The sequence below is a fragment of the Streptomyces sp. NPDC055025 genome, assembly GCF_053608565.1.
This window is the reverse complement of sequence record NZ_JBSGVS010000019.1, coordinates 57,672-115,342: the sequence shown is the minus strand read 5'-3', so window position 1 is coordinate 115,342 and position 57,671 is coordinate 57,672. Positions and strand designations below refer to the sequence as shown.

Genomic DNA, 57,671 nt, shown 5'->3' with positions numbered 1-57,671 from the left:
AGCAGCGGGTGATCCGCCAGGCCCTCGCCGGCGCCGGACTGTCGGCCGAGGACGTCGACGCGGTGGAGGCCCATGGCACCGGCACCACCCTCGGCGACCCGATCGAGGCCCAGGCCCTGCTGGCCGCCTACGGACGCGACCGCGACCCCGCGCGTCCGCTGCTGCTCGGCTCGGTGAAGTCCAACATCGGCCACACCCAGGCGGCGGCCGGCGTCGCGGGCGTCATCAAGATGATCATGGCGATGCGCCATGGCACGCTTCCCCGGACCCTCCACGCCGAGGTGCCCTCCTCGCACGTCGACTGGTCCGAGGGCGCCGTGGAACTGCTCACCGAGCAGACGCCCTGGCCCGAGACCGGCCGCCCGCGCCGGGCCGGGATCTCGTCCTTCGGCATCAGCGGCACCAATGTCCACACCATCATCGAGCAGCCCCCCGCCGCCAAGTCCCCCGCGCGGAGCGCCCCGCGCGCCACGGCGGGACCCGTCCCCTGGCTGATCTCCGGCCGGACCAGGGACGCCCTGCGCGGGCAGGCCGCCCGATTGCTCTCGTACGTACGGGCGGAGCCCGGCCTCGATCCGCTGGACGGCGCGTTCTCGCTGGCCACGACCCGCTCGCGGTTCGACCGGCGGGCGGCCGTGGTGGCGGACGGCCGTGAGGCGCTGCTGAGGTCGCTGGCGGCGCTGGCCGCCGGCCGCCCCGACGCCGGGGTCGTCGAGGGCGAGGCGGCACGGCGCGGACGGACCGCGCTGCTCTTCACCGGGCAGGGCAGCCAGCGGCCCGCCATGGGACGCGGACTCTACGAGCGGTTCCCGGCGTTCGCCGAGGCACTGGACGAGGTCGCCGCCGTACTCGACCCGCTGCTGGAGCGTCCGCTGCGCGAGGTGCTGTTCGCCGCCGAGGGCACGGACGAGGCCGCGCTGCTGGACGAGACCGGCTGGACCCAGCCCGCGCTCTTCGCTTTCGAGGTGGCGCTGTACCGGCTCGTACGGAGCTGGGGCATCAGGCCGGACTATGTCGCGGGCCACTCGGTCGGTGAACTCGCGGCGGCCCATGTCGCGGGCGTGCTCTCGCTCGCCGACGCCTGCGCCCTGGTCGCGGCCCGCGCGGAACTGATGCAGGCGCTGCCCTCCGGCGGCGCGATGGCCGCGGTCCGGGCGACCGAGGAGGAGGTGGCCCCGTATCTCACCGACCGGGTCTCGCTCGCCGCCGTCAACGGACCCTCCTCCGTGGTGGTTTCGGGCGACGAGGACGCCGTACGGGAGATCACCGCCGCGTTCGGGGCCCAGGGACGCAGGACCAGGCGGCTGCGGGTGAGCCATGCCTTCCACTCGCCGCGGATGGACGGGATGCTCGACGCCTTCCGCGCCGTCGCGGCCGGACTGGCCTACGCGCCCCCCGAGATCCCGCTCGTCTCCAATCTGACCGGCGCTCTCGCCACCGCCGAGCAGCTGTGCTCCCCCGACTACTGGGTCGAGCATGTCCGCGCGGCGGTCCGCTTCGCCGACTGTGTGACGACCCTGCGCGACGCGGGCGTGACCACCTTCCTCGAAGTGGGCCCCGACGGGCCGCTCACCGCCATGGCGCAGGACACCCTCGGTGACACCTGCGACGCCGAACTCGTCCCGCTGCTCCGCGCGGACCGCACGGAACAGCTCGCCGTCACCACCGCGCTGGCCCGGCTCCAGACCCATGGCGCGGCCGTCGACTGGGCCGCCTACTTCGCGGGCAGCGGCGCCCGCCGGGTGGATCTGCCCACCTACGCCTTCCAGCACGAGTTCTACTGGCCGCAGCTCACCGCGGCCCCGGCCGGGACGGCCGCCGACCCCGGGGACCAGCGTCTGTGGGCCGCCGTGGAGCGCGGCGACGCCGATGAACTGGCCGCGGTCCTCGGCCTCGGCGAGGGGGACCACGACTCCCTGGGCTCCCTGCTGCCCGCGCTCACCTCCTGGCGGCGCGGCAACCGGGAGAAGACCCTGCTCGACTCGCTGCGCTACCGCACCCGTTGGGTGACGCTCGGCAGGCCCGCCGCCCCCGTCCTGGACGGCACCTGGCTGCTCGTCACCAGTGACGCGACCGACCCCGCCCTGCTCGACGAGCTGACGGGCGCGCTCGGCGCCCATGGTGCGCGCGTACGTCGACTGGCCCTCGACCCCGGCCGCGCCGACCGGACCGTACTGGCCGAACGGCTGCTGGCCGTCGAGGAGTACGACGGCACGGCGAACATCCTGTCCGTACTCCCGCTGGACGAGCGCCCGAGCGCCGCGTACCCGCCGCTCACCGACGGGCTCGCCCTGACCGTCGCGCTCGTCCAGGCACTCGCCGACACCGGCGCGCGGGGACGGCTGTGGACCGCCACCCGGGGCGCCGTCTCGACCGGCCCCGCCGACCCGCTCACCAGCCCCGCCCAGGCCGCGGCGTGGGGACTCGGCAGGACCGTCGCGCTGGAGCACCCCAGGCTCTGGGGCGGACTGGTCGATCTGCCGGAGACGCTCGACCGGAGCGCCGCGCAGCGCCTCGCCGGAGTGCTCGCCACCAAGGACGCCCCCGACGGCGAGGACCAGGTGGCCCTGCGCTCCTCCGGGGTCCATGGACGCAGGCTCGTCCGCCATCCCGTCGGAGAACTGCCCGCCGCCCGGGAGTTCACCGCCCGGGGCACCGTGCTCATCACCGGCGGCACCGGCGGCCTCGGCGCGGAGGTGGGCCGCTGGCTGGCCCGCGCGGGCGCGGAACGGCTCGTACTGACCAGCCGGCGCGGCCCCGACGCGCCCGGCGCCGCCGCGCTCCGCGCCGAACTGACGGAGCTGGGCGCGCGCGTCGAGATCGTCGCCTGCGACGCCGCCGACCGCGACGCGCTCGCCGCCGTACTGGCCGGCATCCCGGACGGGGAGCTGACCGGAGTGGTGCACACCGCGGGCGTCGGCCAGTACGGACCGCTCGGACAGACCGGGCTCTCCGAATTCGCCGCACTGACCTCGGCGAAGCTCGCGGGAGCGGCCCATCTCGACGCCCTGCTCGGCGAGCGCGCACTCGATCTGTTCGTCCTGTTCGGCTCCATCGCAGGTGTCTGGGGCAGCGGCGGCCAGAGCGCCTACGGCGCCGCCAACGCCTATCTCGACGCCCTCGCCGAACACCGCCGCGCCCGGGGACTGACCGCCACCTCCATCGCCTGGGGCCCCTGGGCCGAGGCGGGCATGGCCGCCGAAGGAACGATCTCCGGCACCCTCGAACGGCAGGGACTCGGCCTGCTGGAGTCCGGACCCGCCCTGACCGAACTGCGGCGCGCGGTCCTCGGCCAGGACACCACCGTCACGGTCGCCGACGTCGACTGGGAGCGCTACGCGCCCGTCTTCACCTCGGCACGCCCCAGCGCCCTGCTCTCCGGCCTGCCCGAGGTACGGGCGCTCACGGGCGCCGCCGAGGGGGCCGGCACCGGCAGGGCCCCGGAGTTCGTCACCCGCGTACGGGCCCTCCCCGAGTCCGGGCAGACCCGGCTTCTCGCGGACCTCGTACGGAGCGAGGCCGCCGCCGTCCTCGGACACGGCTCCGCCGACGGCGTACCGGAGGCACGCGCCTTCCGCGACATCGGCTTCGACTCGCTCACCGCCGTCGAACTGCGCAAGCGTCTGTCCACGGTCACCGGACTCACCCTGCCCAGCACGATGGTCTTCGACTATCCGACCCCGCTGGAGCTCGCGCGGTATCTGCGGGCCGAGGTCCTCGGCGCCGTCCTGGACGCGGCGGGCCCCGTCGCCACCGGCGCGGCCGACGACGAGCCCATCGCCATCATCGGGATGAGCTGCCGCTTCCCCGGCGGAGCCGGCTCCCCCGAACAGCTCTGGGAGCTGGTCACCCAGGGCGTCGACGCGGTGTCCGAGTTCCCCGTCAACCGGGGCTGGGACGCCCAGGGGCTCTACGACCCCGACCCGGACCGGCCGGGCAGGACCTACTCGACACAGGGCGGATTCCTCCACGAGGCCGACGCGTTCGACCCCGCGTTCTTCGGGATCTCCCCGCGCGAGGCCCTGGTGATGGACCCTCAGCAGCGGCTGCTGCTGGAGACCACCTGGGAGACCTTCGAGCGGGCCGGGATCGCCCCCGGCGCCGTACGCGGCAGCCTCACCGGCACCTTCATCGGCTCCAGCTACCAGGAGTACGGACTCGGCGCGGGGGAGGGGACCGAGGGCCATAGGGTCACCGGCAGCAGCCCCAGTGTGCTGTCCGGGCGGCTCTCCTACGTCTTCGGACTGGAGGGCCCCGCGGTCACGGTCGACACGGCGTGCTCGTCCTCCCTCGTCGCCCTGCATCTCGCCTGCCAGTCGCTGCGCAACGGCGAGTCCACGCTCGCGGTCGCCGGCGGTGCCACGGTCATGACGACCCCCGCGCCCTTCGTCGCCTTCAGCAGGCAGCGGGCCCTCGCCCAGGACGGCCGCTGCAAGGCGTTCTCCGACGACGCGGACGGGATGACCCTCGCCGAGGGCGTCGGCATCCTGCTGGTCGAGCGGCTCTCCGACGCCCGCCGCAACGGACATCCGGTACTGGCCGTGATCCGTGGCTCGGCGATCAACCAGGACGGCGCGTCCAACGGGCTCACCGCCCCCAACGGCCCCTCCCAGCAGCGCGTCATCCGGCAGGCCCTCGCCAACGCGCGGCTCGACCCGTCGGACATCGACGCCCTGGAGGCCCATGGCACGGGAACGCCGCTCGGCGACCCGATCGAGGCCCAGGCGCTCCTGGCCACCTACGGCCGTGAACGCGCCCCGGAGCGCGCCCTGCTGCTCGGCTCGGTCAAGTCGAACATCGGACACACCCAGTCCGCGGCGGGGGTGGCCGGTGTGATCAAGATGGTGATGGCGCTCCGTCATGGTGTGCTGCCGCGCACCTTGCACGCGGAGACGCCGTCGTCGCATGTGGACTGGTCGTCCGGTGCGGTCCGGCTTCTGTCGGAGCCGGTGGAGTGGCCGGAGACCGGTCGTCCGCGCCGGTGCGCGGTGTCGTCGTTCGGTATCAGCGGCACCAACGCGCACACCCTGCTGGAGCAGGCCCCGGCCGAGGAGGAGTCGTCGGAGTCCGAGGGGACGGCCGCGCCCGGGGCCATGCCAGGGTCCGTGTCCGGGTCCGTGCCGGGAGCCGGTCCGCTGCTGGTCGCGGACGGTGTGACGCCGTGGGTGATCTCGGCCCGTACCGGCTCCGCGCTGCGTGAGCAGGCGGCCCGGCTGCTGTCGCACCTGGAGACGCACGGCCCCGCGCCGAGGCCGCTCGATGTGGCCCACTCGCTCATCGCGTCCCGTTCCGTCTTCGAGCACCGTGCCGTACTCGTGCCGGGCACGGAGGACGACCCGCCGGCCGCCCTGGGCGCGGTGGCGGCGGACGGACCGTCGTCCGTGGTCGCCCGGGGTGTCGCGGATGTCGAGGGGAGGACGGTGTTCGTCTTTCCGGGGCAGGGGTCTCAGTGGGCCGGGATGGGTGCTCGACTCCTGGACGAGTCGCCGGTGTTCGCCGAGCGGATCACTGAATGCGCCGCGGCTCTGGGTGAGTTCGTGGACTGGTCGTTGGTGGATGTGCTGCGGGGTGTGGAGGGTGCTCCGTCGTTGGAGCGGGTGGATGTGGTGCAGCCCGTCTCGTTCGCGGTGATGGTGTCGCTCGCGGCGGTATGGCGTTCGTACGGTGTGGAGCCCGATGCGGTCGTCGGCCACTCGCAGGGTGAGATCGCGGCTGCTGTGGTGTCCGGGGCGCTCTCGCTCCAGGACGGTGCGCGGGTGGTGGCGTTGCGGAGTCAGGCGATCGGGCGTCGGCTGGCGGGGCGTGGCGGGATGATGTCCGTCCCGTTGCCGGTGGCGGAGGTGGAGTCCAGGCTTGAGGCGTGGCCGGGCCGGGTGTCGGTGGCGGCTGTCAATGGTCCGCGTTCGGTGGTGGTGTCGGGTGAGCCGGGTGCGTTGGACGAGTTGTTCGCGGGGCTGTCGGGTGAGGGGGTGCGGGTCCGTCGTATCGCGGTGGATTACGCGTCTCATTCGGCGCAGGTGGAGGATCTGCGGGAGGAACTCCTCGATGTGCTGGGGCCGGTGCGTCCTCGTGTGTCGGAGGTGCCGTTCTTCTCCACGATGGCGGGTGGGTGGCTGGACACGGGGGAGATGGGGGCGGAGTACTGGTTCCGCAACCTCCGGCAGCGCGTACTCTTCGCCGACGCGATCCGCGATCTGCTGGGCGCCGGCCACCGGAAGTTCGTGGAGGTCAGCTCACACCCCGTACTGACCATGCCGGTACAGGACATGATCGACGAGACCCCGGAACCGGGGGTCGCGGGCGGCACGCTCCGCCGCGACCACGGCGGCCTCGCGCGCTTCGTCCTCTCCGCCGCCGAGCTGTACGTACGCGGGGTGGAGGTCGACTGGAGCGTGCTCTTCGCGGACACCGGCGCCCGGCGTGTGGACCTGCCCACCTACGCCTTCCAGCGTGAACAGCTCTGGGCCGTACCGCCCGTACCGGACCGTACGGCCCCGGCGGACCCCGTGGACGCGGAGTTCTGGGCGGCGGTCGAAGAGGAGGACGTCTCCGCGCTGACCTCGGCCCTGGGCACGGACGAGGACTCGGTCGCCGCCGTGCTGCCCGCGCTGTCGTCCTGGCGCAGGTCGCGCCGGGACCGCTCCACCGTCGACTCCTGGCGCTACCGGGAGTCCTGGACACCGGTCGGCACGGTCCCCCCGGCACCGCTGTCCGGTGTCTGGCTGGTGGTATCGGCCGAGGCCCACGACGACACCGATGTGGTGGAGGCGCTGAGTGGCCAGGGTGCCGAGGTACGGCGGCTCGTACTGGACGAGTCGTACCTGGACCGCGAGGTCCTCGCCGCGCGGCTGGCCGAGTACGGCGGACCGCACGGTACCGGCCGGAGCGGTGAGCCGGGCGGGACCAGCGGGACCGCCGAGTCCGCTGACCTCGGTGAGAGTGCCGGGACCGGTGGGACCGGCGGGGCCGGCGCGGACGAGGAGGCCGCGGCGTTCGCCGGGTTCACGGGGATCGTCTCGACGCTCGCCGCCGCCGAGGCACCGTCGGAACGCCACCCCACTCTGGCACTCGGCCTGGCCCTGACCGTCTCGCTCGTCCAGGCACTGGGCGACTCCGGGGTCGACGCGCCGCTGTGGTTCCTCACCCGGGGCGCGGTCTCCACCGGACGTTCCGACACGCTCGTCTCACCCGTCCAGGCGCAGGTCGCCGGGGTGGGCTGGACGACGGCCCTGGAGCATCCCCAGCGCTGGGGCGGTGTCGTCGATCTGCCCGCGATCCTGGACCAGCGGGCCGCGGGGCGGCTCGCGGCGGCCCTCGCCGGCGCGCTCGGTGAGGAGGACCAGCTCGCCATCCGCTCCTCGGGCGTGTTCACCCGCCGTATCGTGCGCGCCGCGACCGGCGAGCGTGAACCCGCCCGCGACTGGACCCCGCGCGGCACCACACTCGTCACCGGCGGTTCCGGCACGCTCGCCCCGCATCTCGCGCGCTGGCTGGCCGCGCGGGGCGCCGGACACCTCGTGCTGACGAGCCGCCGGGGCATGGACGCCCCCGGCGCGGCCGAACTCGTCGCGGAACTGGCCGCGCTGGGCACGGAGACGACCGTCGCCGCCTGTGATGTGACCGACCGCGAGGCCGTCGCCGCGCTGCTGGCCGCTCTGCGGGCCGAAGGCCGTACGGTACGCACCGTCGTCCACACCGCCGCGCTGATCGAGCTGTACCCGCTGGCCGAGACCGGCCTCGACGCCTTCGCCCGGGTCACGCACGCCAAGGTGGCCGGCGCCCAGGTGCTGGACGAACTCCTCGACGGCGACGAACTGGACGACTTCATCCTCTACTCGTCCACCGCCGGGATGTGGGGCAGCGGCGCGCACGCCGCCTATGTGGCGGGCAACGCCTACCTCGCCGCGCTCGCCGCCCACCGCCGGGCCCGGGGTCTGCCCGCGCTCTCCCTCTCCTGGGGCATCTGGGCCGACGATCTCCAGTCCGGCCGCGTCGACCCGGGGACGATCCGGCGCAGCGGTCTGGAGTTCATGGCCCCGCAGCTCGCGCTCAGCGGGCTGGGGCGCGCCCTGGACGACGAGGAGACCGTCATCGCGGTCGCCGACATCGACTGGGAGACCTACTACCCCGTCTTCACCTCCGGCCGCCCCAGCACCCTCTTCGCCGAGGTGCCCGAGGTACGGAGGATCACCGAGGCCGCCGAGCGCTCCACCGGCACCGTCGCCGAGGGCGAGTTCGTGACCCGGCTGCGCGCGCTCTCCCCGGCCGAGCGGGAGCGGGTGCTGCTGGAGACGGTCCGTACGGAGGCCATGGCCGTGCTGGGCCTCTCGTCCCCCGACGCCCTGCCGGACCAGCGCGCCTTCCGCGATGTCGGTTTCGACTCGCTCACGGCGGTCGGGCTGCGCAACCGTCTCGCGTCCGTCACCGGACTGACGCTCCCCACGACCATGGTCTTCGACCATCCCAGCCCCGCCGCGCTGGCCGGTTTCCTCGGCAGCGAGATGGCGGGCGCCCGTACGGTGGCCGGGGGACCGGTGACGGCCGCGCTCTCCGCCACCGACGACGACCCGATCGCCGTCATCGGCATGAGCTGCCGCTACCCCGGCGGGGTCGGCTCCGCCGAGGAGCTGTGGCGGCTCGTCAGGGAGGGCGGCGACGCCATCTCCGGCTTCCCCGCCGATCGTGGCTGGGACGCCGAGGGGCTCTACGACCCGGACCCCGACCGGCCGGGCAGGACCTACTCCGTCCAGGGCGGATTCCTGCGCGACGTCGCCGACTTCGACCCCGGGTTCTTCGGGATCTCGCCGCGCGAGGCGGTCTCCATGGACCCCCAGCAGCGGCTGCTGCTGGAGACGGCCTGGGAGGCCTTCGAGCACGCCGGGATCGACCCGGTCAGCCGGCGCGGCAGCATGACCGGCACCTTCGTGGGCGCCAGCTACCAGGACTACGCCTCCGCCGTGCCCAACGCCGCCGAGGGCTCCGAGGGCCACGCGATCACCGGCACGCTCTCCAGCGTGCTCTCCGGGCGGGTGTCGTATCTCTTCGGCTTCGAGGGACCGGCCGTCACCCTCGACACCGCCTGCTCGTCCTCGCTCGTCGCGATGCATCTCGCCTGCCAGTCCCTGCGCAACGGCGAGAGCACCCTCGCGCTCGCGGGCGGGGTGAGCATCATGTCCACCCCGCTCTCCTTCGTCGGCTTCAGCCGGCAGCGGGCGCTCGCGGCCGACGGCCGGTGCAAGGCGTACGCCGACTCCGCCGACGGTATGACCCTCGCCGAGGGCGTCGGTCTCGTCCTGCTGGAGCGGCTCTCCGACGCCCGGCGCAACGGGCATCACGTCCTGGCGGTGGTGCGCGGCAGCGCGGTCAACCAGGACGGCGCGTCCAACGGTCTGACCGCCCCCAACGGCCCCTCCCAGCAGCGGGTGATCCGCCAGGCCCTCGCCAACGCCGGACTCCGTCCGGCCGAGGTCGATGTCGTCGAGGGCCATGGCACCGGCACCGCGCTGGGCGACCCCATCGAGGCCCAGGCCCTGCTCACCACCTACGGCCAGGACAGGGACCCGGGGCAGCCGCTGCTCCTCGGCTCGGTCAAGTCCAACATCGGGCACACCCAGATGGCCTCGGGCGCCGCCAGTGTGATCAAGATGGTCATGGCGCTCCAGCAGGGCGTCGTACCGAAGACGCTCCATATCGACACCCCGTCCTCGCACGTCGACTGGTCCTCCGGCGCCATCGGTCTGCTGACCGAGGAGACCGGCTGGCCGGAGACCGGCCGCCCCCGGCGCGGCGCCGTCTCCTCGTTCGGCATCAGCGGCACCAATGTGCACACCATCCTCGAACAGGCGCCCCCGCGGGAGCCGGCCGAGGAGCCCGCCGAGGACCGCGAACCGGCGCCGGGCACCGTGCCGGTGCTGGTCTCCGCGCGGAACGAGACGGCGCTGCGCGCCCAGGCGGGCCGGCTGCTCGCCCTCATGGAGGAGCGGCCCGGAACCCGGCCCGCCGATCTCGCCTTCTCCCTGGCCACCTCGCGCGCGAGCCTGGAGCGCCGCGCCGCCGTCGTGGCACAGGGGCGCGACGAGGTGCTGAACGGTCTGCTGGCCCTGCGTGACGGACTGCCGGGACCGGGCGTGGTGCGGGGCGGCACGGGCCGTGGCCGTACGGCGTTCCTGTTCACCGGGCAGGGCAGCCAGCGCCCCGGCATGGGACGCGAACTGTACGGACGTTTCCCCGTGTTCGCCGACGCGCTCGACGCCGTACTGGCCCATGTGGACGGTGAACTGGACCGGCCGCTGCGCGAGATCCTGTTCGCCGCCGAGGGCTCGGCGCAGGCCGCCCTGCTCGACCGGACCGGGTACGCGCAGCCCGCGCTGTTCGCCGTCGAGGTCGCGCTGTTCCGGCTCGCCGAGTCCTGGGGGATCACCCCCGCCTATCTGGCCGGGCACTCCATCGGCGAACTCGCCGCCGCGCACGCCGCCGGGGTGCTCTCCCTGCCCGACGCGTGCGCCCTGGTGGCCGCGCGCGGCCGGCTGATGCAGGCGCTGCCCGAGGGCGGCGCGATGGTCTCCCTCCAGGCCGCCGAGGACGAGGTCCTGCCTCTGCTGGCGGAAGCCGGGGACCGGGTCTCGGTCGCGGCCGTCAACGGCCCCTCCTCGGTGGTCGTCGCCGGGGCCGAGGACGCCGTACTCGCCATCGCCGCGTCCTTCGCGGCCGACGGACGCAGGACCAGGCGGCTGAAGGTGAGCCATGCCTTCCACTCCCCGCTCATGGACCCGATGCTCGACGACTTCGCGCGGGTCGCGCGCAGTCTCACCTACCACCCGCCCGTCATCCCCCTCGTCTCCCATGTGACCGGGGCGCTCGCCACCGACGAGCAGGTGTGCTCCCCCGAGTACTGGGTCCGCCATGTCAGGGACACCGTCCGCTTCGCCGACGGGATCGGCTGGCTCTCGGCCCAGGGCGGTGTACGGACCTTCCTCGAACTCGGCCCCGACGGCGTGCTCTGCGGCATGGCGCGGGAGAGCCTCACCGAGGAGTCCGCCGGGACGCCCCCCGCCGTCCTGCTGCCGCTCCTGCGCGGCGACCGCCCGGAGGTGAGGGCGCTCGTCACCGCGCTGGCGGGCGCACAGGCGAACGGTGTGGACATCGACTGGCGCGCGTACTTCGCGGACAGCGGAGCACGCCGGATCGCCCTGCCCAGCTACGCCTTCCAGCGTGAACGCTACTGGCCCGAGGCACCGGCGGACGCGGCCCCGGCGGGGCCGGGCGCCGGCAGCGCCGTGGACGCCGAGTTCTGGTCGGCCGTCGAGCGCGACGACGTGACGGCGCTCGCGGCCTCGCTCGGCCTGGACGACGGCACCGTCACCGCGATGGTCCCCGCCCTCAGCGCGTGGCGCCGCCGCCGGGGCGAGCAGTCCGCCGTGGACGCCTGGCGGTACAAGGTCGTCTGGAAACCGCGGACCGGCTCCACCGCGCCGGCCGCGCTCCCCGGACGCTGGCTCGTGCTGGCACCCGCCCGTACGGAGGACGCGGCCTGGTCCGCGGAGGTCGTCGCCGCCCTCGGCACGGAGACCGTCCTCGTCGAGGTCACCGGGACCGACCGGGCGGCACTCGCCGAGCGGCTGACCGGACCGCGCGTCGGGGAAGGCGGGTTCGCCGGGGTCCTGTCCCTGCTCGCTCTCGTGGGCCGTGACGGCGCGGCCCGCCCCGAGGTGCCCGCCGCCCTCCCCCTGACGACCGTCGCCGTCCAGGCGCTCGGCGACGCCGGGATCGACGCGCCGCTGTGGAGCGTCACCCGGGGCGCCGTGTCCATCGGCCGCTCGGAGCATGTGATCAGCCCCGACCAGGCCGCCGTCTGGGGACTCGGCCGTGCCGTCGCCCTCGAACAGCCCGGCCGCTGGGGCGGCTGCGTCGATCTGCCCGAGCGGCTCGACACCCATGCCGCCCGCCGGTTCAGGAGCGTCCTGGCGGGCGTGGACGGCGAGGGCGAGAGCGCCGTACGCGCCTCCGGCGTCTTCGTACGGCGCCTCGCCCACAGCCCCACGGGGACGGTGGAAGCGTCCGGCGGGACCGGAGGGATTGGAGCGTCGCCCGGCGCGTCCGGAGGGATTGGAGCGTCCGGAGCGGCGGGCGGGCGGCGCCCGTTCGACCCGGCGGGCACCGTTCTGATCACCGGCGGCACCGGCGCCCTCGGCGGACATGTGGCCCGCGGGCTCGCCCGCGAGGGAGCCCGTCATCTGCTGCTCGCCGGACGGCGCGGCGAGGACGCGCCGGGCGCCGCCGGACTCCGCGCCGAACTGGAGGAACTGGGCGCCCGCGTCACCATCGCCGCCTGCGATGTCGCCGACCGCGACGCGCTGGCCGCCCTGCTCGCCGCCGTACCCGAGGACGCCCCGCTCACCGCGGTGATCCATACGGCCGGGGTGGTCGAGGACACCACCGTGGACGCGCTGACCCCGGACGGCTTCAGCGCCGTCCTGCGCTCCAAGGTGGTCCCGGCCCACCATCTCCATGAGCTGACCGCCGAGCTGGATCTCTCCGCGTTCGTGCTCTTCTCCTCGACGGCCGGTGTCATCGGCGCGGCGGGCCAGGGCAACTACGCCGCCGCCAACGCCTATCTGGACGCGCTCGCCGAGTACCGGCGGGCCCATGGCCTGACCGCGCTCTCCGTCGCCTGGGGCCCCTGGGCCGGATCCGGCATGGCCGCCGACGCCACCGGGGTCGAGAACCGGGTACGGCGCGGCGGATTCGAGCCGCTCGCGCCGGAACCGGCCGTACGCGCCCTGCTCCGCGCGGTCGAGCACGACGACACCGCCCTCGCGATCGCCGACATCGACTGGGACCGCTTCCTCCCCGCGTTCGCCGCGAGCCGCCCCCTGCCGCTCGTCGCGGACCTGCCCGAGGTACGGCGGTCCGCCGCGCCCGCCGCCGGCGGTGCCGGGGAGTCCGGACTGCGGCAGCGGCTCGCCGCACTGCCCGAGGCCGAACGCGCCGGACACGTACTCGACCTGCTGCGCGCCCAGGTGGCCGCCGTGCTCGGTCACTCCGACGCGCGGAACATCGAGGACGACCGCGCCTTCCGCGATCTCGGTTTCGACTCGCTGACCACGCTCGAACTCCGCAACGGACTCGCCGCCCTGACCGGGCTGAGCCTGCCCGCCTCGCTCGTCTACGACCTGCCGACCCCGCGCGAGCTGGCGGACTTCCTGCTGGCCGAACTGCTCGGCACGCTGCCCGAGACGGCGGCGCCCGTCGCGGCGGACCGGCCCCCGGCCGACGACCCGATCGCCGTCGTCGGCATGAGCTGCCGCTTCCCCGGCGGGGCCGACTCGCCAGAGGAGCTTTGGCGGCTGCTCGACGAGGGCGGGGACGGCATCACCGCCTTCCCCGCCGACCGCGGCTGGGACCTCGGGGCGCTCGGCGCGGGCGCCTCGGACACCCTCCAGGGCGGATTCCTCACCGGTGTCGCCGACTTCGACGCCCGCTTCTTCGGGATCTCACCCCGTGAGGCACTGGCCATGGACCCGCAGCAGCGGCTGCTGCTGGAGACCACCTGGGAGGCGCTGGAGCGGGCCGGGATCGACCCGTCGGGACTGCGCGGCTCCACCACCGGCGTCTTCGTCGGCACCAACGGCCAGGACTACGCCGACGTACTGCGACGCTCCGCCTCCGACGTACGGGGGTACGCGGCCACCGGCAACACCGCGAGCGTCATGTCCGGCCGGCTCTCCTACGCGCTCGGTCTGGAGGGCCCGGCCGTCACCGTCGACACGGCCTGCTCGTCCTCACTGGTGGCCCTGCACTGGGCCGGCAAGGCACTGAGCGCGGGGGAGTGCTCGCTGGTGATCGCGGGCGGGGTCTCCGTGATGTCCGGTCCCGACTCCTTCGTCGAGTTCTCCGCCCAGGGCGGTCTCGCCCCCGACGGCCGGTGCAAGGCGTTCTCCGACGGCGCCGACGGCACCGCGTGGTCCGAGGGCGTCGGCATCCTGGTGCTGGAGCGGCTCTCCGACGCCGTACGCAACGGCCACGAGGTCCGGGGCATCATCCGCGCCACCGCCGTCAACCAGGACGGCGCGTCCAACGGGCTCACCGCGCCCAACGGACCCGCGCAGCAGCGGGTGATCCGCCAGGCGCTCGCGGACGCGGGACTGACACCCGACGCCGTGGACGCCGTGGAGGCGCACGGCACCGGCACCACACTGGGCGACCCGATCGAGGCCCAGGCCCTGCTGGGCGCCTACGGCCGGGACCGGGAGCGCCCGCTGCTGCTCGGCACGGTCAAGTCGAACATCGGTCATACCCAGGCGGCGGCCGGGGTCGCGGGCGTCATCAAGATGCTGCTGGCCATGCGGCACGGCACCCTGCCGAAGACCCTGCACATCGACACCCCCTCGGCGCATGTCGACTGGTCCTCCGGCGCGGTGTCACTGCTGCGCGAGGCGGTCGCCTGGCCCGAGACCGGCCGTCCGCGCCGGGCCGGGGTCTCGGCCTTCGGTGTGAGCGGGACGAACGCGCATGTGATCGTGGAACAGGCACCGGCCGTCGAGGCGGCGCCCCCGGCCGCCGCTCCCGCCGTCGTACCGGGCACCCTTCCCGCGGCCGTGCCGTGGATCGTGTCCGGCAGGACCCGTGAGGCGCTCCAGGCGCAGATCGGCCGGCTCACCGCCTTCGCCGCAGGCACCGGGCTCTCCCCGGTGGACATCGGGCACTCCCTCGCCACGGACCGCACGGTCTTCCCGCACCGCGCGGTACTGCTCGCGGGACCCGACGGCGTACGGGAGATCGCCCGCGGAGCGGCCGGCCGCGCCCCCGGCGGGACCGCGTTCCTCTTCTCCGGCCAGGGCAGCCAGCGCGGCGCGATGGGCCGGGAGCTGTACGGGCGGTTCCCCGACTTCGCCGAGGCGCTGGACGCGGTGCTCGCCCATCTCGACACCGAGCTGGAATTCCCGCTGCGCGAGGTGCTGTTCGCCGAGCCCGGCACCTTCGAGTCGGAGCTGCTGGACGAGACCGGCTGGACCCAGCCCGCGCTGTTCGCCGTCGAGGTGGCGCTCTTCCGGCTGACCGAATCATGGGGCCTGACCCCGGACTTCGTGGCCGGGCACTCCATCGGTGAGATCGCCGCGGCCCATGTGGCGGGCGTGTTCACCCTGGAGGACGCCTGCCGGCTGGTGGCGGCGCGGGCCTCGCTGATGCAGGCGCTCCCGCAGACCGGCGCGATGGTCGCGCTCCAGGCCACCGAGGACGAGATCATCCCGCTGCTGGGCGAGCATGTCTCGGTCGCGGCGGTCAACGGCCCCGACGCGCTGGTCGTCGCGGGCGCCGAGGACGCCGTCCTGGAGATCGCCGGACTCCTCGCGGCCGAGGGGCGCAGGACCAAGCGGCTGAGGGTCTCGCACGCCTTCCACTCGCCGCTGATGGACCCGATGCTCGCGGACTTCGCCCGGGTCGCCGAATCCCTCGCGTACCACGAGCCCCGGATCCCGGTGGTGTCGAATCTGAGCGGCGCCCTGGCCACGGCCGAGGAGCTCCGCTCGGCCGACTACTGGGTACGGCATGTCCGCGGGACCGTGCGCTTCGCCGACGGGGTACGGACCCTGCGTGACGCCGGGGTCCTCGCCTTCGTGGAGCTCGGGCCGGACGGGGTGCTCTCCGCGATGGCCCAGCGGAGCCTGGACGGAGCCGCCGGGCCCGCCCCGGTGGTGGTGCCGCTGCTCCGCGCGGCCCTGGGCGAGGAGACGGCCGTGGTCGCGGCGCTCGCCACCCTGCACACCCGGGGGGTCGGCCCGCGGTGGGCCGCGTTCTTCGAGGGCACCGGCGCGCGCCGGGTGGAGCTGCCGACCTACGCGTTCCAGCGCGAGCGGTACTGGCCCGAGGCCGCCGCACCGGCCGTGCCCGGAGCGCCGGGCGGCGCGGCGGGCGGGACGGCGGGCGGGGCGCAGGACCCGGTGGACGCGGAGTTCTGGTCGGCGGTGGAGCGGGAGGACCTGGAGTCGCTCGCCGCCTCGCTGGACCTGGACGGCGAGACCGTGACCACGATGCTGCCCGCGCTCTCCGCGTGGCGCCGGCGCAGGGACGAGCGGTCCGCCGGGGCCGGGTGGCGCTACCGCGAGGCCTGGACGGAACTGCCCGTGACCGCCGGGGCCGTTGGGGCCGCCGTGACGGCCGGGTCTGCTGTGACCATCGGGGCCGCCAGGACTGCTGTGATCGCTGGGTCTGCCGGGGCCGCGTCCGCGGACGCCTGGCTGGTGATCGTGCCCGTCGGCGCCGAGGACACGTGGACGGCCGCCGCCGTCGAGGCGCTGGGCGCGGACACCGTACGGGTGGAGGCCGACATCTCCACCGACGGCACCGCAGTCGGCCCCACCGACGGCACCGCGCCTGCGGCCGGGCTGATGGCGGGGCTGACGGCGGCACGCGGCGAAGGAAGCCGGTTCGCCGGGGTCGTCTCGCTGCTCGCCACGGGAGCCGAGGACCTGCCGGCCGGTCCCGCCAGGCCCGCCGCGCTGCTGGCGGCGCTGGAAGGCGCGGGTATCGACGCACCGCTGTGGTGTGTCACCCGTGGCGCCGTCTCCGTGGCCCCGTCCGAGCCGCCGCCGAGCGCCGGACAGGCCACCGTCTGGGGCGAGGGCAGGGTCGCCGCGCTGGAACACCCCGACCGCTGGGGCGGGTTGATCGATCTGCCGGAGTCGCCGGACGAGCGGGCGCGCGCCGCCTTCGTGACCGCCCTGACCGCACCGGACGGCGAGGACCAGATCGCGGTCCGCGCCACCGGAACCTTCGGCCGGCGCCTGGTCCGCGCCGTACCGACAGGACCCGGGGGACCTGTGGGCCCCGCGGGAGCCGAGGGAGCCGCGGGCCGCTCGTGGCGGCCCGGCGGCACGGTGCTCGTCGTCGGCGGTACGGGTCCCATGGGCGGCCGGGCCGCCCGCTGGCTGGCCCGTGAGGGTGCCCGTCATCTGCTGCTGACCGGGCGCCGTCCGTCCGACCTCGCCGCTGCCGAGGCACTCGAAGCCGAGCTGAGGAAGCTCGGCGCCACGGTCACCTTCGCCGTCTGCGACCCGTCCGACCCGGCCGCGCTGACCGCGCTGCTGGCCACCGTCCCCGAGGACACACCGCTCACCGCAGTCGTCCACGCGGAGGCGCTGACCGGCGCCGCGCGGACCGAAGCCACGGACACCGGCGGCACGTACATGGACGGCACGGACACGGGAGGCACGGACGCCGGTGTCTCGGACATCGGTGCCTCGGACACCGGCGGTGCGTTCATCGGCGCCACCGACACCGGACCTGGCGCGCTCTCCTCGGCACTGGCCGGAGTCCGCCATCTCGACACGGTCCTGGGCGACCGGCCGCTGGACGCCTTCGTCCTGTTCGGTTCGATCGCCGGGGTCTGGGGCGTACGCGGCCAGGAGACCGAAGCCGCGTACGGCGCCTGGCTGGACGCCTTCGCCCGGCAGCGCCGCGCCCGGGGAGCCACCGCCCTGTCGGTCGCCTGGGGCGCCTGGACGGAGTCCGTGGACCCCGCCATGGCCGCGCATCTGCGGCTGAACGGACTGCCCGTCATGGACGCCGACGCGGCGCTCACCGCGCTCGGCCGGGCCGTCGCCGACGGCGAGAGCGCCGTCACCGTGGCCGATGTCCGCTGGGAGACCTTCGCACCCGCCTTCACCGGGGCGCGCCGGGGCGCCCTGTTCTCCGAACTGCCCGAGGCCCGCGCCGCCGTGGAGGCGGCAGGACCCGGCCGGGAGGAGGAGCGGTCCGCGGCGGACACCTACCGTCAGTGGCTGCTCGCCCTGCCCGAGTCGGAACGGGCCGACGCGCTCCTCGCCCTGGTCACCGAGAAGGCCGCCCTGGTCCTCGGCCACGCGGACGCCGGAGCCGTCGAGTCCGATCTGCCCTTCCGTGACCTCGGCTTCGACTCGCTGACCGCCGTCGACCTGCGTAACCAGCTCAGGGACGCGACCGGGCTGGCCCTGCCCGCGACCCTCGTCTTCGACCATCCGACCCCCGCCGAACTCGCCGCGCGACTGCGGACCCTGCTGCTCGGCGAGGCGCCCGGCGCGGAGACGCAAGCCGCGCCTCCCGCGCTCTCCCCGGCCCACACGGCCGACGATCCCGTTGTGATCATCGGTATGGCCTGCCGCTATCCGGGCGGTGTCACATCACCCGAGGACCTGTGGCGGCTCGTCACCGAAGGGACCGACGCCGTCGGCGCGTTCCCCACCGACCGGGGCTGGGACCTCGACACCCTGCTCGGCGGCCCTCCGGAGGGCGGACGCGGACGCAGCGCCACGGGTCACGGCGGCTTCCTCCACGGCGCGGCCGACTTCGACCCGGGACTGTTCGGCATCTCGCCGCGCGAGGCCATCGTGATGGATCCGCAGCAGCGCGTCGTGCTCGAAGCCGCCTGGGAGGCACTGGAGCGGGCGGGCATCGACGCGACGACCCTGCGGGGCAGCACCACCGGTGTCTACGTCGGCGGCGGCAGCGGCGACTACCGGCCGCCCGCCGAGGCGGGCCAGTGGGAGACCGCGCAGTCGGCGAGCCTGCTGTCCGGCCGGCTGGCGTACTCCTTCGGCCTCCAGGGCCCCACGGTCTCCGTGGACACCGCGTGCTCCTCGTCGCTGGTCGCCCTGCATCTCGCCGCCCAGGCCATCCGGTCCGGCGAGTGCTCCATCGCCCTGGCCGGCGGTGTCACCGTGATGGCCACCCCGGCGGGCTTCGTCGAGTTCAGCGCCCAGGGCGCGCTCTCGCCCGACGGGCGGTGCAAGGCGTTCTCCGACGCGGCGGACGGCACCGGCTGGTCCGAGGGCGTGGGCATGCTCGTCGTCGAGCGGCTCTCCGAAGCGCGCCGCAACGGCCATCGCGTACTGGCGGTCCTGCGGGGCTCGTCCATCAACCAGGACGGCGCGTCCAACGGACTGACCGCGCCGAGCGGTCCCGCGCAGCAGCGGGTGATCCGGCAGGCGCTCGCCAACTCCGGTCTCTCGCCCGCCGAGGTGGACGCGGTGGAGGCCCATGGCACCGGCACCAAGCTCGGTGACCCGATCGAGGCACAGGCGCTGCTGGCCACCTACGGCCAGGACCGCGACCCCGGGCGGCCGCTGCTGCTCGGCTCGCTCAAGTCCAACATCGGGCACACCCAGGCCGCCTCGGGGGTCGCGGGTGTGATCAAGATGGTGCTGGCGATGCGCCACGGCACCCTGCCGAAGTCGCTCTACGCGGAGAATCCGACGTCCCACGTGGACTGGACGGCGGGCGCGGCCCGGCTGCTGACCGAGCGGACGCCCTGGCCGGACTCGGGCCGGCCGCGCCGCGCCGGGGTCTCCTCCTTCGGTGCCAGCGGTACGAACGCGCATCTCATCCTGGAGCAGGCACCGCTCATCGAGGCCGAGGCCGAGACCATGATGGGGACCGGGACCGGGACCGATCCCGGCTCCGCAGTGGCAGCTCCGCCGCCCGTACGTGACGCGGGGACGCTGCCCGTCCTGCTCTCCGGCCGGACCGGGAACGCGCTGCGTGACCAGGCGCGCAGGCTGCTGGCGCAGGTGACGGCCCATCCTGAAGTCCCTCTGACCGATCTCGCCTTCTCGCTCGCGACGACCCGCTCGGTCTTCGAGCACCGGGCCGCCCTGACGGTCACCGGACACGGGGGTCTGCTCGACGGCCTCACCGCGCTGGCCGAGGGGAACACGCACCCGGAACTGGTCGAGCACACGGTGGAGAAGGCGGGCAAGCGCGCCTTCCTCTTCTCCGGCCAGGGCTCGCAGCGGCTCGGGATGGGGCGTGAGCTGTACGAGCGGTTCCCGGCCTTCGCCGAGGCGCTCGACACCGTACTGGCCCTGCTGGACGCAGAGTTGAACGGACAGCGGGCGGGCCGGCCGGACGGCGGGGCGGACGGCGGGCCGGGCCGCCCGCTGCGTGAGGTGATCTGGGGCACGGACGCCGCGGCGCTGGACGACACCGGCTCCGCCCAGCCCGCGCTGTTCGCCGTCGAGGTGGCGCTGTTCCGGCTGGTCGAGTCCTGGGGCCTGACCCCGGACCTGGTGGCCGGTCACTCCATCGGTGAGATCGCCGCCGCCCATGTGGCGGGTGTGTTCTCACTGGAGGACGCGGTCAGGCTCGTCGCGGCCCGCGCGGGGCTGATGCGGGCGCTGCCGGCCGGCGGCGCGATGTTCGCCGTACAGGCCACCGAGGACGAGATCACCCCGCTGCTCCGTGACCGGGTCTCGATCGCCGCCGTCAACGGCCCGGCGTCCGTGGTGATCTCGGGCGAGGAGGCCGCGGCGCTGGAGGTGGCGGCCGAGCTGGAGAAGCGCGGCCGCAAGACCGGTCGGCTGCGGGTCTCGCACGCGTTCCACTCACCGCTGATGGACCCGATGCTGGACGGCTTCCGCGCCGTCGCGGAACGACTGGCCTTCCAGCCGCCCCGTATCCCGGTGGTGTCCAATCTGACCGGCGCCCCGGCCACGGCCGGGGAGCTGTGCTCGGCGGAGTACTGGGTACGGCATGTCCGGGAGGCCGTACGGTTCGCCGACGGTGTCAAGGCGATGGCGCAGCGCGGGGTGACCGCCTTCCTGGAACTGGGCCCGGACGGGGTGCTCTCCGCCCTGGCCCAGGAGTCGGCCCCGCCCGCCGCCGTCGCCGTACCGCTGCTGCGCAAGGGCAGGGACGAGGAGACCACCCTGGTCACCGCGCTCGCCCGGCTGCATGTCCATGGGGCCGGCCCGGCCTGGTCGGCGTTCTTCGCGGACACCGGGGCCCGGTGGGTGGATCTGCCGACGTACGCCTTCCAGCACGGCCGGTTCTGGCCCGACGCCCCGGCCGTCACCGCCGCCGGGACACCGGACGCGGACACCACGGACCGCGCGTTCTGGGACGCGGTGGAGCGGGAGGACTTCGCCTCGCTGGAATCCGTCCTGGACATCGAGGAGGACGCCCTGTCCAAGGTGCTTCCCGCGCTGCTGGACTGGCGCAGGCAGCGCGACGACGAGTCGCTCGTGGAGGGCTGGCGGCACCGTGTCGTCTGGCGGCCCACGGGAGGTTCCTCCCTCGCCCACCGGAAGCCGCTGACGGGTACCTGGCTCGCCGTGGTGCCCGGGGAACTGGCCGAGGACCCCTGGGTGTCCGCCGTGCTCGACGCCCTCGGCACCTCGGTCGTACGGCTCCCGGTCGGAGCACCCGACCGGGCCGCGCTCGCCGCGGAACTGAGGGCCCGCGCCGCCGGTCGGGCCGACGACGGCGGTGACAGCGGCGGTGACGGCAGCGGCAGCGACGGTGGCGCTCCCTTCGCCGGAGTCGTCTCACTCCTGGCGCTGCGGGACTCCCTGGCGGACGGTGTGCCCGAGGGAGCCGCCCTCACCGCCGTACTGCTCCAGGCGCTGGGCGACGCCGGGATCGGCGCACCGCTCTGGTGCCTCACCCGGAGCGCGGTCTCCGTACGCCGTACGGACGAGCCGCGCCATCCGCTCCAGGCGGCCGTCTGGGGCCTGGGCCGGGTCGCCGCGCTGGAGTACCCGGAGCGCTGGGGCGGGCTGATCGATCTGCCGGAGACACCGGACGAGCGGACGGGCGCCGGGCTCACCGCCGTGCTCGCCGGGCTCGACGGGGAGGACCAGGTCGCCCTGCGGGACTCGGCGGTCCTCGCCCGGCGCCTGGTACGGGCACCCGGCAAGCACCCGGCCCGTGCCTGGGACCCGGACGGCACCGTGCTGATCACCGGCGGCACCGGTGCCCTCGGCGCCCATGTCGCCCGCAGGCTCGCCCGCGACGGTGTCCAGCACCTCGTACTGCTCAGCCGGCGCGGCCCCGGGGCGCCCGGCGCGGACGCGCTGCGGGCCGAACTCGAAGCGCTCGGCGCCCGGGTCACCCTCACCGCGTGCGACGCCGCCGACCGGGACCAACTGACCGCCGTACTCGCGGACATCCCCGCCGGGCATCCGCTGACCGGTGTGGTGCACACGGCGGGGGTCCTCGACGACGGCGTACTCGACCGGCTCACCCCCGAGCGGTTCGCACCGGTGTTCCGCGCCAAGGTGACCTCGGCCCTGCTGCTCGACGAGCTGACCCGCGATCTGGACCTCACCGCGTTCGTGCTCTTCTCCTCCGCCTCCGCCGCCGTGGGCAATCTCGGCCAGGCCAACTACGCGGCGGCCAACGCCGTCCTCGACGCACTCGCCGAGCGACGGCGGGCACGGGATCTCCCCGCCACCTCGATCGCCTGGGGCGCCTGGGGCGGCGGCGGAATGGCGGAGGGCGCCGGGGCCGACGAGGCCGCCAGGCGCGCCGGGATCGGCGCCATGGACCCGGAACCGGCCTGCGAGGCGCTTCTGCGTCTGGTCATGGAGGCCGAACCGACCGCGGTCGTCGCCGAAGTCGCCCTGGAACGCTTCGTGGCCGCCTTCGGCGCGAGCCGGCCGAGCGCCCTGCTGCGTGAACTCCCCGGCTACCGGGAGATGGTGGCCGCGACGGCCGCCGCCCCCGGGAGCGCCACCGCAGAAGGCGGCCTGCGGGAACGGCTGGCGGGCCTGAACGCGAACCGCCGTCTCGAAGCGGTCGTGGAACTGGTCCGTACTCGCGCCGCCCAGGTACTGGGCTACCCGGACACGGACGCCGTCGGTCCCGAGCGGTCCTTCCGCGATCTGGGCGTGGACTCGCTGGGAGCGGTGGAGCTGCGCAACCAGCTCAACGCGGCCACCGGTCTGCGTCTGTCCGCGACGCTCGTCTTCGACCATCCCACCCCCACGGCCCTCGGTGAGCATGTGCTGCGCCGGCTCGTACCCGACGAGGGCCCCGACAGCGAGACGGACACCGAGGAGACGGAGATCCGGGCCCTGCTGGCGTCCGTACCCCTCGCCCGGCTGCGCGACATCGGCGTACTGGAGCCGCTGCTCCAACTCGCCGGACGGGGCGGCACCGCCCCGGCGGAGAACGAGGAATCCGGCGAGGCCATCGACTCGATGGCCGTGGCAGACCTGGTGCGGGCCGCGCTCGACGGCCAGTCCGACCTGTAGCGCGACGACGGAGCGATGGAGCAGACCATGAGTGCCCCCACCGAGAACGCCCCCACCAACGGCGCGACCACCAGCAGTGCGACCACCAACGGCGCGACCGCCGGCAGCGCGACGACCGCCGGCAGTGTCGTGGACGCGCTCCGTGCCGCCATGAAGGAGGCGGAGCGGCTGCGGCGCCAGAACAGGATGTTCGTCGCCGCCGCCAGGGAACCGATCGCGATCGTGGGAATGGGCTGCCGGTTCCCCGGCGAGGTCCGCTCGCCCGAAGGGCTCTGGGACCTCGTCGCGTCCGGCACCGACGCCATCTCCGCGTTCCCCGCCGACCGGGGCTGGGACCTGGACGCGCTGCGCGACAGCTCCACCGACGCCCGGGACACCTCCGTCAGCCAGCGGGGCGGGTTTCTGAGCTGTGTCGCCGACTTCGACCCCGGCTTCTTCGGGATCTCGCCGCGCGAGGCGGTCACCATGGACCCCCAGCAGCGGCTGCTGCTGGAGACCGCCTGGGAGGCCGTCGAACGCTCCGGCATCGACGCCACGCGGCTGCGCGGCAGCCGCACCGGCGCCTTCATCGGCACCAACGGCCAGGACTACGCGTATCTCCTGGTGAGGTCACTGGACGACGCGACCGGCGATGTCGGCACCGGTATCGCCGCGAGCGCCACCTCGGGACGGCTCTCGTACACGCTCGGCCTGGAGGGCCCCGCGATCACGGTCGACACCGCCTGCTCGTCCTCGCTGGTCGCCCTCCATCTCGCCGTCCAGTCCCTGCGCAACGGAGAGTGCTCGCTCGCCCTCGCCGGCGGTGTCAATGTGATGTCCACGCCCGGCTCGCTCGTCGAGTTCAGCAGGCAGGGCGGTCTCGCGCGGGACGGCCGGTGCAAGGCGTTCGCCGACTCCGCCGACGGCACCGGGTGGGCGGAGGGCGCCGGCGTCCTGATGCTGGAGCGGCTCTCCGACGCACAGCGCAACGGACATCCGGTCCTCGCGGTCGTACGGGGCTCCGCCGTCAACCAGGACGGCGCCTCCAACGGCTTCACCGCGCCCAACGGCCCCTCGCAGCAACGGGTGATCCGGCAGGCGCTGGCCAACGCGGGACTGACCCCGGCCGAGGTGGACGCGGTGGAGGCCCATGGCACCGGCACCCCGCTGGGCGACCCCATCGAGGCCCAGAGCCTGCTCACGAGCTACGGACAGGACCGCGAACACCCGCTGTTCCTCGGCTCGGTCAAGTCCAACATCGGGCACACCCAGGCCGCTTCGGGGGTCGCGGGTGTGATCAAGATGGTGATGGCGATGCGGCACGGAGTGCTGCCGAGGACCCTGCACGCGGACGAGCCGTCGTCGCATGTCGACTGGTCGTCGGGAAAGGTCGAGCTGCTCACCGAGGCGCGCCCGTGGCCGGAGGCGGGCAGGCCACGCCGTACGGGTGTCTCCTCGTTCGGCGTCAGCGGCACCAACGCGCATGTGATCATCGAACAGGCGCCGCCCGCCGAGGCACCCCCCGCACCTCCCGCGCCCGCCCTGCCGGACGGCAGGACCGCTCCCGAACGGCGGGCGACGACGCTGCCGTGGGTGATATCGGGCCGGACACCAGAAGCGCTGCGCGACCAGGCGGCCCTGCTGCTCGACCGGCTGGAGCACCAACCGGGCCCGCGTCCGGTGGATGTGGCGCTCTCCCTGGCCACGACCAGGGTAGGTCTGGAGCACCGCCTCGCCGTCATGACGGACGAGGACGGCGGCGCGGGACGTGACGCGCTGAAGGCCTGGCTGGAGAACGGCGCGGCACCGGGTACCGTCGAGGGCACGGTCATGGGACGCGGCAGGACGGCGGTGCTCTTCTCGGGGCAGGGTTCGCAGCGGTTGGGTATGGGCCGTGAGTTGTACGGTCGCTTCCCGGTGTTCGCGGAGGCGCTGGACTCCGTACTGGCGTTGCTGGACGGTGAGTTGGGCCACCCGCTCCGGGAGGTGATCTGGGGTGAGGACGCCGACGCGCTGAATGAGACGGGCGTCACCCAGCCCGCGTTGTTCGCGATCGAGGTGGCGCTGTTCCGGCTGGTGGAGTCATGGGGTGTGGCCCCGGACTTTGTGGCGGGGCATTCGATCGGTGAGATCGCGGCGGCTCATGTGGCGGGGGTGTTCTCCCTGGAGGACGCCTGCCGTCTGGTGGTGGCCCGTGGGTCGTTGATGCAGGCGCTGCCGGCCGGTGGCGCGATGGTCGCCGTACAGGCCACCGAGGACGAGGTCACCCCGCTGCTCACCGGTCAGGTGTCCGTCGCGGCCGTCAACGGACCTCGGTCCGTGGTGATTTCCGGAGCCGAGGACGCCACGCTGGAGCTCGCGGCCCGACTGGAGAAGCAGGGCCGCAGGACGAGTCGGTTGCGGGTTTCGCATGCGTTCCATTCACCGTTGATGGATCCGATGCTGGACGGGTTCCGTGCGGTGGTGGAGGGGTTGTCGTTCGCGGAGCCGTCATTGCCGGTGGTGTCGAATCTGACCGGTGGTCTCGCGTCGGCGGATGAGTTGTGTTCGCCGGAGTACTGGGTGCGGCACGTTCGCGAGGCGGTTCGTTTCGCGGATGGTGTGCGGGCACTTGGCGAGCAGGGCGTGCGTACGTTCGTGGAGTTGGGCCCGGACGGTGTGCTGGCGGCGATGGCTCAGGAGTCGGTGCCGGAGGGCGCCGTGACCGTACCGGTCCTCCGCAAGGACCGGTCCGAGGAGACCTCGGCCGTCACGGCACTCGCTCACCTGCATGTGCGCGGTGTACGGGTGGAGTGGCCGGCGTTCTTCGCGGGCACCGGCGCCCGGCCGGTGGATCTGCCCACGTACGCCTTCCAGCACGAACGGTTCTGGCCCCAGGTGACCTACCGGCCCGCCGACGCGGCCGGTCTCGGTCTCGCCTCGGCGAACCACCCGCTGCTCGGCGCGGCCATGTCCGTCGCGGGCTCCGACGAACTCCTGCTGACCGGAACACTGTCACTCGCCACCCACCCGTGGCTGGCCGACCATGTCGTCGGCGGCATGGTGTTCTTCCCCGGCACCGGATTCCTCGAACTGGCCGTCCGCGCCGCCGACCAGGCCGGATGCGACCGCGTCGACGATCTGATGCTGGCCGCCCCGCTGATCCTGCCCCGTACCGGCGCCGTCCAGGTGCAGATCGCCGTCGGCGGCGCGGACGACGACGGCCGCCGGGAGCTGCGCTTCTACAGCCGCCCCTCCGACGCCCCCGACGACGAGTGGACACCGCACGCCTCCGGACGGATCAGCCGCGGCGAACGGGTGATCGGTTTCGACGCCACCGTATGGCCGCCCAAGGGCGCCACCGTCGTCGATGTCGAAGGCCTCTACGACCGCTACGCGGGCAACGGCCTGGAGTACGGGCCCGTCTTCCGCGGGCTGCGCGCGGTCTGGCGCCGGGGCGAGGAGATCTTCGCCGAGGTCGCGCTGCCGCGGGAGGTCGGTGACGCGGACGCGTACGGAGTCCATCCGGCGCTCTTCGACTCCGTCCTGCACAGCACGGTCTTCGCGAGCGCGGACGGCGACGACAGGAGCCTTCTGCCGTTCGCGTGGAACGGTGTCTCCCTGCACGCCTCGGGCGCGTCAACCCTGCGGGTCCGTGTGACCCCCGACGGCCGGGACGCTGTCCGACTGGCGGCGGTCGACGTCCAGGGCGAACCGGTGATCTCGGTGGAGTCGCTGGCTCTCAGGGCCGCGGGGCCCGCGTCCGCGGGCGAGGTCCGGCACGACGGGGTGAACTCCCTCTTCCGGGTCGACTGGGTGCCGGTGACACCGGAGGGCGAGGCCTCCGAGGGCGACTGGGTGGTGCTCGGCACCGACACGCTGGGACTGACCGGCGCACTCGCCGCGACGGGCGCCGCCCGGCTGCGCGCCCCGGTACGGACGCTCGCCGAACTCCTGGAGGAGACCGGTCCGTCCGGCCGTGACGGTGAGGATCCGCCCGGGACCGTGGTCGTCCCGCTCCAGGGCGACAGCGCGCGAAGCGCCGGGTCCGCCCATGAACTCGCCTCCTACGTACTGGAGTTGATTCAGCAGTGGCTCGCCGAGGAGCGGTTCGCCGGCTCCCGGCTGGTCTTTGTCACCCGGGGCGCGGTCGAGGACGGTGCCCATGACCTCACCGATGTCGCCGCGGCCTCGGTGTGGGGACTGGTCCGCTCCGCGCAGGCCGAGAACCCGGGCCGCTTCCTGCTGGTGGACGTGGACGGTTCGGCGGAGTCGGCGGCGGCGCTCCCGGCGCTGCCCGCACTGGCCGCCCCGACCGGCTCCGACGAACCGCAGGCCGTGGTCCGCGCGGGCGCGCCGCGCGTCGGCCGTCTCGCCCGGCTCGAATCCGGTACGGGCCTGGTGCCACCGGCGGGTGTGCCCTGGCGGCTGGACAGCCGGGCGAAGGGAAGTCTGGACGGGCTGACACTGGCACCGCTGCCCGGGGCACCGGAGCCGCTGACGGGGCGCGAGGTGCGGATCGAGGTCCGGGCGGCCGGGGTGAACTTCCGCGATGTCCTCAACGCGCTGGGCATGTATCCGGGCGACGCGGGACTGTTCGGCTCCGAGGCGGCGGGCGTCGTGGTCGAGGTCGGGCCCGACACCACCGGTCTCCAGGTCGGCGACCGGGTCATGGGCATGCTCTTCGGCGGTTTCGGCACCCATGTGGTGGGCGACGAGCGCCGGGTGATCGCCGTACCTGACGGGTGGTCGTGGGAGACGGCGGCTTCGGTGCCGTTGGTGTTTCTGACGGCGTATCACGCGTTGGTGGGCTTGGCGGGTGTGGGTCGTGGTGAGCGGGTGCTGGTGCATGCGGGTGCGGGTGGTGTGGGTATGGCGGCGGTTCAGATCGCGCGTCATCTGGGTGCGGAGGTCTTCGCGACGGCGAGTGAGGGCAAGTGGGAGACCCTGCGCGCGTTGGGTGTGGCGGACGACCACATCGCTTCGTCGCGGACGACGGATTTCGAGGCCGCGTTCGCCCGGGTCACCGGAGGTGAGGGGGTCGATGTCGTACTGAACTCCCTTGCCGGCGAGTTCGTCGACGCGTCGCTGCGGCTGGTGAAGCCGGGCGGCCGGTTCCTGGAGATGGGCAAGACCGACATCCGTGACGCCGCCGGTCTTCCTGAGGGGGTGGACTATCAGGCGTTCGACCTCGGCTGGGTGGATCCCGAGGACATCCAGCGGATGCTGGTGGCTCTGGGGGAGTTGTTCGACCAAGGCGTGTTGGAGCCGTTGCCGGTTCGTTCGTGGGATGTGCGTCGGGCGCGGGACGCGTTTCGGTTTATGAGTCTGGCGCGGCATGTGGGCAAGATCGTGCTGACGATGCCCCGGGTGTGGGATCCCGAGGGTACGGTGCTGGTCACGGGTGGTACGGGTGGTCTGGGTGGTGTGCTGGCCCGTCATCTGGTCGGTGTGCGTGGTGTGCGGCATCTGCTGCTGACCAGTCGTCGCGGTCTGGAGGCTCCTGGCGCTGTCGAGCTGGCGGCCGAGCTGACCGTTCAGGGTGCGCATGTGTCGGTCGTCGCGTGTGATGTGGCGGACCGGGACGCGCTGGCCGGGCTGTTGGAGTCGGTGCCTGCCGAGCATCCGCTGACCGCCGTGGTGCATACGGCGGGTGTCCTGGACGACGGGGTCGTCGGTTCGCTGACGCCGGAGCGGCTGGACCGTGTGCTGCGGCCGAAGGTCGACGCGGCCTGGCATCTGCACGAGCTGACCCGCGAGCTGGATCTCGCCGCGTTCGTGCTCTACTCCTCCACGGCCGGTGTCATGGGCAGCCCCGGACAGGCCAACTACGCGGCGGGCAACACCTTCCTGGACGCGCTCGCCGCTCATCGGCGCGGACTGGGCCTGCCCGGACTCTCCCTCGCCTGGGGCGCCTGGGAACAGGGCGTGGGTATGACGAGCACCCTGGAGGATCACGACGTACGCCGGGTCGGCGGCTCCGGGATGCCGCTGCTCTCCGTCGAGCGCGGGCTCGCCCTCTTTGACGCCGCCACCGCGAGCGACGAGGCCCTGGTGGTGCCCCTCGGCGTCGCCGGCGGCACGATCCCCTCGGCGGCGGGCGTCCCCGCCCTGCTGCGCGGACTGGTACGGACCGGCCGCCGCGCCGCGAAGAGCGGCGCCGCGAGTGTGTCCAGGGCGGGCCTGGTCGAGAAGCTGGCCTCGCTGCGTGAGCACGAGCGGCCCCGGCTGCTCACGGAACTCGTCCGTACCGAGGCCGCCGTGGTCCTCGCGCACCCCTCGCCCGAGGCCATCGCCGTGGAACGGGAATTCCGCCAGCTCGGCTTCGACTCGCTGACTGCCGTCGAACTGCGCAACCGGCTTTCGTCCGCCACCGGACTGACCCTGCCGGCCACCCTGATCTTCGACTACCCCACCCCGGCGCGGCTCGCCGCCCGTCTGCTGGACGAACTGGTGGGCCCGGACGACTCCGTGGACGGCGTCGCGGCCGTCACCGCGCGCGAGTCGGCCGGCGGTGCCGGTGCCACCGACGACCCGATCGCCATCGTGGGGATGAGCTGCCGCTTCCCCGGCGGAGTCGAATCCCCCGAGGGTCTCTGGGAGCTGGTCCTCTCCGGCGAGGACGCCATCTCCGGCTTCCCCACCGACCGGGGCTGGCAGACCGACCCGTCCATCGGCGCCGCCGAGGGGCAGGGCGGATTCCTCCGGAACGTCGCCGACTTCGACGCCGGATTCTTCGGCATCTCACCGCGCGAGGCCCTGGCGATGGACCCCCAGCAGCGCGTACTCCTCGAAGTCTCCTGGGAGGCGGCGGAACGCGCCGGAATCGACCCGGCGACCCTGCGTGGCAGCCGTACCGGCGTCTTCGTCGGAGTGAGCGGCCAGGACTACGCCGGTCTCGTCATGCGTTCCAAGGACGACATGGCGGGCCACGCGACCACTGGCCTCGCGGTCAGTGTCGTCTCCGGGCGGCTGGCGTACGCGCTCGGACTCGAAGGCCCCGCCATGTCCGTCGACACGGCCTGCTCGTCGTCCCTCGTATCGCTGCATCTCGCCTCCCAGGCGCTGCGCGGCGGCGAGTGCTCGCTCGCCCTCGCGGGCGGGGTGACGGTGATGACGACCGCCGCGAACTTCGCCGGCTTCTCCAGGATGGGCGGGCTGGCGGGCGACGGGCGGTGCAAGGCGTTCTCCGACTCGGCCGACGGCACCGGATGGTCCGAGGGCGCGGCGGTGCTGGTCCTGGAGCGGCTGTCCGACGCCCGGCGCAACGGGCATCACGTACTGGCCGTGGTGCGCGGCAGTGCGGTCAACCAGGACGGCGCATCCAACGGACTGACCGCGCCGAACGGTCCCGCGCAGCAGCGGGTGATCCGGCAGGCGCTCGCCAACGCGGGACTCTCGCCCGCCGATGTGGACGCGGTGGAGGCGCACGGCACCGGGACACCGCTGGGCGACCCGATCGAGGCACAGGCGCTGCTGGCCACCTACGGCCAGGACCGCGACGCCGACCGGCCGCTCCTGCTCGGCTCGGTCAAGTCCAACATCGGTCACACCCAGGCCGCGGCGGGAGCCGCCGGGCTGGTGAAGATGGTGATGGCCCTGCGCCATGGCACCCTGCCGCGCACACTCCATCTCACCGAGCCGTCGACGCATGTCGACTGGTCGGCCGGGGCCGTGGAACTGCTGGCCGGCACCACCCCCTGGCCGGAGACCGGGCGCGCGCGCCGGGCCGGTGTCTCGTCCTTCGGTATCAGCGGTACGAACGCCCATGTGGTCCTTGAACAGGCCGGTCCGGAGCCGGCCGAGCGGGCCGTGCCGGCCCCCGACCGAGCCCCCGACCAGGCCCCCGTCGCGGGCCTCGTCCCGGGCCCCGTTCCCTGGCTCGTATCGGCCAGGAGCGAGACGGCGCTGGACGGTCAGCTCGCCCGGATCAAGGCCCTCGCGGGGAAGTCCCCCGAGGACGGGGCGGAATCCGCGCTGGACATCGGGTACTCGCTGGCGACGGGCCGGTCGCTGTTCGAGCACCGCGCCGTACTGCTGGCGACGGACAAGGGGGTCACGGAGATCGCCCGGGGCCTGGGCACCGAGCGGTCGACGGCGTTGCTGTTCTCGGGGCAGGGGTCGCAGCGGCTGGGGATGGGCCGTGAGTTGTACGGGCGGTTCCCAGTGTTCGCGGAGGCGTTGGATTCCGTACTGGTGTTGCTGGACGGTGAGTTGGGCCACTCACTCCGGGAGGTGATGTGGGGTGGGGATGCCGATGTGCTGAACCGGACCGGTTGTGCGCAGCCGGCGTTGTTCGCGATCGAGGTGGCGCTGTTCCGGCTCGTGGAGTCGTGGGGTGTGCGGCCTGATTTTGTGGCGGGGCATTCGATCGGTGAGATCGCGGCGGCCTATGTGGCTGGGGTGTTCTCGTTGGAGGATGCCTGTCGTCTGGTGGTGGCGCGTGGGTCGTTGATGCAGGCGCTGCCGGCGGCCGGTGCGATGGTCGCCGTGCAGGCCGCCGAGGACGAGATCACCCCGTATCTCTCCGGCCGGGTCTCGATCGCGGCCGTCAATGGTCCGTCCTCGGTGGTGGTCTCCGGTGACGAGGACGCTGTCCTGGAGCTTGCGGCCCGGCTGGGGGAGCAGGGCCGCAGGACCACCCGGCTCCGGGTTTCCCACGCCTTCCACTCCCCGTTGATGGACCCGATGCTGGACGAGTTCCGGGCGGTGGCCGAAGGACTGACATACCGGGAACCGGCCATCCCCGTGGTGTCCACCCTGACCGGCGCTCTCGTCTCGGCCGGGGAACTGTGCTCCGCCGGCCACTGGGTACGGCATGTCCGCGAGGCGGTCCGCTTCGCCGATGGCGTCCGTACCCTCGCCGATCAAGGCGCCACCGTCTTCCTGGAGTTGGGCGCCGACAGTGTGCTGTCCGCGCCCGCCCGGGAGTCCCTGCCCACCGACGCCGTGGTGGTCCCCGCGCTCCGTGACGGTCATGCCGAGGAAGCAGCGCTGGTCACGGCGGTGGCACGGCTCCATGTGGCCGGTGCCTCCGTGGACTGGTCCGCGTTCTTCGCGGGGAGGGGCGCCCGGCGGGTGGATCTGCCGACCTACGCCTTCCACCGGGAGCGGTTCTGGCCCGAGGTGGCCGGGGCGGAACCGGTGGACGGCACGGATCCGGCCGACGCGGAGTTCTGGGCCGCGGTGGAGGGTGAGGATCTGGACTCCCTGGCCGCCCGGCTCGATGTGGATGGCGGTTCGCTCGGCGCCGTCCTGCCCGCTCTGTCGTCGTGGCGCACCCGGCGCAGGCTGCGGTCGACCGTCGACTCCTGGCGCTACCGGGAGGCCTGGCAGCCGCTGACGCTCGGCACCGCCCCGGCCGCCGCCCTGTCCGGTACCTGGCTGGTGCTCGTCCCGGCGGCCGGGGTCGCCGACGCGTGGGTGACCTCGTTGATTACCGGCCTGGGTCCGACCGCGGTACGGGTGAACATTGAGGGGACCGACGGTACCGAGGAGGCCAGGGCGGAAGGTGCGGAAGAGGCGGAAGTGGCGGCCGAGGGCATCGACGCCACCGTCCGTGCCGCTCTGACCGCGCGACTCGCCGCCGCTGTCGCCGACAGCGGGCGTGTCGCGGGTGTGGTGTCCCTGCTCGCGCTGGACGCGTCGGCGGACACCGCCGGGGTGCCCGCCGGAGTGCTCGCCACCGCCGCGCTGGTCCAGGCGCTCGGTGACACGGGTATCGCGGCCCCCCTGTGGACCGTCACCCGCGGCGCGGTACGGCCCGTACGCTCCGAGCGGCCGGCCAGTCCCGCACAGGCGGCCGTCTGGGGTCTCGGCCGGGTCGCGGCCCTCGAACACCCGAGGCGGTGGGGCGGACTCGTCGATCTCCCCGAAGAGCTGGACGAACGCGCCGTACGCCGGTTCGTCGCCGTACTGACGGGCACCGGCGCGACGGGCACGGGCACGGGCGGCGGCGCGACGGGCACGAGTACGGGCGTGACGGGCACGGGCGGCGAGGACCAGGTCGCGGTCCGCGCCTCCGGTGTCTACGGCAGGCGGATGCTTTCCGCGCCCGCCGCCCGCTCCGCCGCCGGGAGCGAGGAGCGCTGGCAGCCGTCCGGCACCGTCCTCATCACCGGCGGTACCGGCGCGCTCGGCGCGCGGGTCGCCCGCCGGCTGGCGAGCGAGGGCGCGCGGCATCTCGTGCTGCTCAGCCGCCGGGGCCCGGCCGCGCCCGGTGCGACCGAGCTGCTCGCCGAGCTGACCGCGCTCGGCGCCCGTGCCACCGTCACCGCCTGCGATGTCGCCGACCGGGACCAGCTGGAGCGCGCGATCGGGGCGATCCCGGCGGACTGCCCGCTGACGGCGGTGGTGCATACGGCGGGTGTGCTGGACGACGGCGTACTGGCCGGACTGACGCCCGAGCGGTTCGAAACGGTGTTCCGCGCGAAGGTCGCCCCCGCCCTGCTGCTGGACGAACTGACCCGTGATCTCGGCCTCTCCGCGTTCGTACTGTTCTCGTCGGTGGCGGGCGCGGTGGGCAACCCCGGCCAGGCCAACTACGCGGCGGCGAACGCGGCCCTCGACGCGCTGGCCGAGCGGCGCGGGGCACTGGGACTCCCGGCGACCTCGATCGCCTGGGGCGCGTGGGACGGCGCGGGCATGGCCGACCGGACCGGCCGCGCGGGCACCACCGGCACGGGCGGCACCACCCGCGCCGGTACGAACGCTACCGACGCCGGTACGAACGTCGCTGACGCTGGTACGAACGCCACCGACGCCAGTACGAACGCGACCCGTGCCGGTACGGACGGACCGGGCCACCCGCGGGCTTCGGGCGCCCTCGACCCCGAACTGGCCGTCTCCGCCCTGCTGCGGGTGGTGGCCGAGCCCGAGCCGACCGTCGTCCTCGCCGACCTCCAGCGGCCGGAGCCGCTCACCGCGCTGCTCAGTCTGCGGCCCAGCCCGCTGCTCGGTGAACTGCCGGCCGCCAGGCACGCGCTGACGGCACTTCAGGAGGCCCGGCGGACGGCCGGGCCGGCGGCGTCCGGACTGCGGGAGCGGCTGCGCGGAGCCCCGGAGGGCGAGCGCGCGGCGGTGCTGCTGGACGTGGTCCGTACTCACTGCGCCGCGGTGCTCGGCCATTCCGGCGCCGAGACGATCAGGGGCGACAAGGCCTTCCGCGATCTCGGCTTCGACTCGCTGACGGCCGTGGAGCTGAGCGACCGGCTCACCGGGCTGACCGGTCTCGCGCTCCCCGCCAGCCTCGTCTTCGACTACCCCACTCCCCGGGCGCTCGCCGACCGGCTGCTCACCGAACTGCTCGACGAACCGGCCGGAGAGGGACCGACCGCCGACCGGTCGGGCGACGCTCGGACGGGCGCCGCTCGGACGGGCGCCGTGCTCCCCCCGGCGGCCACCCCGGTCGACGACGACCCGATCGTCATCGTCGGCATGGCATGCCGGTTCCCGGGCGGGGTGCGCTCGCCCGAGGAGCTGTGGCGACTGCTCGCCGAGGGCCGCGACGGTATCGCCGGGTTCCCCACCGACCGGGGCTGGAACCTCGATGTCCTCGCGGGCGAAGGCCAGGGCCGCAGCGCCACCCGGGTCGGCGGATTCCTCTACGAGGCACCGGAGTTCGACCCGGGGTTCTTCGGGATCTCACCGCGCGAGGCGCTCGCCATGGATCCGCAGCAGCGGCTGCTGCTGGAGGTGAGCTGGGAGGCGTTCGAGCGGACCGGCACCGATCCCGCCGCGCTGCGCGGCAGCAGGACCGGTGTCTTCGTCGGCACCAACGGCCAGGACTACGCCCATCTCATCCTCCGGGCGAGCGAGGACGTCGAGGGCCACGCGGGCACCGGTCTCGCGGCCAGTGTCATCTCGGGCCGGCTCTCCTACGCCTTCGGCTTCGAGGGCCCCGCGGTCACCGTGGACACCGCCTGCTCGTCCTCGCTGGTCGCCCTGCACTGGGCGGCCCAGGCGCTCAGGAGCGATGAGTGTTCCATGGCGCTGGTGGGCGGCGTCACCGTGATGTCGACCTCCACGAGCTTCGCCGGGTTCACCCGGCAGGGCGGTCTCGCGCCCGACGGCCACTGCAAGGCGTTCTCCGACTCGGCGGACGGCACCGGATGGGCGGAGGGCGTCGGCGTACTCGTGGTCGAACGGCTCTCGGACGCACGGCGCGAGGGGCACGAGATCCTCGCCGTCGTCCGGGGTTCCGCGATCAATCAGGACGGTGCGTCGAACGGTCTGACGGCGCCGAACGGTCCGTCGCAGCAGCGGGTGATCCGTCAGGCGCTCGCCAGTGGTGGTCTGTCGCCCGCGGATGTGGACGCGGTGGAGGCGCACGGAACTGGTACGACACTCGGCGATCCGATCGAGGCGCAGGCGCTGCTGGCGACGTACGGTCGTGACCGCGCCCCGGAGCGTCCGCTGCTGCTCGGCTCCGTGAAGTCCAACCTCGGGCACACCCAGGCGGCGGCCGGTGTCGCGGGCGTCATGAAGATGGTGCTGGCCCTCCGGCACGGCCGGCTGCCGAAGACACTCCATGTCACCGAGCCCTCGACCCGGGTGGACTGGTCCTCGGGCGCGGTGGAACTGCTCACCGAGCAGAAGGAGTGGCCCCGGACCGGTCGCGTGCGGCGCGCGGGCGTGTCGTCCTTCGGTATCAGCGGCACCAACGCGCATGTGGTGCTGGAACAGGCGCCATGGGCCGGGGCGGGGGGGACGGCTGCGTCGGCGCCGGAGGCCCTTTCGGACAGGGCGGCCCCGGACGCCGTGCCGACGGCGAGGCCCTCGGTGGTGCCGTGGCCGGTCTCGGCCCGGAGCGAGGCCGCGCTGCGCGAACAGACCGCCCGGCTGCGGTCGTTCGCGGCCGAGCACCCCGGACTCCCTCCGGCCGACATCGGGTTCTCCCTGGCTACGGGCCGCTCGGTGTTCGAGCACCGGGCGGTACTGATCGCCACGGACCAGGGCATCTCCGAGGCCGCCCGGGGAGCGGCGGCCGAGCGGCCCACGGCGGTGCTCTTCTCCGGTCAGGGCTCGCAACGGCTGGGCATGGGGCGGGAGTTGTACGAGCGTTTCCCGGTCTTCGCGGACGCGCTGGACTCCGTACTGGCCCATCTCGACGCCGGGTCCGACGGGCGGGCCCGCCCCCTGCGCGAGGTGATCTGGGGGGACGACGCCGAAGCGCTGAACCGGACCGCCGTCACCCAGCCCGCCCTGTTCGCGATCGAGGTGGCGCTCTACCGGCTGCTCGAATCCTGGGGCGTCGCACCGGACTTCGTCGCGGGCCACTCGATCGGCGAGATCACCGCCGCCCATGTGGCCGGTGTCCTCGGGCTCCCCGACGCCTGCCGGCTGGTGGCGGCCAGGGCCCGGCTGATGGACGCGCTGCCCGTGGGCGGGGCCATGGTCGCGGTGGAGGCGACGGAGGACGAGACCGCCGTACTGCTCTCCGAGGGGGTGTCGGTCGCCGCGGTCAACGGACCCCGGTCCGTCGTGCTCTCGGGCGAGGAGGACCGGGTCCTGCGGACGGCGGAGCGACTGGCCGCCGAGGGGCGCAGAACGGCACGGCTTCCCGTGAGCCACGCGTTCCACTCGTCGCTGATGGACCCGATGCTGGACGAGTTCCGGGCGGTCGCACGGGAGCTGGCCTTCGCCGAGCCCTCGGTGCCGGTGGTGTCGAATGTGACCGGCGCGCTCGCGGCACCGGACGAGCTGCGCTCACCCGAGTACTGGGTACGGCATGTCCGCGAGACCGTCCGCTTCGCCGACGGCGTACGGACCCTGGCCGAGCGGGGGGTGGGCACCTTCCTCGAACTGGGCCCGGACGGGGTGCTCTCCGCCCTGGTCCGCGAGCTCGTACCGGACGGCGCCGTCGTGGCGCCCGTCCTGCGCAAGGACCGGTCCGAGGAGCTGACCGCGCTCACCGCGCTCGCCCTGACGCATACGCACGGCGCCCCGGCAGACTGGGCCGCGGTCTTCGCGGGGACGGGCGCGCGCCGGGTGGAGCTGCCGACGTACGCCTTCCAGCGCGAGCGGTACTGGCCGTCGGCCCCGGCGGCCCCGGGCGACGCCTCGGGCCTCGGGCTGGTCGCCGCGGAACACCCGCTGCTGGGCGCGGCGACGACCGTGGCGGGCTCCGGCGAGGTGGTCCTGACCGGACGGCTCTCCGCGCGGACCCATCCCTGGCTGGTGGAGCGTCCGGCCAGGGGCGGCGGCGCGGCGGTACCGGTGGCGGCCTTCGCCGAACTGGCCGTACGCGCCGGTGACGAGGCCGGCTGCGACACGGTGGAGTCGCTGACCCTCACCGCCGGGCTTCTTCTGCCCGAGGAGGGCGCGGTACGGGTACAGGTACGGGTGGCCGCGGCCGACGGCACGGGCCGCCGCTCGCTGACCGTGCACGCGCGCGCCGAGGCCGCCGCCGATCTGCCGTGGACCCTGCACGCGACCGGTGTGCTGGCGGCCGGGCACCCGGCGCCGGAGCCGGAGACCGCTGCCGGACTCCGGCCGCCCGCCGGGGCCGTACCCGTGGATCTGACCCGGTACCGGGACCTGGACCCGGCGGCGGACCTGGGCGCCGACGGCGGCCCGGAGCCGGGCGGCGCGTCCGGCGCGTCCGGTCTGCGGGCGGCCTGGCTCGCGGACGGTGAGGTCTTCGCCGAGGTCGCCCTCACCGAAGAGGCCCGTACGCACGGTGCGTTCGCGATGCACCCGGCCCTGCTGACGGCCGCACTCCGGGCGGCGGCCCTGCTGGGCACGGACGGCACCGACGGCACGGTAGGACCGTTCGGCGGGACCGTCCCGGTCGAGTGGCGGGGACTGACCCTCCACGCGGGGGCCGCCACGGCGCTGCGGGTACGGCTGACCGCCACCGGCCAGGACACCGTGCGGCTCGCGGCGGTCGACGAGGAAGGCGCGCCGGTGCTCTCGGTGCGCTCACTGACCCTGCGTCCGGCCGCCGAGCCGGCGCCCGCGACCGGGACCGCGACCGGCGGGGATCGCCCGAGTCCGCTGTTCGGTCTCGACTGGGTGCCCGCCCCGGCGGTCCCGACGGCCCCCGCCTCCCTGACCGGCGGTCCCCGGTGGGCGGTCCTCGGCAGCGGCTCACCCGCCCTGGAGAGCGCCCTCGCCTCGGTGGACGGGCCGTCCGCCGTACGGGCCGGATCGCTCGCCGAACTCCTCGCCGCCCCAGGACCCCTGCCGGATCTCGTACTGGCGCCTGTCGGCAACGAGTTGACGGAGCGTCAGGATGGGAGGGAGGAGGAGCCGCTGCCCGCCCGGGTGCGGGCCGTGACCGGCGCCGTACTGGATCTGCTCCACGCGTGGCAGGCCGACCGGCGGACCACCGGATCCCGGCTGGTGTTCCTCACCCGGGGCGCGGTCGCCGCCGGTGCCGGGGACGGCGTACGGGATCTGGCCGCGGCCCCCGCGTGGGGACTGGTCCGCTCCGCCCAGTCGGAGCACCCCGGCAGCTTCCTGCTGCTCGATCTGGAGGAGGTACCCGATCCGGCGGGCGCCCACGGCGCCGACGCCCTGAGCACCGCGCTCCGTACCGCCCTGCCCGTACTGCCCGTCCTGCTGGACACCGGCGAGACACAGGCGGCGGTACGCGGCGACGAGGTACGGGTGGCCCGGCTGACGCGGCTGCGCCGGGGCGCGGTCCCGTCCCCCGAGCTGTCCCCCGAGCCGTCCTCCGAGCGCGGGATCCGGTCCTGGAACCGCGACGGTACGGTCCTGATCACCGGCGGCACCGGCGCCCTCGGCGGCGCGCTGGCCCGGCATCTGGTGGCCGCGCACGGCGTCAAACATCTCCTGCTCGCGAGCCGGCGCGGCCCGGACGCGCCCGGCGCGAAGGAACTCCGGGCCGAACTGGCCGCCCAGGGCGCCGAGGTGACCGTCGCCGCCTGCGATGTCGCCGACCGTACGGCGCTGGACGCGCTGCTGGCGGGCGTACCGGCCGCGCACCCCCTGACCGCCGTGGTCCATACGGCCGGGGTGCTGGGCGATGCCACCGTCGGCTCGCTGACCCCCGCGCTGATCGACCGGATACTGCGTCCGAAGGCGGACGCGGCCTGGCATCTGCACGAGGCGACCCGCGGTCTCGGACTGGCCGGATTCGTCCTCTACTCCTCGGTCGCCGGGATCACCGGGGGCCCGGGACAGGGCAACTACGCCGCCGCCAACACGTTCCTGGACGCGCTGGCCCTGCACCGCGCCGGCCTCGGGCTGCCCGCCGTGTCCCTGGCCTGGGGGCCATGGGCCGCCCAGGACGGCGGCGGTATGACCGGCACTCTGAGCGATTCCGACCTGGGACGCATGGCCCGCTCGGACCTGGCCCCGCTGCCGGCGCAGACGGGACTCGCGCTGTTCGACGCCGCGACCGCCCGCGACGAGACGCTGATCGTCCCGGTGCTGATCGCCGAGGGAGCGGGTGAGCGGGCGGCGGCGACCACGGCCGAGATCCCGGCGATCCTGCGCGGACTGCTCCGCGCGCGGCGCCGCACGGCCGCCGCCGCGCGCGGACGCGCCACCGGACTCGCCCGGCGGCTGGCGGAGCTGGCCGAGGAGGAGCGGGAACCATGGCTGGTGGAGCTGGTGCGGGCCGAGACCGCCGCCGTACTGGGGCACACCGCGCCGGACGCGATCCCCGCCGACCGGGACTTCAGCGGGCTCGGTTTCGACTCCCTGATGGCGGTGGAACTGCGCACCCGGCTGACCGCCCGTACGGAGGTACGGCTCTCCGCCACCCTCGTGTTCGACCATCCGACCCCGGCCGCCGTCGCCCGGCATCTCGCGGCGGAGCTGCTGGGCCGTACCGCGCGGGACGGGAGCCCCTCGCCGCTGGCCGCGCTCGACCGGCTGGAGGAGGCGCTCGCCACGGGCACGCTCGACGAGGTCACCAGGAACGGGGTCGCGGGACGGCTGCGGCATCTCCTCGCCAGGTGGGACGGATCCGGCCAGGAGAACGGCGGACTCGTGGTCACGGAACGGATCGGGTCCGCGAGCGCCGACGAGGTGTTCGCCTTCATCGACAACGAACTGGGCCGCTCGGCGGAGTCCTGACCCGCGCGCCCGGGTCCCCGCACCCCTGCCCGCCCCCGGCCGCACCCCTTCGCACGCGAAACATCTGAGGAAGGTTCACGGACCATGCCGGACGAAAAGAAACTCGTCGATTACCTGAAGTGGGTCACGGCGGATCTGCACCAGACCCGTCAACGGCTCCAGGAAGCCGAATCCGGCCGCCACGAACCGGTGGCGATCGTCGGAATGGGATGCAGGTTCCCCGGCGGAGTCCGGTCCCCGGAGGACCTGTGGGAGCTGCTCGCCGCCGGCCGCGGCGCGATCTCCGGCTTCCCCGCCGACCGCGGCTGGGACCTGGAGACCCTCGCCGGTGACGGGGAGGGGCGCAGCGCCACCCAGGAGGGCGGCTTCCTGCACGAGGCACCGGACTTCGACCCCGGCTTCTTCGGGATCCCGCCCCGCGAGGCGCTCGCCATGGACCCGCAGCAGCGGCTGCTCCTGGAGGTGTCCTGGGAGGCCGTCGAACGCGCGGGCATCGACCCCACCACGCTGCGCGGCAGCAGGACCGGTGTGTTCGTCGGCACCAACGCCCAGGACTACGCCCATCTGGTCCTCGCCTCCCGGGACGACATGGGCGGCTACGCGGGCAACGGCCTCGCGGCGAGCGTCCTGTCGGGCCGGCTGTCCTTCGTCCTCGGGCTCGAAGGGCCCGCCGTCACGCTCGACACCGCGTGCTCGTCGTCGCTGGTGACCCTCCATCTCGCCGCGCAGGCCGTGCGGAACGGCGAGTGCTCGCTGGCGCTGGCCGGCGGTGTGACGGTGATGGCGACCTCGTCGAGCTTCGCCGGGTTCAGTGTTCAGGGCGGACTGGCCGCCGACGGCCGGTGCAAGGCGTTCTCCGACGCGGCCGACGGCACCGCCTGGTCCGAGGGCGTCGGCATGCTGGTGGTCGAGCGGCTCTCGGATGCCCGGCGCGAAGGGCACCCCGTGCTCGCCGTGCTGCGCGGCAGCGCCGTCAACCAGGACGGCGCGTCGAACGGTCTGAGCGCGCCCAACGGCCCCTCGCAGCAACGGGTCATCCGCCAGGCCCTGGCCGGCGCCGGACTCTCCCCGGCCGATGTGGACGCGGTCGAGGCGCACGGCACCGGGACCACCCTGGGTGATCCGATCGAGGCGGGGGCGCTGCTCGCCACCTACGGCCAGGACCGTGATCCCCGGTTCCCCCTCCGGCTCGGCACGGTCAAGTCGAACATCGGTCACACGCAGGCCGCCGCCGGTGTCGCGGGCGTGATGAAGATGGTGCTGGCGCTCCGCCACGGTGTGCTGCCGGAGACCCTCCATGTGGACGCGCCCTCCTCGCACGTGGACTGGTCGGCCGGTGAGGTACGGCTTCTCACGAAGGCGGTGGAGTGGCCCGAGGGCGACCGGGTGCGCAGGGCCGGTGTGTCGTCGTTCGGGATCAGCGGCACCAACGCGCATGTGATCCTCGAACAGGCCCCACCGGTGGAGACCAGGGCCCCGGAGACCGGAGCCCCGGAGACCGGGGTCCCCGGGACCGGGGCCGCGGAGACCGGGGCGCCCGCGCAGGACGGTCCCGGGCCGGCGCCCGCCCTGGTGCCGACAGCCGTACCGTGGCCCGTCTCGGCCAGAAGCGCGGTCGCGCTCGACGCCCAGCTCGACCGGATCCGTTCCTTCGCCGGCGCTCCGGCGGCCCCCGGCCCGCTCGACATCGGATACGCGCTCGCCACGACCCGCTCCGCCTTCGAGCACCGCGCGGTGCTGCTCGCCCACGGCGACGGCGAGCCTCCGGTGGAGGCGGCCCGCGGGGTCACCGGCAAGGGCGCGCTGGCGGTGCTCTTCTCCGGCCAGGGATCGCAGCGGCTCGGCATGGGCCGGGAGTTGTACGCGCGCTTCCCCGTCTTCGCCGAGGCGCTGGACTCCGTACTGGCCGAGCTGGACCGGGAGTCGGACCGTCCGCTGCGCGAGGTGATGTGGGGCGAGGACGCCACGTCGCTGAACGACACCGGTTTCACCCAGCCCGCGCTGTTCGCCGTCGAGGTGGCGCTCTTCCGGCTGGTCGGCTCCTGGGGCGTCAGGCCGGACTTCCTGGCCGGGCACTCCGTCGGCGAGATCACGGCCGCGTACGCGGCCGGGGTGTTCTCGCTCCCCGACGCCTGCCGGCTGGTCGCCGCGCGGGCCCGGCTGATGCGCGCCCTTCCGGCCGGCGGCGCGATGGCGGCGGTACGGGCCACCGAGGACGAGATCGTCCCGCTGCTGACGGAACGGGTCTCGATCGCGGCCGTCAACGGCCCGGACGCGGTGGTCGTCTCCGGCGCAGAGGACGCGGTGGACGAGATCGTGGCACGGCTCGCGGCCCAGGGCCGCAGGACGACCCGGCTCCCGGTGAGCCACGCGTTCCACTCGCCGCTGATGGAACCGATGCTCGACGAGTTCCGCGCCGTGGTGGCCGGGCTGGACTTCCGGCGGCCCGCCGTACCGGTCGTCTCGAATCTGACCGGCGAGCCCGCCTCGGCGGCCGAACTCGCCTCCGCCGCCTACTGGGTCCGGCATGTCCGCGAGGCCGTACGGTTCGGCGACGGGGTACGGACGCTGGCCCGGCGCGGCGTGCGGACCTTTCTGGAGCTGGGCCCGGACGGGGTGCTCTCCGCGCTCGTACCGGACTCCACCGAGGATCCGGAGATCACCGCGATTCCCCTGCTGCGCAAGGACCTGCCCGAGGAGACCACGGCTCTCACCGCCCTCGCCGGGCTCCATGTCCGGGGCGTCCCGGTCGACTGGGCGGAACTCTTCGCCGGGACGGGCGCGCGCCGGGTGGAGCTGCCGACGTACGCGTTCCAGCGCGAGCGGTTCTGGCCCACGGTCAGGGCGGTCCCCGGTGACGCGTCCGGACTGGGCCTGGTCTCCGCCGGGCATCCGCTGCTCGGCGCCGCCGTGACGATCGCCGGGTCCGACGAGACCGTACTGACCGGCAGTCTCTCGGCGCGTTCGCACCCCTGGCTGGCCGACCACCGGATCGGGGGCCGGATCGTACTGCCGGGCACCGCCTTCGCCGAGCTGGCCATCAGGGCCGGGGACCGGTCGGGGCTGGACCGGGTGGCCGAACTGACGCTCCTGGAACCGCTCGTGCTGCCCGAGCGCGGCGCGGTCACCACACAGGTACGGGTCGGCCCGGCCGACGACGCGGGACGCCGTACGGTGACCGTCCACTCCCGCCCCGCCGGTCAGGAGGGCCAGGACGGTCAGGACGGCCGGGCCTGGACGATCCACGCGCGCGGTGTGCTCTCCCCGGCGGACCGGCCGGCCGAGGACAGCGGCCTCGGCATCGCCGAGTGGCCGCCGCGCGACGCGAAACCGGTCGAGCCCGCCGCACTGTACGAGCGGCTCACCGCCGCCGGACTCCACCACGGCCCCGTCTTCCAGGGCCTCACCGGTCTCTGGCGGCGCGAGGGCGAGGTGTTCGCGGAGGTGGCGCTGCCCGCCGGGACCGAGGACGCCGCGGCCTTCGGTATCCACCCGGCGCTGCTGGACGCGGCGCTCCTGGCCGCGGGCGCGCTCGACGCGGAAGGCGCGGCGCCCACCCCCCTTCCGCTCGCGTGGAACGGACTCACCCTGCACGCCGGGGCGGCCTCCGCCCTGCGCGTACGGATCACCCCGGCCGGCCAGGACACGGTGGCGCTGACCGCCGTCGACACGGCCGGTGCCCCGGTCCTCTCGGTGGACTCGCTGCTCCTCGGCCCGGTCTCCGGACAGCCGGAGCCCGCGCCCGCCGAGGGCGGTGGCGATCCCGGCTCGCTGTTCACCCTCGGCTGGGTGCCCGCCGCCGGGGCGGCGCCCGTCACCGGTACCCGCTGGGCGGTCGTCGGCGCCGACGAACTCGACCTGGGGTACGCGATGCACCGCGCCGACGAGACCGTCAGCGCCTACGCGGAGTCGCTGACCGGCGCGATCGGCGACAGCGGGGTCGCGCCCGATGTCTTTCTGGTACCCGTGGTCGGCGACCCCGCGCTCGACGGACCCGGGGCGGTGCGCGCCCTGACCTCCTGGGTGCTGGGTCTGCTCCAGGAATGGCTCGGCGAACCCCGGCTCGCGGGCTCGCGGATGGTCTTCGTCACGCGCGGGGCCGTCGCCCTCGACGGCGAGGACGTCCAGGATCTCGCCGCCGCCGCGGTCTGGGGTCTCGTACGGTCCGCGCAGACGGAGAACCCCGGCGGCTTCCTGCTGGTCGACATGGACGACACCTTCCTGTCGGCCGGGGTGCTGCCCGGACTGCTCTCCCTCGACGAGCAGCAGATGGTGGTACGCGCCAACACCGTCCGCGTCGGGCGGCTGACCCGGCTCCCCGGGAGCGGGGCGCCGCCCTCGGCCGAGGGCGCGGCGAGTGCCCCGGACCGTGCCTGGCACCGGGACGGCACCGTGCTGATCACGGGGGGTACGGGCGGTCTCGGCGGACAGCTCGCACGGCATCTCGTCACCGGGCACGGCGTACGGCATCTGCTGCTGGCCGGCCGGCGCGGTCCCGACGCGCCCGGCGCGGCTGAGCTGCTGGCCGATCTGGCCGGGCTGGGCGCCGAGGCCCGCGTGGTCGCCTGCGACGTGGGGGACCGGGCGGCGGTCGCCGAGCTGCTCGCGGGCGTGCCCGCCGGGCGTCCGCTGACCGCGGTGGTGCACACCGCGGGTGTGCTGGACGACGCGCTGACCGGCTCCCTCACCCCGGAGCTGCTGGCGCGGGTCCTGCGGCCCAAGGCGGACGCCGCCTGGTATCTGCACGAGGCCACCCGTGAGCTGGATCTCGCCGCGTTCGTGCTGTACTCGTCCGTCTCCGGGGTCCTGGGCAGCCCGGGGCAGGGCAACTACGCCGCCGCCAACGCCTATCTGGACGCCCTCGCCGTGCACCGCGGGAGCCTGGGACTGCCCGCGCTCTCCCTCGCGTGGGGCGCCTGGGGCCGGGGCAGCGGAATGACCAGCCATGTCAGCGAGGCCGATCTGGCCCGGATGGCCCGCGGCGGCATGCCGCCCCTCGCCCTCGCGCAGGGCCTGGCCCTCTTCGACGCCGCCCTTGCCCGCTCCGAGACCACCCTCGTCCCGGCCAGGATCAATGTCGCGGGCCTCCAGGCGCAGCAGGGGCTGCCCGCGCTCTGGCGCGAGCTGGTTCCCCGTACCCGGCGCGCGGCGGCGGCCGGCGACCGCTCGCCCGTCAGTCTGCGCGAGCGGCTGCGGCGGCTGGGAGCGGCCGAGCAGGAGAACCTGCTCGTCGAGCTGGTGACCGGCTACACCGCGGCGCTGCTCGGCCACCGGGACGCGAGCGGCGTCGACCCCGAACGGGGTTTCCTGGAACTGGGCTTCGACTCGCTGGTCTCCGTGGGGCTGCGCAACCAGCTCGCCGAGGCGCTCGGACTGCGGCTGCCCAGCTCGGTGGTGTTCGACAACGAGACACCCGTCAAGCTCGCCCGGTGGCTGCACGGCGAGCTCGCCGCGCGGCTCGCCCCAGGCTCCGGGCCCGGTACGGGCACGGACCTGGGCGCGGGTTCCGTGGGCGGTGGCGCCCTGGCCGTCGCGGGGCGCCCGGCCCACCACGGCGAAGAGACGCTGGAGGGCCTCTTCCACCGGGCGGTCCAGGGCGGAAAGCTCGTCGAGGCGATGCGGATGCTGGTCGCGGTCGCCAAAACCCGGCCGACCTTCGAGACTCCAGCGGATCTGGAGGAGCTGTCCCTCCCCGTCACCCTGGCCGACGGCCCGAGCAGCCCCCGGCTGGTCTTCGTCAGCGCGCCTGGCGCCACCGGGGGTGTCCACCAGTACGCGCGGATCGCCGCCCACTTCCGCGGCAGGCGCCATGTCTCCGCGCTGCCGCTCATGGGGTTCGCGCCCGGGGAACCGCTGCCCGCGACCAGCGAGGCCGCGGCGCGGGTGGTCGCCGAGAGCGCCCTGCACGCCAGTGACGGCGAACCCTTCGTCCTGGTGGGGCACTCGACGGGCGGTTCACTCGCCTATCTCGCCGCCGGGGTGCTGGAGCAGACCTGGGGGATCAAGCCCGAGGCCGTCGTGCTGCTGGACACCGCGAGCATCCGCTACCGCCAGGGCGAGGGCAACGACCTGGACAGGACCACCCAGTACTACCTGGCCGACATCGACTCGCCGTCGGTCACGCTGAACAGCGCGAGGCTCTCAGCGATGGCCCACTGGTTCATGGCGATGACCGACATCGAGACGGTGCCGACCACCGCCCCGACGCTGCTGGTCCGGTGCACCCGGTCCTTCGACGGATTCCTCTTCGACACCACGTCGGTGCCCGCGGACGAGATCCGCGACATCGACGCCAACCATCTCTCCCTGGCCAAGGAACACTCCGCGTCGACCGCGCTGGTGATCGAGGAGTGGCTCGGCACCCTCCCGGCCACCGACACCTGATCCCCTGTCCGGCCGGACCCGACCCGGCCGGTGTCCGGCCTGTCGTACCAGGAAGGCGCCGGGGCGGCCCCGTACACGGGCGGGGGCCGCCCCGGTCGCCGTGGCCCGCCCCGGACGGGGCCGGCACGGCGCGCACTCAGGCACCCACCGTCCCGAGGAGAACCACATGACCACATCGTCCGAACTGCCCTCGCTCCAGGCCGGGCAGCCGTCCGTCCTGCGGCTGAGCCCCCTGCTGCGCGACCTCCAGGCCAGTGCCCCCGTGCGCAGGGTGCGTACCCCCGCGGGCGACGAGGGGTGGCTGGTGACACGCCACGCCGAGCTGAAGGAACTGCTGCACGACGAGCGGCTGGGACGCGCCCATCCCACGCCCGCCTCCGCGCCGCGCTATGTGCAGAATCCTTTCCTGGACATGCTCGTCTCGGACGACTTCGAGCTGGCGCGGAAGCTGCACACCGAGACCCGCGCGCTGCTCACCCCCAGCTTCTCCGCCCGGCGCGTGCTCGATCTGATGCCGAGGGTCGAGGCCGTCGCGGAAGGCGTACTGGCGGGTTTCCTCGCACAGGGGCAGCCCGCCGATCTGCACGGCGGGTTCTCGCTGCCGTTCTCCCTGGCCGTGCTCTGTGAACTCATCGGGGTGCCCGCGGAGGACCACGGCCGGCTGGTCGCCCTGCTCTCCCAGATGGGCGGTCTCGACGACCCGGGCGACGTCCAGGACGGACAGCGCGGTCTCTTCGGCTATCTGGTGGAGCTGGCCCGCCGCAAGCGGGCCGAGCCGGGTGACGACGTGATCTCCCGGCTCTGCGCGAGCGAGCCCTCGGACGAGCGCATCGGGCCCGTCGCGGCCGGGGTGCTGTTCGCCGGCCTTGAGGCCGTCGCCGGCCATGTCGACCTGGGAGTCGTGCTGTTCACCCTCCACCCGGACCAGCGCGACGCGGCACTGGGCGACCCGAGGCTGATGGCGAGCGCCGTGGAGGAGATCCTCCGCTCGGCCAAGGCCGGAGGATCGGTACTGCCCCGGTACGCGGGCGAGGACGTCGAGATCGGCGGTGTGACCATAGCCGCCGGTGATCTGGTGCTGCTGGACTTCACCCTGTCCAACTTCGACCGTCAGGTCTTCGACGAACCGGAACTGTTCGACATCACCCGCTCACCCAACCCGCATCTGACGTTCGGCCACGGGATGTGGCACTGCGTCGGCGCCCCGCTGGCCCGGATGCAGCTCAGGACGGCGTACACCCTGCTCTTCACACGACTGCCCGGACTGCGTCTCGCGCTCCCGGTGGAGCGGCTCCAGGTGCTGGGCGGCCGGCTCTCCGCGGGCCTCACCGAGCTGCCGGTCATCTGGTAGAGCGCCGCGGAGGGCCCACCCCGCGAGGGGCCCGCCGCACGGACGGGGCGGCTCCCCACGGGCTCTGCCCCCACCACCGGTGGGGGCAGAGCCCGTTCGGCGTCCTGGGACGGCCGGCCGCTCAGCCCTCCCGTACCGTGATCGCCTGCGACGGGCAGACCACGCCCGCCTGCCGCGCGGCGTCCCGCGCCGGTTCGTCCGCCGGCTCCTCCAGCACCATGACGATGCCGTGGTCGTCCTGGTCGAAGACCTCGGGAGCCGACAGCACACACTGTCCCGCCCCCACACAGCGTTCGGTGTCCACGCTGATGCGCACCATCATTCCTCCGTCGATGACCAGCGGACGGGCAGCTCGTGCAGCCCGAACAGCACTCCGTCGTACTTGAGCGGCAGCTCCTCGACCGGCACCGCCAGCTCCAGCGCGGGGATCCGCGCGAACAGGGTCCGGTAGGCGATGTCCATCTCGACCCGGACCAGATTCTGGCCGAGGCACTGATGCACCCCGTACCCGAACGCCACATGGGAGCGCGCCGAGCGCCCGGGGTCGAACTCGTCGGGGCGGTCGAAGACGGTCCCGTCGTGATTGGCCGCGGCGACCAGCGGCACGATGCCCTCGCCCGCCCGGATGAGCTGCCCGCCGATCTCCACATCCTCCACGGCGACCCGGAAGGCCACCAGATCGGCCACCGAGTAGTAGCGCAGCAGCTCCTCCACCGCGCGCTCGTCGCCGATCCACCGGGGATTGCTGAGCAGTGTGACCACACCGAGCCCGATGTTGTTCGCCGTCGTCTCATGGCCCGCGATCAGCAGCAGCATCGAGACCCCGGTCAGCTCCTGCCGGGAGATGGTGCCGTCGGCCAGCAGCCTGCTGATCAGATCGTCGCCGGGGCGGCGCAGCTTGACGGTGATCAGCCGGTCGAGATAGCGCATCAGCGCCTTGGTCGCCGACTCCCGCTGCTCGTCCGTGGAGGTGAGGGTGACCAGCACCCGGGTCTTGGCCTCGAAGAAGTCCCGGTCCGCGTGGGGCACTCCGAGCAGATCGGAGATGACCAGCGACGGTACGGACAGCGCGAAGTCCGCGATCAGATCGGCCGTGTCGCCCGCCGCGAGCAGCGCGTCGATACGCTCGTCCACGATCCGCTGGATGGCGGGCCGCATCTCCCTGATCCGGCGCACGGTGAACTCGGGGATCAGCGTCCTGCGGAACCGGCCGTGCTCCGGCGGGTCCAGCGCCACGAACCAGCCGGGCACCTGGTCCTGCGAGGGCACCCCGCCGGTCTTCGCCGCCCGGGGGAAGCCCGGATGCGAGGGGTTGGAGCTGATCCTCGGATCGGTCAGCACGGTCCGTACGTCGTCGTGCCGGGTCACCAGCCAGACCGGGACACCGCTGGGCAGCGTCGACCGGACCAGACCGTCGGCGCGGCGGAAGTCCGCGTACTCCCGCGGCGGGAAGGGCCGGCCGGGCCGCCGCAGCGGAAAGGCGACCGGGCACCTGTCGGTAGTCGTCATGTCTCGGATTCCCCCGGTGATCGGAACGTCCGGAGCCGTGGCTTCCGGTGTCGTACGGAGAGGAGCGCCGCCGGTTCTCCCGCGGGGCCCCCATGACGTCGGAGCGGCGGGCTCACACGGCCCCGGTACGCCGGGCTCACGCGGCGCCGTAGAACTTGCGGACCCGGCCGGTGATGAACTCCTGGTCCTCCTCGGTCAGTCCCGTATGGGTGGGGAGGTAGAAGCCGTCCTCGCTGAACCGGCTGGCGTTCAGCGACGGCCAGTCGGCGTCGTAGTAGCCGGGCTGCCGGCTCATCGGCTTGAAGAACACCCGTGTCTCGATGCCCTCGGCCGCGAGGAAGTCCCGCAGCTCCTCACGGCGTTCGGCGCGCACGTCGTACATCCACAGCACATCGCGCGGCGGCATCGTGGTGATCCCGTCGATGCCCCGCAGGCCCTCGTCGTAGCGCCGTTCGATCTCCCGGCGGGTCGCCAGGATCGTGTCGAGCCGCTCGGTCTGCGCGAGCGCCACCGCCGCCTGCATGCTGGTCATCCGGAAGTTGTAGGCCAGCTTCTTGTGCAGGAAGCTGTGGTCCTTGGTGAAGGCCATCGCGCGCAGATGGGCCATCTGCGCGGCGAGCCGGCCGTCGTCGGTCAGACAGACACCGCCCTCACCGGCGGTGATGATCTTGTTGGCGAAGAGCGAGAAGCAGGCGATGTCCCCGACCGGCCGCACACCGTGCGCCTCGGCCGAGTCCTCCACCACCCGCAGGTTGTACTCATGGGCGAGTTCCATGATCCGGTCCATGTCGCACCGGCGGCCGTAGATGTGCACCGGCAGGATCACCTTGGTCCGCCGGGTGATCTTCTCCTCGATCAGCGACACATCGATGTTGAGATCGTCCCCGCAGTCCACGAAGACGGGCGTCGCGCCCGTATAGGTCACCGCCCACGCGCTCGCGATCATCGTGAACTCGGGGACGATCACCTCGTCGCCGGGACCGACCCCGAGCGCCCGCAGCGCCAGGGTGAGCGCCGTCGTCCCCGAGGAGCAGGCGACACCGTGCGCCACCCCGTTGTACCGGGCGAACTCCTCCTCGAAGCGCCGTACATACGGTCCCTGCGACGAGATCCAGCCGTCGCCGACGGCCTCCGTCACATATTCGAGTTCCCGCCCGCCGAGCCAGGGCCTGGAAACCGGATGGGTGAATGACATGGAAGACCCCGATCAGTGGGTGGCGAGTGCCGGCAGGCCGAGCAGCAGATCCGCCGCGGCGCGCCGGCCGCCCGCCGCGCGCAGAAGCTCTCCGAAGTGCTCCGCGCGCTCACGGAACGAGTTCTCGTCCAGCACGCGGGTGAGTTTGTCGAACACGTCGTCCGGATCGACGGTCTCCGGACGGTCGAGGGTGAGGCTGACGCCGAAGTCCTGGCCGCGGACGGCCTGGTCGTCGCAGTCCACCCACAGGGGCCGCACCACCAGCGGCTTGCCGAAGTACAGGCCCTCGTGATAGCCGTTGCCGCCGGCGTGGGTGAAGAACACCCTGACGTTCGGATGGGCCAGGACATCGAGCTGGGAGGGAACCCAGCTCTCGATCCGCAGATTGTCCGGCAGGGTCTCCGGCGCGGGCAGCAACTCCTGCTGCTCCTTGGGGAGTTTCCACAGCACGGAGTGGCGTCCCGCCAGCCGCCTGGTGACCTCCACCAGCGCGCCGACCTGCTCCCGCGTCAGCCGGGTGATCGTACCGAACCCCATGTACACCACGGACCTCTGCGCCGACAGCCAGTCGGAGAGGCCGCCGTCGTCGGGAGCCTGCGGCAGCGGCGGCACCATCGTGCCGACCAGCCGCATCTTCTCCGGCACGGGGAAGGGATAGTCCAGCTCCGGCACCGAGTAGCAGAGCACCATCTCGGCGTGGTCGATCCTGGCCATCATCTGCCGTGCCTCGGGCGCGATCCCCAGCTCGGCGCGGATCCGGTTGTCCTCCGCGACCACCTTCCGCATCGAGGACGTCATGAACATCCCCAGCGTGCGCAGCCGGAAGAGCTGATTGGCCACCCGCTGGGTGAGGCTCATGTCCAGCGGCAGACCCGAGTGCGGCACCGGGAAACCACGCGGTGTGTACGAGGCGGCGAACGGCACATGCGAGGTGAGTACGTTGCTGGGCACGAACGGCACCCCCAGCACGAACGGGATCTTCTTGGTGATGGCCAGTTCATGGCCGAACTGGCACATGCTCTCGATCACCATCAGCGCCGGCTTGATCTCGTCGACCGCCGCCTCCAGCCGCCGGTACTTCGCCACCCTGGACCCGGGCGCGAACGAGTGCTTGATGACCGCGCGGTGCGCCTTGAACCGGGAGCGCTGCGTCACCTCCTGGTATGTCCTGTCGTCCCAGGTGACGGCCGACATCTCGGAGACGACGTCACCGAGTGACGCGAACTCCACGGGACTTCCCGCTTTGGCCGCCGCGATATCGTCGCGCCCCTTCTCATCGGTGGCGAACCAGAGATCCTCCACCCCGCGCCGGGACAATTCCTCCGCCAGCACGAGCAGCGGATTGAGAAGACCGCTTTCGGCATAGCTGACAAACAGGATCGGCCGGCGGATCGAGCCCATGGACAACACCCTTCGGAAGTGGCGGTCCGATGGCTCGGCGCCACATCTACCCACACGGCCGGTCGCCGGGTGGCCGCGCCGCGATCGGGCGGGACAGTTACTTGGTCTCACACCAGGCTCCGGAGAATCCCTAGTCTTCCGCGCGGGGGCCGGGAATTCCTTAGGGAAAAGTACAGCTCCGCCAACCGTACGATCCGGCACGGAGAGGTGTCCGAGGCCCGACTTTCCCTAGGGGTGTGCAACGTCATGACGATCGGAGCCGATATCGGAGCCGACGAGGACCCGGTCGTGGTCGTCGGGATGGCATGCCGTTTTCCGGGCGGGGTCCGTTCCCCGGAGGAGCTGTGGGAACTGGTCCTGGAGGGCCGCGACGCGATCTCCGCCTTCCCCGCGGACCGCGGCTGGGACCTGGCGGCGCTGGCCGGTGAAGGACCCGGCCGCAGCGTGACCCGCCAGGGCGGATTCCTGCACGGGGCCGCCGACTTCGACGCCGGATTCTTCGGTATGTCACCACGCGAGGCGGTCTCCACCGACCCGCAGCAGCGGCTGGTGCTGGAGGTGTCCTGGGAGGCGGTGGAGCGGGCCGGGATCGATCCGTACGCGCTGCGCGGCAGCCGCACCGGCGTGTTCGTCGGCACCAACGGCCAGGACTACGCCACCGTCACCCAGCGCTCGGCGGACGATCTGGCGGGCCACGCCATGACCGGTCTCTCACCGAGCGTCGCCTCGGGACGGCTCGCCTACACCCTCGGTCTCGAAGGACCGGCCGTCACCGTCGACACCGCGTCCTCCTCCTCACTGGTGGCCCTGCACTGGGCCGCGCGTTCGCTGCGCGCGGGGGAGTGCGCGATGGCGCTGGCGGGCGGAGTGACCGTGATGTCCACCCCGGCCGGCTTCGTCGGCTACTCCCGGCAGGGCGGTCTCGCGCCCGACGGCCGGTGCAAGGCGTTCTCCGACGACGCGGACGGCACCGCCTGGGCCGAGGGCGTCGGCATCGTCGTCCTGGAACGGCTCTCCGACGCCCGCCGCGCGGGGCACGGGATCCTCGCGGTGGTACGCGGCTCCGCCGTCAACCAGGACGGCGCCTCCAACGGACTGACCTCGCCCAGCGGCCCGGCCCAGGAGCGGGTGATCGGCCAGGCGCTGGCCGACGCCGGACTCGCCCCGGCCGATGTCGACGCGGTCGAGGCGCACGGCACCGGTACGAGACTGGGCGACCCCATCGAGGCGGGGGCGCTGCTCGCCGCCTACGGCCGGGACCGTGCCCCCGGGCGACCGCTGCGGCTGGGCTCGCTCAAGTCGAACATCGGGCACGCGCAGGCGGCGGCCGGGGTCGCGGGCGTCATCAAGATGGTGATGGCCCTGCGCCACGGGCTGCTGCCGAAGACCCTCCACGCGGGCCGGCGCACCTCGCGGGTGGACTGGTCGGGCGGGGTGGAACTGCTGACCGAAGCGGTCCCGTGGACCGACGACGGCCGTCCACGGCGCGCGGGCGTGTCGTCCTTCGGGATCAGCGGTACCAACGCGCATCTGATCATCGAGCAGGCCCCGGCCGCCGTACCGGCTGCCGTACCGGACCCCTGCGCTGCCCCGTCCGGTGTGACGCCCGCCGTGGTGCCCTGGCTCGTCTCGGCCAGGACCGAAGCCGCCCTGGACGACCAGCTCGCGCGCCTCACGGACTTCGTGGCCGCCCGCCCCGGGCCCGGCCCGCTGGACATCGGCTACTCGCTGGCGACCGGGAGGGCCGCGCTGCGCCATCGGGCGGTGCTGCTCGCGGACCGGCGGGGCGGCGTCACCGGCACGGCCCGCGCGGTCGCCGGAGAGGGCACCACGGCGGCGCTCTTCCCGGGCCAGGGCAGCCAGCGCCTCGGCATGGGACGGGGACTGTACGAGCGGTTCCCGGTCTTCGCGGCGGCGCTGGACACCCTGCTCTGTGAACTGGATCCCCATCTCGACGGTCCGCTCCGCGACATCATGTGGGGCGACGACCCGGAGCCGCTGAACCGTACCCGCTGGACCCAGCCCGCGCTCTTCGCGGTCGAGGTGGCGCTCTACCGTCTGATGGAATCGCTGGGCGTGCGCCCCGCCGTCGTGGGCGGCCACTCCATCGGGGAGATCGCGGCGGCCCATGTGGCGGGCGTCTTCTCGTCCGCCGACGCCTGCCGGCTGGTCGCGGCGCGCGCGAGGCTGATGGAGGCGCTGCCGGCCGGTGGCGCGATGGTCGCCGTACAGGCCGCCGAGGACGAACTCCCGCCGCTGCTCGCCGGGCGCGAGGACCGGGTCTCCGTCGCCGCCGTCAACGGACCCGAGTCCGTCGTGATCGCCGGGGAGGAGCGCGCGGTCCAGGAGATCGCCGCGCACTTCGCGGCCCGGGAGCGAAGGACGAAGCGGCTGCCGGTGTCGCACGCCTTCCACTCCCCGCTGATGGATCCGATGCTCGGGGAGTTCCGCTCCGTCGTGGAGTCACTGACCTTCCACGAGCCCACCGTGCCGGTGATGTCGAACCTCACCGGGGAACTGGCCACCGGCCGGCCCGGCACACCCGGGTCCGGCCGCCTGGACACGGCCGACTACTGGGTACGGCATGTCCGGGGGACCGTCCGGTTCGCGGACGGCGTCCGGGCGCTGCGCGCCGGGAACGTGGACGTCCTGCTGGAACTGGGCCCCGGCGGCGTGCTCTCCGCGATGGCCCAGGACTGCCTGGGCGAGGCCGCCCGGGATCTGACCGTCGTACCGGCCCTGAGGAAGGACCGTACGGAGGAGGCCGCGCTCACCACCTCGCTGGGCCGGCTGCACACGGCCGGTGTGCCGCTCGACTGGCACGCCTTCTTCGCGGGGACCGGCGCCCGCAGGGTCGATCTGCCGACCTACGCCTTCCAGCACGAGCGCTACTGGCCCGCCCCGCCGCCGCCCGACACGGCGGGCACCCGGGGCGGCGCGGACTCCACCGGGCATCCGCTGCTGGGCGGCACGCTCGAACTCGCCGACGGCGACGGCCTGGTGTTCACCGGCACGCTCTCCACCCGTACCCACCCGTGGCTCGCCCAGCACGCCGTCGCCGGACGGATCCCGCTGCCGGGAACGGCCTTCGTGGAGCTGGCGATCCGCGCGGGCGACGAGGCCGGCTGCGACCGGATCCAGGAACTGACCCTCACGGAACCGCTCGTACTGCCCGAGCACGCTCCGGTGCGGGTGCAGGTACGCCTCTCCCGGGCCGACGGGATCGGCTGGCGCACCGTCACGGTCCACTCCAGGCCCGAGGACGCCGACCATGGGCCCTGGACCGAGCACGCGACCGGCGTGCTGACCCCGGGCGGGCACGGCGCCGAGCCGACGTCGGACGCGGAGCCCTGCGCGAACGCCGATGCGTATACCGAGCCGCAGGCCGAGGCAGCGGCAGCGGCCGTCAGGGACCACTGGCCGCCGGAGGGCGCGGAACCGGTGGACCTCGACGACCACTACGAGCGTCTCGCCGACCACGGCTTCGACTACGGCCCGCCCTTCCAGGGGCTACGGGCACTGTGGCGGCGCGGCGACGAGCGGTACGCCGAGGCCGTCCTGCCCGCCGAGGTGACCGACGCGGAGGCGTACGGGCTCCATCCCGCCCTGCTGGACGCGGCCCGCCACGCCGCGATGACCGACGGCGCGGGCAGCCTGCCGGCCCGCTGGCGAGGCGTGTCCCTGCGCGCTTCCGGAGCCACCGCACTGCGGATCAAGCTTCTCCCCGGAGACGACGGCACGATGACGCTGAGGGCCGACGACTTCTCGGGAGCCCCGGTGCTCGACGTCGAGGAACTGCGCGTACGGCCGCTCTCGCCGGAGGAGACGGCCGCCGTACCGGGGCGCGCCGCACCGGGGCGGAGCCAGGAGCCCCCCGGCCGGCCGCGGCCGCCGGTGCCCGCCCGGAGGACCGTACGGCCGCCGGCCGCCAGGCCGGACGCCGCCGCACACGCCGGACCACCCACGCTGATCAGGCGGCTGGAGGAGATGCCCGAGGCCGGGCGGGCCCGGTATCTGCTCGAACTCGTACGGACCGAGGCCGCCGCGGTCCTCGGCCACAGCACCCCCGACGCGGTCGGCGCCCACCATGTCTTCAAGGAGATGGGCTTCGACTCACTGGCCGGGGTCGAACTCCGCGACCGGCTCGGCGCGCTCACCGGCCGGAGCTTCCCCAGCACGCTCGTCTTCAACTTCCCCACACCGCTACGGGTCGCCGACCATCTCGCGGCGGTCCTCACCGCGCCCGCCACCGCCGCGACGGGCTCGGCGGACGACGAACTCACCAGGTTCGAGTCGGTCATCCGATCGGTGCCGGCGGACGGTTCCGAACGCCAGGTGATCGCGGACCGCCTGGAGAAAATCATCTCCGCGCTACGGCGCACCGCACCCTTCACACCCGCGCGTACGGGTGGGCCGGGCGAGGACATCGAGACGGTGTCGGTCGACAGGCTGCTCGACATCATCGATGAAGAGTTCGAAACCACATAGATAAATCGCTGCTTTCGTTCGCGACCCGATGATGACCCGATGATGAGGACGGACCGGTGCCAGAAGAAGACCAGCAGGAAAAAGTCGTCGACTACTTGAGGCGGGTCACCTCGGATCTCCGCCGTGCGCGTCAGCGGATCGGAGAGCTGGAACTCACCAAGAACGAGCCCATCGCCCTGGTGGGAATGGGCTGCCGTCTCCCCGGCGGTGTCCGTTCCCCGGAGGCGCTGTGGGAACTGGTCGAATCCGGTGGCGACGCCATATCGGGATTTCCCGGGGACCGCGGCTGGAATCTGGAGCGGCTCACCGGTGACGGCGAGGGAAGCAGCGCGACCCACGAAGGCGGATTCCTTTACGAGGCGGCGGAATTCGACGCCGGATTCTTCGGGATCTCCCCGCGCGAGGCGCTGGCGATGGACCCCCAGCAGCGCATGCTGCTGGAGGTGGCCTGGGAGGCGCTGGAGCGGGCCGGGATCGCCCCGACCTCACTGCGCGGCAGCCCGGCCGGGGTCTTCGTCGGCGCCTACCACTGGGGACAGCCGTCGGCCGCCTCGGCCGGCGAACTCCAGGGACACGCGCTGACCGGTACCGCGGCGAGTGTGCTGTCGGGACGGCTCGCCTACACCCTCGGTCTCGAAGGCCCGGCCATCACCGTCGACACCGCCTGCTCCTCCTCACTGGTCGCACTGCATGTGGCGGCCCAGTCGCTGCGCAGCGGAGAGTCCTCACTCGTCCTGGTCGGCGGCGTCACCGTGCTGACGGAGCCCTCGGTCTTCGTCGAGTTCAGCAAGCAGGGCGGCCTCGCCCCCGACGGCCGCTGCAAGGCGTTCTCCGACGACGCGGACGGCACGGGCTGGGGGGAGGGTGTCGGCGTACTCGTCGCGGAACGGCTCTCCGACGCCCGGCGCCACGGGCACCGGGTGCTCGCGGTGCTGCGCGGCAGCGCGGTCAACCAGGACGGCGCGTCCAACGGGCTCACCGCGCCCAACGGGCCCTCCCAGGAGCGGGTGGTCCGGCAGGCCCTCGCCACGACCGGTCTGTCGCCGTCCGAGGTGGACGCGGTGGAGGCGCACGGTACGGGGACGCGGCTGGGTGATCCGATCGAGGCGCAGGCGCTGCTGGCCACCTACGGCCAGGACCGCGACCCCGGGCGTCCGCTGTGGCTGGGTTCGCTCAAGTCGAACATCGGGCACACGCAGGCCGCGGCGGGGGTGGCGGGTGTGATCAAGATGGTGATGGCGCTGCGTCATGGGGTGCTGCCGCGTACGTTGCACGCGGAGACGCCGTCGTCGCATGTGGACTGGTCGTCGGGTGCGGTGCGGTTGTT

General features: G+C 73.7%; 9 protein-coding genes and 1 pseudogene (2 of these 10 cut by a window edge). 6 read left to right on the top strand and 4 right to left on the bottom strand.

The features are described 5' to 3' along the window. The 4 genes from ACWGDX_RS14460 to ACWGDX_RS14445 form a co-directional block, all read left to right on the top strand. Positions 1-23,009, top strand: the 3' portion of a protein-coding gene (locus ACWGDX_RS14460; protein ID WP_453625493.1) for a type I polyketide synthase. 6,343 nt of this gene lie to the left of the window's left edge; 23,009 of the gene's 29,352 nt are visible here — the last part of the coding sequence; its start codon lies off the left edge, out of view; it ends in the stop codon at positions 23,007-23,009. A 129-nt stretch (positions 23,010-23,138) separates the two neighbouring features. Continuing rightward, positions 23,139-40,016: a type I polyketide synthase gene (locus ACWGDX_RS14455; protein ID WP_453625505.1), complete on the top strand. Its 16,878-nt coding sequence runs from the start codon at positions 23,139-23,141 to the stop codon at positions 40,014-40,016. Positions 40,017-40,100: 84 nt separating this feature from the next. Beyond that, positions 40,101-46,400: a type I polyketide synthase gene (locus ACWGDX_RS14450; RefSeq protein WP_453625491.1), complete on the top strand. Its 6,300-nt coding sequence runs from the start codon at positions 40,101-40,103 to the stop codon at positions 46,398-46,400. 166 nt (positions 46,401-46,566) lie between these two features. Next, positions 46,567-47,751 carry a cytochrome P450 gene (locus ACWGDX_RS14445; RefSeq protein WP_453625489.1) on the top strand — a complete coding sequence of 395 codons (1,185 nt, stop codon included), beginning with the start codon at positions 46,567-46,569 and terminating at the stop codon, positions 47,749-47,751. A gap of 121 nt (positions 47,752-47,872) precedes the next feature. On the opposite strand, the gene ACWGDX_RS14440 is transcribed toward ACWGDX_RS14445, so the two are convergent. The 4 genes from ACWGDX_RS14440 to ACWGDX_RS14425 all read right to left on the bottom strand — a co-directional run bounded on the left by ACWGDX_RS14440 (position 47,873) and on the right by ACWGDX_RS14425 (position 51,856). Next, positions 47,873-48,067: a ferredoxin gene (locus tag ACWGDX_RS14440; protein ID WP_363086241.1), complete on the bottom strand. Its 195-nt coding sequence runs from the start codon at positions 48,065-48,067 to the stop codon at positions 47,873-47,875. A gap of 2 nt (positions 48,068-48,069) precedes the next feature. Next, on the bottom strand, positions 48,070-49,260 hold the full coding sequence (locus ACWGDX_RS14435; RefSeq protein ID WP_453625487.1) for a cytochrome P450: 1,191 nt from the start codon (positions 49,258-49,260) through the stop codon (positions 48,070-48,072). A 136-nt stretch (positions 49,261-49,396) separates the two neighbouring features. Beyond that, positions 49,397-50,455, bottom strand: a complete 1,059-nt coding sequence (locus tag ACWGDX_RS14430; protein WP_453625485.1) for a DegT/DnrJ/EryC1/StrS family aminotransferase — start codon at positions 50,453-50,455, stop codon at positions 49,397-49,399. Between the two features lie 12 nt (positions 50,456-50,467). Beyond that, positions 50,468-51,856: a glycosyltransferase gene (locus tag ACWGDX_RS14425; RefSeq protein WP_453625483.1), complete on the bottom strand. Its 1,389-nt coding sequence runs from the start codon at positions 51,854-51,856 to the stop codon at positions 50,468-50,470. Between the two features lie 270 nt (positions 51,857-52,126). Between ACWGDX_RS14425 and ACWGDX_RS14420 the strand changes: the two are divergent. Further along, positions 52,127-56,344 (top strand): annotated as a pseudogene (locus ACWGDX_RS14420) (type I polyketide synthase); the annotation flags it as partial. A gap of 56 nt (positions 56,345-56,400) precedes the next feature. Beyond that, positions 56,401-57,671 carry the 5' portion of a type I polyketide synthase gene (locus tag ACWGDX_RS14415; protein WP_453625481.1) on the top strand. It continues 8,908 nt past the right edge of the window, so only the first 1,271 of its 10,179 coding nucleotides appear in the window; the start codon lies at positions 56,401-56,403; its stop codon lies off the right edge, out of view.

Coding starts and splice junctions, on each gene's coding strand:
- ACWGDX_RS14450 (WP_453625491.1), top strand. CDS start 40,101: ATGCCGGACGAAAAGAAACTCGTCGATTACCTGAAGTGGGTCACGGCG.
- ACWGDX_RS14445 (WP_453625489.1), top strand. CDS start 46,567: ATGACCACATCGTCCGAACTGCCCTCGCTCCAGGCCGGGCAGCCGTCC.
- ACWGDX_RS14435 (WP_453625487.1), bottom strand. CDS start 49,260: ATGACGACTACCGACAGGTGCCCGGTCGCCTTTCCGCTGCGGCGGCCC.
- ACWGDX_RS14430 (WP_453625485.1), bottom strand. CDS start 50,455: ATGTCATTCACCCATCCGGTTTCCAGGCCCTGGCTCGGCGGGCGGGAA.
- ACWGDX_RS14425 (WP_453625483.1), bottom strand. CDS start 51,856: ATGGGCTCGATCCGCCGGCCGATCCTGTTTGTCAGCTATGCCGAAAGC.